The sequence below is a fragment of the Alteromonas portus genome, from assembly GCF_005117025.1.
Lineage (GTDB): Bacteria > Pseudomonadota > Gammaproteobacteria > Enterobacterales > Alteromonadaceae > Alteromonas > Alteromonas portus.
This window is the reverse complement of record NZ_SWCO01000001.1, coordinates 57,672-115,342: the sequence shown is the minus strand read 5'-3', so window position 1 is coordinate 115,342 and position 57,671 is coordinate 57,672. Positions and strand designations below refer to the sequence as shown.

The window sequence follows — 57,671 nt, the reverse complement described above, 5'->3', positions numbered from 1 at the left end:
TCCTCATTTCTGATTGGGTTATAAGACGCTTCAAGCCAAACTTCATTGCCCCTACTATCTATTCGCTTAAACCTGCCCGACTCTAATTTTCCTTCCGCTAAGCCGCGCCAAAATTGTTTATATTGTTCAGAGTTCGCTTCTTGTTCGGTACAAAATATTCGATGATGCTTTCCTACTATTTGCTCATGCGTATATCCCATACCTTTAAGAAAATTGTCATTTGCTTTTATTATCGTCCCATCTAGGTTGAACTCTATAACTGCAGATGAGCGGTGAAGCGCAGCAATCATGTCGCGCAATTCATTGCTGTGAGTAATATTTCGCGTCTGCTCTGCCATATAAAAGGCAATATACTTCACATTTCCAAATGCATCATCAACGGGCTGAACAATCCCCCTTACCCACAATTCTTTTCCTTTTGCATCCTGAAAACTGACTGCACCATGCCAATGACGATGGGTTTTAATAGCGCCTAGCATGTCCTGTGCCGCAGGCTTTCGAAGCATACTTTGACTCATCATGCTTTCTAGCGTCTTCCCTTCCAAATTACCTGACGAGTACCCGGTGGCTTGAGAGCATAAGTCATTTATTCCGTTCACCTTACCGTTTGCACTTAACTCGATGTACAGCATCTCTTCGCGAAGCTCTTCCTGAACAGTTTGATATGCCTCAATTTCTTTTTGCAAACGCGAGTTTTCTGCTAGCAACTCTTTATTTTTGAAAAACATTCTGTGCTCCTGGTGAACTAAGCTTCTCTCTTTGCTCAGACCGTAAACTTTCTGTGATGTTATCCACATTAAGTAAGATGTGGTTATGCACAATTAATGACGGTTAGTATCTGAATCGATAAGCTAATTTTTTTGGTTTTGATTAAAGATAGCAGAGGAATTGAAGATTATTAGGGATTAACAAAAATAAAATAAAAGCATTAATGTTTGTTGGTCTATGAAAGCACTTGCCCTGTGAAACAGAACAAGCAAAATCTGGGCTTGCACAGCCTTAGTTTAGGGAAGCGATGTATATACGCAGCGATTCCGCCCACTAGATTTGGCATCGTATAAGGCTTTATCAGCGGCATTTAGAATTGCTGTGAGCGTCCATTCTTGGTGATTGGAAAAATCTACTGTTGCAATGCCTAAACTGGCTGTGATGACGGTTGATACAGGACTTTTACTGTGGTCTATTTTGAGCTCTTCGATAGCCTTTCTAATCTCTTCAGCCTTAATCCTTGCACCTTTTTCATCGGTATCCGGTAGGATCGCGACAAACTCTTCTCCGCCATAACGAGCACAAAAGTCAGTGTTGCGTGCCACCACATCATTTAACTCTTTCGCTACCGCCTTTAAACACTCGTCACCTTTAGTATGGCCGTAATTATCGTTGTACAATTTAAAACTATCGACATCTAGTAAAATCATAGTGAGAGGCCAATTATGCCGCTTTGACATCGCCATTGCTTTTTCCATTTCCATCTCGAACGCTCTTCGATTGGGAATTTGGGTCAACGGGTCACTCAAAGACAAGCGAATTAGCTGCTCTTCCTGACTTTTAACTCTTTCAAAATATAGCGCAAAGGTTTTGGCTAACCGTGAGATTTCATCATTGCCTTCGAACCGAGTAACTTCATCACTGTTTTCTTCTACTAAATTCGTCAACGCTATTAAACGCAATATAATACGCTTATAAATATAAAAAATGATGGCGCAACAAATAGTCAAAACAATTAAAGATAACGCTACCGAAAGCGTAATTTGTTTTGAAACCGCTATATTTGTATCTAATGCATATGTTGAGGTAGCTTTGGTAACAGATGATGCTCTAAATTCGATGTTAGAGGCTACTTCTTCCGCTAAATGTTCAACGAAACTCCCTCGTCCTCTAGAACGACCTCGAATACGCATAACGTTGGCCTGCTTATCAATCATGCCCCACTGGCCAAGTACCCCCTCCTCCAACGCATTCACTAATTCACTGCTGCCCCTATCCAATGGAGATGCACGAAGTGCCGCAATACCTTTCTCTATGCTGTCCTCAAGCTTTCTCAATTCGTGAAGTTGAAATTGCTGGTTGATTTGAGCGATTTGCAACACCAGAGGAACTAGTTTTTTTGAAGATTGAAGGCCATCGTATTGTTTATTTCTACTTTCTAAAATGTCGTTCAGGTAGGCAAACAATACTTCTCTTTCCACCCTCACCTCTTTTTCTACATCAATACGCTGGCGTACCAGTTCATTTAGCTCTTGTATTTCGAGGGTGAGCACGTTTAATTGAGTCGCTAGATATTTATCACTTTGTTCCAGCTTTGAATCAGATGAAGTTAAACGTTGAATAGTCTCGTCTAGCTGCGTTTTTATGATACGTCGTGCCGATTGACTTTCAGAAGAGGTTAGTCGAGCAGAAAGAGAAATTAAATGCTGAACTTCGCGGGTTATTTCCGTTGCTTTACTCAGCGTTGGTATAGAATTACTAGAAATATCTTCTAATACCTCTTTCACGTTGATTAAACGAAGCAGAGACAATATCAAAATCAATAAAAAGAAAACCATTACGCTGCACTGAGCGAATATAAACAAATATAGGGTCTTCTTCTTATGTTGCATTCTACCGACCACCTTCCACTATATTTAGTATACGGCCATCAACTGCAGGCATTACAGTGTATTGATTAACAATGGTCTGCATCACCAAGTCTGATATTTGAGGCGGCCGAATGCTTAAAACATTTTTCGATTGCGCATTTTTCAACGCATAATAGCCGTCACCTCCATTAGCCAAAAAGTTACTCGTAGCTAGCGTGTATATCTTCAGTTTATCAATTGGGTTGCCGTTGATAGTGACACTTTTTATTCTGTGGAATGATGCTGCTGAAGGGTCAAAACTATAAGACATGCCCGATACGTGAGGAAAGCCCCCTTTTAAGTTTTGATATTGAGAAAGCCCCTCTTCTAGCGCTTGTATTACCTGTGCACCGCTGACGTCTAATGTTACGACATTGGCGCGAAAGGGTATTTCAGTAGCTATGTCCTGTCGGGTAATGGGCGTTCCGGCCCTGTATTGTTTGTTACCACGAATACTCCCTCCATTTATGAGTGCTATATCAGTATTCGCATATCGTTTCATACTATCTACTACAAAATTAGCAAAGGGATTTTCTTGGCTTCTGACCTCTTTCCTTGTGGTCGAAATATCCGTTTGCCATTCGCCAATTTGAATATTAAGCAGCCGACTTAGTCGAGACTCATATTCAATCAACTGTTCGTTTAATTCGCTGTCAACGGGTAAGTCTTCCAATGACAGCTCTTTATAAGAGGTTGCTTGCCAAGCCGTGTTTTTCTCGAAGCTTGCCACTATCGCCGTGCCCTGCTGAGTAAGTACCATGGTATTTGGGTGACGTGTGGTATTAACCAGTTCATTTTCATCTAGACGACTGTCAGTTATAAATGCCACATCAATAATACGTTTATTCAGCATGGTATTTATAAAGGGGAATGGGTAGGAATAATGCAACAGAATCATATCCGCGCCCTGCTTTCTTAATCGCCTAGATTCTTCCAAAATGGCTTTTTGCGGAGGTGTAATTGAAATATCTGAAAGCTGATATTCTTCTATGACTCGCTCATGTAATACTGAAATAACACCTAGTGTAATTTGCTCTTTTTCAATAAGAATCGATGTGCGTAACCCGTCTGGAGAACGCTCTACTCGACTATCTGTTACATTGCTTGCTACTAATGGAAAAGCGGCTTCATAGGAGCGTAACGACAACTCATCTTCATAAAAACTAAACTCCCTTTTAGTAACTCCCATTACATCAGGTTCGATTGAGTTTAAAATATCGATAATATGCGAGCCGCGATCGAACGACGAAAGAGCGCTTGGGCCTATCGAACCACCGCCAAAAACAAAAAAAGTGGTATCACTTCGCTGTCGCTGCTGTTGAACAAGTGTTTGAAGATTAGCATATCGTCCGGTGCGGCTGTCGCTGATATTCGGCATGTCAGCCGTGAGGACGAGGGTTACCCTTGATTTAACCGGATGTTCCTGGCTTTCAGATACAGCATTGCCCGCTCGAAATAAGAGCAAAAGGCTAGCTAAAAATATAGGCCACTGCGTTAATCGCATAACACCACTTAAGAAAACCTTGTTAAGACCATTAACAAGTATAGCAACGATTAAGTCAATGCGACGATTGGCTATTTTTCGTCAGTCAACAAGCTTTTTATGCGCTGACAGATTCCATTTTTAAGCGAATAGTTCGCCTTCAACTAACCGTAGACTCTAATAAACTAAATGGTCACCACACCAAGTGATTAGAATGGCGATGCGTTTTTATCCCGCTGCGCCCAAAGCTGCCTTGCTTGCGATAGGGCATCTGCAACATCACAACTTTGTAGAAGTACTAGATAGCTGGCAAGTGTGCTCAAGATAGCCTGTTCACCGTAAAGGCTACTCGCGTTACCCGCCCAGACATTAAGCATGTCGTTAACGTTCATGTCTTTGTCTTTAAGCGCCCATTTATCTGCAACCACAGGCATAATCACTTCATCAGTCTTGCCATTACGGGTAATGAAAAGTTCGGTCTCTCGCTCACCGTTTACTTCAGGGTCTCCGCCATCTCCACGGAAACAAAGCGCGTCGATTGAAGGATAATTTTCATTAACCCGACAGTGTTTATGGTCAAGGTGCATATGATAAACCCCTTGCACACAATATTGCGCTGCGGTGGGGTTTAGCAACCTCGCGAGAGTATTTGCGCATGAACGCAGGCCAAAGACCTCGCGAAGTTTAATAATCGTATCGAGAGCAGGCAGCAAATAAGACAAATCGAGGTAGGTAACACCTTTTTCTGCCAGTTGCTGCTTTGCGTCACTGATGCTGTTCACCTCAGGAAGGCCCAATTTGGGTAACGCTATACTTGCATAAAGACGTCCCGAACCCGGCTCATGGGCACCGTGAAGCATAACGGAATAACCATTGTTGGCCAGTACCGCTACGGCCAATAAGTACCACGGTAACTGGCGTCGTTTTCCGGCGTAGCAGCCAATATCTATTGTAGGAGTGAGTGTTTTTACCTCTGGCTCTATCAGCTCTCTGCATGCATCGACAAAACCAATGACTTCTTCTGGCGTTTCTTCACGGGTACGAAGCAACATGAGAAATGCGCCCCGTTGATCGCCTGTCACTTCGTTGGCCAACACCATTTTCATGGCATGGTAAGCTTCATCGCGGGTGAGGCTACGCCCTCCTTTTTGGCCCTTACCAATAATTTTTATGTAGTCGCTAAATGGTTGCTGCATGCTCGGATGAATGTAGTAGAAGAGTGTTTACCTGTTGACGAGACTCTACCACCTTTCCAAATATAAGTAACGTAGGCCCTGTCAAATTTGCAGCGTTAACTTTGCTATAAATATCTTTTAGCGAACCAGTAATTACGCGCTGTTCGGGAGACGTAGCATTTTCAATTGCCGCTACGGGCCATGAGTTCGGCACTTTATTGTGAACCAAGCCTTTGCATAACCCTTCTAGTCGGCTAAGCCCCATATAAACTACCATGGTTTGCTTCAACACATTTTGTGCCATAGTCGCCATTTCAGGCCATTGGTCCGCGTCTTTAAAATGTGCGGTCATAAAGCTTACTGACTGAGCGCAGCGCCTGTCTGTTAAAGGGATTCCCGTATAGGCAGACACGCCCGATGCCGCCGTAATACCAGGAACAATAGCAAAAGGGATGTGGGCTTTTGTTAGCGCATCGGTTTCTTCGCAAGTTCTTGCAAATAGGGCTGGGTCACCACCTTTTAACCGCACAACAATATGCCCTTCACTTGCCAATTCAACGACGCGTTTGCAAATAGCGTCCTGAGTAAAGCTGTGCTTTTTGCAGCGCTTCCCTACATACTCTTTCACCACTTTAGAGGGAATTAGCGCAAGAATATCTTCACTAACTAAAGCATCGAAAAGCACGACATCGGCTTGCTGCAGCAGACGAAGCGCTTTTAAAGTGAGTAACTCTGCATCTCCCGGTCCAGCACCTACGATATACACGTGTCCCTGTTTACGACATTCATTGTGACTATTTGCTGACTTCAACCACTTATCTAGGTACGAATGCTCAGATGAAGTTTTAGCACTAGCAGAGCGCTGGCTTTTGGTTTTAGTCGAGGTTCTCGCCGAAAAAGCATCGCGAGTAAACAGATTAAGAAAAGATTTCTGCGGTTTAAATAAGGTGCGCAAAAACGGTAACGACCAACTAGATGCAATTGACATAATTTAACGCTCCTAAACAGATTGGGTTTCAATAACTAAATGCTTGTCTATAAGCTGAGACAAGGCGGGCTTGCACGAGCCGCAGTTGGTACCGCACTTTAACCGCTCTCCTAGGCTAGCTACTGTAGAACAACCGCCGTTGATGGCATCTGTAATCGTCTTTTCTCGTACTTCAAAGCAGCTACAAACTACATCACCATTTAAAAATACGTCGTCGACTTGGCCTCGCAATAAGTTGCGCTGAGTCTCTACCGAAATAGGTGTATTTAAGAGGCTGGCAAGCCATGCGTTAGGTACTGACCATGTACTTTCTGGGTGTGGCGCTGCCAAGGCTTTTGTCGCATTTTCCGGCTTATCGCCTAAAAACGCAGCGAAACAGAGTACGTCATCGACAAGCGCAAGGCATACTGAGTATGCATGGTGATGAAACTGAATTAGCACCGCGTTTTGCGGTAGAAGAGGTATTAATGCTTGTACAAACTCTCGACGGCCTTTATTCAAAGCAACATTCAATACTGATAATGCTGCATCCGAGTTATTTACAGATGAAGACGGCTCTGTGCTTTCAAGCGGTGTCGTATTCCAGTAGTCACATACATGCTTTAGCGCGTCTTCATATGAAGAGCTAAGTTCTGAATTATGTGCTGATTGGTTTACTGATGAAACAAAGAGCTTACCGTAGGTAGTAAAAGTGACTGGCGCGATAGCAACCGCAGCGTGTTTTAACTCAGGTTGCCCTGAAATAGGGTCTACCGCGCTGTCGTAAAGTGCGCCTAGCTTACTGTGCGACCCCCATTGCGCCGACCAGTGAATGGGAATGAAAACTTCCCCTTTGCGCATATCCGTATCCATTTTTACCGGGTAGATAACAGGGGCGTCTTTACATACTGCACTTGAAAGAGAAACAAGATCTCCGTTTTCAACGCCCATTGCAGCAGCGTCTTTAGGGTTAATATGCACGTTAGCACTTGGCATATGAGCCAGTAACTTTGCCGCTTTACCCGTGCGCGTCATGGTATGCCACTGATCTCGCGCTCGGCCGCTGTTTACAACAAAAGGATAAGCGTCTGATGTTACCTGCAGTGGCGCTTTGTAAGTTACGGGAATAAGTTTAGCTTTGCCACTAGGGGTTGAAAACCGTTTATCTTCAAAAGGACGTTTACTGGTAAGGCTAGGTTGAGAATTAGAACTGGCCGTATTCTCAGCTTTTATAACTGTGTGAAACGGCCACTGCAAAGGCGATAGCCCATTGTACTGAGCTTCATTTAACGCTTGTAAAGGTGACAGGTCTAACTGACGCTTACCGTCATTTTGATAGCCGGTTAGCCCAGCGTATTCAACGAATATTTGCGACGGATGGGTAAAGCTAAATGCCTCGCCAAAGCCCATTTTACCCGCCACTTCGCAAAGTATTTGCCAGTCGTGTTTTGCACTACCTGGTGGAGGCAATATACCGCGCTGACGTGAAATACGGCGCTCTGAGTTTGTCACTGTGCCGTCTTTTTCCGACCAGCCCGTGGCAGGAAGGGCAATGTGCGCGTAGTTAAGCGTATCGTTGGACTCAACAATATCAGACACTACAACCATGTCACATTTTGAAAGCGCGCGCTCAACTTGACCGCGATTCGGCATACTGACAACAGGGTTAGTCCCCATTATCCACACAAATTTCACCTTACCTTCTTCAATGGCATTAAATAGGTCTACGGCCTTAAGCCCCTGCCCTTTAGGCATAACAGGGGCGTTCCAATAGGTTTTAACAGTGCTGATATGCTTAGGGTTTTCAAGGTCCATGTGTGCAGCCAGCATATTAGCTAAACCACCCACTTCGCGGCCCCCCATTGCATTGGGTTGGCCAGTAATAGAAAACGGGCCACAACCGTCTTTGGCAATTAAATCCATAGCTAAGTGACAGTTGATAATAGCTTGGGCTTTGTCCACACCAGCAGAAGACTGGTTTACACCCATAGAATAAAACGTAATTGCGCTAGAGGCTTTGCAGAAGGCATCAAAAAAGGCCTTAATGCTGTTAATGTCCAGGTCGCATACTTCAGCAACGTCATCTAATGATAGGGCATTTGCACTTTTAAGCGTTTCTTCAAGTCCCTCGGCGTAGCTCTCAACAACGGATTTGTCTATACAACCTTGTGCGTTTGCATAGCTGAGTAAACCATTAAATAGCGCCACGTCGCTACCTGGCTTTAATGGAAGGTGTAAATCGGCAATGGTACAGGTTTCGGTTTTACGCGGATCAACAACAATGACCTTCATATCAGGGTTTTTCAGCTTTGCTCGCTGAATGCGTTGAAAAAGCACTGGGTGTGCCCAGGCCGTATTACTTCCCGTAATTACCAATAAATCTGTACATTCCAGATCGGAATAATCGCATGGCACCACGTCTTCCCCGAACGCGCGCTTGTAGGCGGCAACGGCTGATGACATACATAGGCGTGAATTCGTATCAATATTGGCACTGCCGATATAACCTTTCATAAGCTTATTGGCAATGTAATAGTCTTCGGTGAGAAGCTGACCTGATACATAAAAAGCAACGGCATCCGCGCCATACTGCGCAATGGTAGATGTGATCTTATCCGCAATTAGATCGGTGGCCGTGTCCCAATCCACCGATTGACCTGCCATGGTTGGGTGAAGCAAACGTCCGTTTAAGTCGTTTGTTTCAAGCAGGTTTGTTCCTTTAACACACAATCTTCCAAAATTGGCGGGATGCTCTGGCGTGCCTTTAACAGTGTCCAGGGTTGTGGCACGCTTGCTTACGTTGCAACTAATATCTACACCACACCCAACGCCGCAGTATGGGCATGTTGTTTGTCTTAATTGTTCAGACATCATGTCGGGTTGTCGTGTAGCCATATTCATTTCATTACCTTTTCGATTCCGCAGCTTGTGAAAGGGGTATTGCCGGATACTTAAATTGTTCCCGGCTCCCAAACAGTAGGGCCTAGCTAAACACCCACGAAAACCTTGTTATCCTCTATCTTCACGGCATAAGCCGAAACGGATACATCATCGTGTTCTTTACACACCCCTGTTTCTAAAAAGTAATGCTCTTTGTATAAAGGCGAAGCGACAACAGGTGCACCACCTATTGACCCCAAAAGCCCACGATAAAGTACGTTTGCTTTGCCAATAGGGTCGTAATTACTAATAGCGAAAACTTGGGTTTCGCCGTTTATTTTCAAACTAAAAATGGCCACTTGCTGTGAGTCAACAAGGGCGCAAACCCCACTGTTTGTCACTAGGTCGTTCGTTTCACAAACGTAGTGCCATTGCACATCTTGCTGTTCTGACGCCATTACGTTTTGCGCAGCTGTCATAATTTGTTTCTCCTAACTAGGTTAATAAGCCAGTTGCTACACCATTAAATCTATGGGCTACACCATTAAGTCTATGGGCTACACCATAGAGACAGGAATGAACTGATCTTTACCTGCTACTTTTTCAGCTTCCGTAGCTGGGCGAACTTGGCCTCGCTCTGAAACAAACTGAATGTTGGTGTCGCTAGCATTGCTGTTTACAAATTGACGGAAACGCTTGCGCGACTCAGGGTTTTCAATGGTAGTTTTCCATTCGCACTGATAAGCATCAACCACAGCATCCATCTGCGCTTCAAGCTCACTATTAATGCCAAGTGCATCGTTGATTACAACATCTTGCAAGTAAGCTAGCCCACCCTCTAAGTTGTCCATCCATACCGATGTGCGCTGTAGGCGATCAGCCGTTTTCACGTAAAACATCAGCACGCGGTCGATATACTTAATAAGGGTTTCGGTATCTAGGTCGGTGGCAAATAGGTCTGCATGTCGCGGCTTCATACCGCCATTACCGCAAACGTAAAGGTTCCAACCTTGCTCGGTAGCAATAACACCAATGTCTTTACTTTGGGCTTCTGCACACTCGCGGGTACAACCCGACACAGCAAATTTAATCTTATGTGGCGCACGTAAGCCTTTGTAACGATTTTCTAAATCGATAGCGGTTCCTACAGAGTCCTGTACACCGTAGCGACACCAGGTGCTTCCCACACACGACTTCACCGTGCGCAGCGCCTTCGCGTAGGCGTGGCCGGTTTCAAATCCACCAGCAACGAGTTTTTCCCAAATATCGGGTAACTGCTCTACGCGTGCACCAAATAAATCGATGCGCTGGCCACCAGTGATTTTGGTGTACAAGTTGTATTCTTTTGCCACTTCGCCCAACAGTATCAGCTTTTCAGGCGTAATTTCCCCGCCCGGTACACGTGGTACAACCGAATACGTACCATCTTTTTGCATGTTGCCAAGGTAAATATCGTTGGTGTCTTGTAGTGGAAGATGTGAAGACTTAAGAATGTAGTCGTTGTACACCGAGGCTAAAATTGAGCCAACTGCAGGCTTACAAATTTCACACCCTAGACCTTCACCATGTTGCTCTAATAGCTCGTCAAAGGTGCGAATGCCGTTTACCTTAACAATGTGAAAGAGTTCTTGTCGGGTGTAATTGAAGTGCTCACATATAGCTTTTGATACTTCCACACCGCGTTTTTCAAGCTCGCTATCCACTACGTTTTTAAGTAGGGCAGCACAGCCTCCACAACCTGTACTGGCTTTAGTTTCACCTTTCACATCGCCAACGCTACAACAGCCACTTTCAATAGCTGAAACAATGTCGCCCTTAGTCACGTTTAGACATGAACAAATAGAGGCCGTGTCTGGAAGTGCATCGGCACCTAATGCTGGTGCAGCATCAGAAGAAGGCAGAATCAGGCTTTCTGGGTGTTCAGGCAATTCGATATTATTAAGCGCATACTGTAGGAGCGTGTCGTAGTCACTGGTATCACCTACAAGGACCGCACCAAGTACATACTTTTGCTCGCTATCTACCACCAGCTTTTTATACACGCCCTCGGGCTGATTTAAGTAGGTGTAGCTAAGCGCTCCGTCTGTGCGTTCATGGGCATCGCCAATTGAGCCCACTTCTACGCCCATAAGTTTGAGTTTAGTGCTCATATCTGCGCCAGCGAACTCTGCATCGCCACCTGTGATATGACTCACTGCGGTACGTGCCATGGTGTAGCCTGGCGCAACAAGACCAAAGATTTTGTTATCCCACAGCGCACATTCACCCACAGCGTAAATGTTTGGATCAGACGTTACGCAATGGTTATCTATAACAATACCGCCGCGCTCGCCAAGTGTTAAAGCCGACTTTCTGCCAAGCTGATCGGAAGGTCGAATACCAGCAGAAAAAAGAATCATATCGGTTTCAAGTGCAGTGCCGTCAGCAAACACCATTTTATAGCGACAGGTATCACCAGCCTCGATAGTTTGGGTTGCCTTTTGGGTATGAACCGTAACGCCCAATGCTTCAATTTTATCTTTTAAAACGTTACCACCAGCTTGATCGAGCTGTACCGCCATAAGCTGCGGGGCAAACTCAACCACGTGGGTATCTAGACCGGCTTGCTTTAATGCGTTAGCAGCTTCTAAACCCAACAGCCCACCACCAACAACAACCCCTACTTTGCTCACCGCTGCTGACGCTTCAATAGCGAGTAGATCGTCAATGGTGCGATACACTAAGCAATGCTCTTGATCGTTGCCTGGAATAGGTGGGACAAATGGGTATGAGCCCGTGGCTAGCACCAGCTTGTCGTAGCTAAACACCTGCCCTTCCGACGTCGTCACTTTATTATTGTCACGGTCTATATCCGTCACCAAGGCATTGGTGACTACGTTTACGCCCCATTCGGCGTACTGAGCGGGTGTAGTAAGCGCTAAGTCATCAGCACTCGCGCCGCTAAAAAAAGACGACAGATAAACGCGGTCATACGCAAGGCGAGACTCGCCGCATAAAACGGTTATTTCTACATTGGCATCGCTTTGGTGAAGCTGCTCAACAAAATGATGCCCCACCATGCCGTTGCCTACGACGACAATTTGCGTTTTTGAGTCCAATGAAGTCATGGTATTCCCCTTTTTTCGGGACAAAAAAAAGCCCGCTTCAACTTTCGTTGATGCGGGCTTCGTTGCCTATTTTGCTAGTACTGACAAGGTAACTAGCTAACACATTTTACGGAGTGTTATAAATCACACAATTTTTCAGCGATTGACACAAATCACTAAAACACACTTTACGCTTATAGCTATCCAAGTTCAGTGCCAAAATCGTAATTCATTGTTTTTGTTAAATTTACTGTAAAACAAGCATTACTCAGACATCACAACTGCACCAAACAAACGCAAAACTGTGTTTACTTGGTGCAGTGAGGCTATCTGTTTACCTAGGCGAGTTTATCCGTCGCTACGCGGTAGCGAGGGTCTTCAACTACATTAATTTCTACAAACTTGTCTGCTTTGCGAAGCAGTGAACGACATTCATCACTGATATGGCGAATGTGTAGCTTTTTACCCTGCTCTTCGTATTTGTCAGCAAGAGTATCTAATGCATCAATGCCTGATGAATCCCAAATACGAGAGTCCTTAAAGTCGATAACCACATCGCTAGGGTCGTTGGCGATATCAAATAGGTCTTTGAAATGGGATACCGAGCCAAAGAACAGTGGGCCGTCTAGTTCATAGACTTTCCAACCGTCGTTATCAATGTGAGACTTCGCTTCGATATGGCGAGCGTGTTTCCACGCAAACACTAGGGCTGAAACGATAACACCTACAACTACTGCAATAGCCAAGTCGGCGATAACGGTAACGCCTGTTACCAGGAATAGCACAAAGGCATCTTCTTTGTTTACGCCGCGAATAATTCTGAATGACGCCCACTCGAAGGTAGCGATTACCACTACAAACATAACGCCGACAAGGGCTGCTAGAGGGATCATCTCAATTAGCGGTGCAGCAAATAAAATGAAGCCTAATAAAACAACCGCTGCGGTGATACCAGACAAGCGACCACGGCCTCCCGAGTTAATGTTAATCATACTCTGGCCAATCATGGCACAACCACCCATACCGCCAAAGAAACCGTTAACGGTATTTGCAACGCCTTGACCAACACACTCTTTATTACCGCGCCCGCGGGTATCTGTCATTTCGTCAATTAATGAAAGAGTAAGAAGCGACTCAATTAGGCCAACCAAACAAAGAATCACTGAGGTAGGCAAAATTATCATGAAAGTCTCCCAGGTGAATGGCACCATAGGAATAGCAAAGCTAGGAAGTTCGCCCGCTAGCGTTGCACTATCGCGCTGGTCAGCAGGTAGCAAGTCGCGAACGAAGTCGATTACCGTGCGTGCTTCTAGGTCAAGTCCGTGCACTAATAAGGTTACCGTAACAATCGCAACCAGCGACGCAGGCACGGCTTTAGTTAGCTTAGGTAACAAATAGATAATGGCCATGGTTAATGCCACAAGTCCTAGCATCCAATATAGCAGTGTACCTTCCATCCACTGTAATTCACCCGCTGCATTAGTGACTTTGAACTGGCCCAATTGCGCTAAGAAAATTACGATTGCCAAACCATTTACAAAGCCCAACATTACCGGATATGGCACCAGTCTGATAAATTTCCCAAGCTTGAAAATACCGCACATTATTTGCAGCAAACCCGCTAGAATAACCGCGGCAAATAGATACTGCACTCCATGTTGGGCAACCAAAGCCACCATTACAACGGCCATGGCACCGGTTGCACCAGAAATCATTCCTGGACGGCCGCCTATAGCAGAAGTGATCAAGCCCATCATGAAAGCTGCATAAAGACCAATCATAGGTTCTACGCCGGCTACAAATGCAAATGCTACGGCTTCAGGAACCAAGGCAAGTGCCACGGTAATGCCTGATAGCACGTCGTTTTTAACGTTGCTGTCTTTACTGGTAATTAAATCGAACATGTTCTCTCAGAAGCTAAGATGTTAAACACAACAACCCACCGGGGCGTAAGCTGCGCAAAAGCAGTACACCAAGTAGGTAGGATGATTTTTCGGCGATTCTATCACCATTGTAGCTTAAAATCTTTTAATAGATTGTTACTGAAACGGAAACCATGAAGGGAAGCAAAGTAGTTAAACAAGAATAAAGGTGGCAAATTCTCTTTGCCACTCACTAGTGGATTGCACCAACTGTACCGTCACTTAACACGCCTATTTTTCTCGCCTTTGCTGACAAAAGACATCTTACATGGCAATGTATTGCAGTATTTTTTTGCCAAGCCCATCGGTTCACTTAGCAAAGTGTTATAGCGCATTACTTTTCAATTAAGTTACGCTTAGTGATGTGGCATAGATGTTGGGCACAAGCCTTATTCAACGAGGAGTTCAAGTGGTACCTTATATTCTTACTATTTTGTGCGTGTTAGTAGCAGGCGCTATACATTGGATGTCGCCAAAGGCTTATTGGAAAGCCACTATTATGTCGACCGCCGTTATTTTGCTCTTTTCTGTCGCTGCGTTATTTATTTTTCAAGCATCGGGAATGCTGGTTAGTGAGCATACGGGTGAAAATGCAGACTTTTCGGGCCAGATGCTCACCATCACTACTATGATTGCCTTTTTCGGTTTTTTGATTTCTCTGTTTGTTGGCTGGTTTCTTCGCGTGGTTCGAAACTAATTTTTAAGATTGAACCCCAGGTCCGATAGAGGCATTTTAGCGGATTTGCACCATAATGATGCAAATTCGCTAACACCCTCTTATACACTGCTATTTGTTTTTACCTCTTTTCATTGCGGTTAATTCTATACATCACCTGTACAAGCCACATCTGTTCAACGCGTAGCGCATTCCAACGCTATCCAGAACTGGGGTTAATACGTGCGTTTAAACAGGGCATAAGTGTTGCTTAATTTATTGTGATTAAAAGCAACACTACGCAAAAAGCACGTTAATGAAAAAGTGAATTGCGTAAACCAACGATTAGCAGGGCTTCTTATGCTTCACGAACCGGAACAGACCATTGCGCTTTGTAGCGACGCAACTAAGCGCTTCTTGCTGGCAGCAAAGCATGCAGAAATCACTGTGCTAGAGCAGCTTTCTAGCAATTGCCGCATTGTTATTGCGGTTCGTGAGCTTATTCATGAACTACAAAAAGAACGTGGGGCCAGCAACATCTTTCTTGCTTCAAGAGGCGAACGTTATGCTGTTGAGCGAATGCAGTATGTCAGTGCCAGTGAACAAGCAGAGTCAATGCTAAAAAGCCACTTAAAGTCACTGTATCTTACCGATGAGATCACCACGGGCAACCCGCGACTTCTAAGCAGTATTACACTTGCCATGCAGGCTACCGACTATCTGCCAAGACTTAGAGAGCAAGTTACTAAACAGCAGTTAACACCACTGGAATCCACCCGAGCATATAGTCGCTTAGTGGCCAGTTTACTTACTGTTATCTTTGAAGCAGCAGATATTGCAAGCGACCCAACGATAACCCGCTTACTGGTTGCTCTGTTCAATTTTATGCAGGCAAAAGAATACGCTGGGCAAGAGCGGGCGTGGGGTGCTATTGGTTTCGCAGAAACCCATTTTGATGTGCGCCTGTGTGAAAAACTGGCCGCACTTCAGCACGCACAAGAACATCACTTCAATATATTCTGTGAGTTTAGCTGTAAACCGCATAAAGAAGCACTAGAAGCGTTAAACAAAAGCCCTGCCGCAATCGACATAACACAGCTTAGAAATATGATTGCACAATTAAGCGACGGCAGTGCGATTTCAAGCGAGATCTCTGAGGTGTGGTTTGATGTCGCAACACGACGCATAGATGCAATGCTAACCATTGAAGTAGCGCTAACCGAAGCCTTAACGCAGCAAGCGAACAGTAAAGTTGCCGATGCAAAAAATGAAATGGCCAACCATCAACAACTACTAACGCGCTTTAATGATGAACACGCCAATGACGGTTCCCCCCTAACCTTATTGTTCGACCCCAGTATGCCAGGCCTTGCGGAAGACACTAAAGAAGACGAGATTAAAACCCTATCACTCAACCAGCAAACTAAAACCTTATCTGCCCATCGCTCTTTTTACGATTTACTGCGTTCACAAGCCCAGCACATAGAAGATATGGGGCGTGAACTTGAGGAAGCTAAGCGGGCAATTCAAGACCAGAAGCTGATAAGCCGGGCAAAACTGGTTGTCATGGAACAATTTGGTTTAAGCGAAAATAACGCGTATCGTCGACTGCAAAAACAAGCCATGAGTGAAAATACGACCATAGCGTCGATTGCCGCTAAGGTCGTTAATATTGCAACAAAAAACTCAGCGGGAAGGTAAATTCCAGCTCAACACAAATTCCGACTTTTCGTGCCGCGCCATTTAATAAGTTGCCACTGCAGTATATTGCCAACGTATAGATTTATTTAAGTGCGAACACTTGTTCAACTGGCACGGCAAAATATTCGGCAATTTTTAGAGCAATAACTACCGATGGTGTGAAACGCCCGGTTTCCACGGTACTTATAGTTTTTCTGGAAACACCAATCGCATCAGCTAATTCTTGCTGAGAGATTTTATGTTGCAATCGGAGCTTGTGAATATGGTTATCTAAATCTTCATTCATCTAGCTCTTCCTCGCGCAACTTCCATAAAATAGATGTTCCATGAGCAGCCGCGGCTACACCAAGTAAGCCTTGAAGTGCATTGGTAATCTCGAAGGGAGCAATGATTTCTACAAACCACCTGCTGTCCCCCCAAAAAGCGAGAATTAGTGTGCCGAAAATTAGAATATGACAGGTAATGCGTAAGCTAAATGAGCTGACATAGTCCACATATTCATCTTCAAATGTTAGTGTCCAAAAACCCAACCGGGATATATTTTTAGCAAACTTCGTTGATTTAATTCCTAATACTACGCAGTAAATAGCGCTTGCTAATGACGCTACCTCTAATGCCCAGTAAATAACTGAGCCTGTATTGCCAATCGCGGCTAATGCAACTTGGGATAGCACAAATAAAGCTAAGGCGAGACTGACTTTGCCCGATATTGTTAAATACTCTTGTTCCGTCTCTGGTGGTACCAAAATTGATGTTGCCATTTTTAAATTCCTTATTATTAACTGCGCGTTGATGCCGTTTAAAGCTCACTGCATTTTAACGTCTCATATGATACCTAAACGGATCATATGTAACCCACAGGTATCAATGATATCCTAAGGTTACATAAGTGCAAGTTTTTTATGCAACCTAAGTTTTACGCGTTTTCGGTAACAGCGTTCATTCGTAATTTTTTCAACGATAGGCAAAAAAAGTACCGAGATAAATTGGTTATTTAGTAGAGCTTTACTGATGGCATGAAAGTAGAAAAAACAACGTATTGTTATTCAGAAGAATGTTTATTATGGCTTTGATTAATCAAAGTATAGTCTGAAACACTGCGCGCCGATTCGCACAAATACGTACTGCTTTCCAGTTATATCTGAACTGTCAGCGAAGGCCAAACAGTGAGCCAATTCTTAGAAGCAAGTCGCTGTTTGAAAACATCGGGTCTTGGATATTTTAGATTAATACTTATGGTGCCTGCGAAGTTTGCTTCCAAGCCAAATGGCGCCAGTAGGTCTAAATCATCATTGGCTAAAAGACGAACCGCAACACAGGTTTCTCGCTCTATCCAATATGAAATAGCGTCGTGGCAACTTTTATAGGGGGCATGTCCGTGAGCTAAGTGCATACGCGCTTGATTTTTAACTTGCCAATTAGCTTGGGGAACCATACAAGCTAGCTCGCGCTCAATGGCTTGTTCCTGTGCTTTTAATTCTGATTTAGCGGCTGCAGAACTTGGTGAGTGAATTTGAGGCAATGATTCCATTGTATTCTCAGCTGTCGCAACAGCTTGCGGCGGATTAATTCCGCCACTAAAGTAAACAACATCAATATCGTTGAGCGGAGTCGGGGTAGCTCTTTCGTGTAACTCATCCCATATGGCATTTCGCACGAACCCTGCCCCGATATACCCTTGCGGCAAATTGAGAGCTCTCAGAGCACGAAGGCAACGCATTCTGAAAGGATCCCGCTTGATTATATCGCTAAGGCGCTTGAGATATTCCACAACTACCCTTTGTCTTTTATACGCAGCTTGCGCTCCCACTTGATGATATAAAAGCAAAAAGCAGCCATACTGCCACCAGCAAACCACCCAGCAATAATGTCACTTGGCCAGTGCACGCCCAATAAAATGCGACTTAGGCCAATGCAAAACACAAGGAAGGCCGCTGAGATGTAAATCCACACTCTTACTGAAGCGTTATGCGTAAAATACGTTAACAAGTAGGCGACATAAAAATAAACGAGTGTTGATAAGGTCGCATGTGCAGAAGGAAAGCTTTGCGTATATACGCTCACATTCTGCGTGGGCAGTGGAGGACGTGGCCTGTCGATGCCAGCTTTGAGCAAGAACGTCGTTGCAATTCCCACGGCTACGGCAATCAAAAAAGTCAGTGCCTTTTTCCTTTCACCAGCCAGCGCCAAGGCTCCGGCGACTGAAATTGTTACAAAGATAAGTGCCGTATTACTGCCTAATGCAGTGATATCTCGAAGCACGTCTTCTTTCCAACCCGATACATTGCCTGCTTCACTAATTACACTAAACACCACGTTATCAAAGGCAGTCAGCACGCCCATGTAGACAAACAGCATTATAAGCAAAAAGCCCGTACCCAGCAGCAACACCTGAATAGAAGGTGTTTTAATAATGCCTAAGTAAGAGATTAACGCGCTGCTGTTTTTCGTTTCACTGCTTGCCATAAATCTACTTCCATTTAATTAAGTACGAAAAGAACGTTATTTGTCGAGCTTGCTACCGCCTAGGCAATTTGGAGATACCTGAGATTGCCCACCACGAGCTTCCCACTCGGCAGGCGTATAGGTGTGAAGTGCCAACGCATGAACTGGTCCTTGTAATGCTTCCGCGGCAAGACCATTGATTTCTCGGTGCCTCGCTATTAAGCGCTTGCCGTCAAAAGCATCGCTCACTACCGTCACTTTAAAATGGCTCTGCGCCCCTTCTGGTACGTTGTGCATAAAGCTTTCATCTACAACTTCGAGATAACTTGGATTTAGTGCAGTTTCAATTGTAGTTTCTAGAAACGCTTTTACTTGCATTTGGCTTACCTTGCTTTTTGGATAAGATGTCGGAATGTAAGGTTAATTCTACCACCGATAGGCTTCGCCGTCTTTGCAATACCGTGTACATAATGAGTTTGTGTTGTTCCCGCCATAATCAACACACTGCCGTGTTCAAGTACTTGAATATGCTTCTCCTTTGTTTCCTTATGCTTGAAAACAAAAGGCCTCGCCTCCCCCAAAGTAACGGATGCAATAACCGGGTTAATACCCAACTCGGGCTCGTCATCTGAATGAAAGCTCATGCTATCTTGCCCGTCACGATACCAGTTTGCTAACACACTGTTAAACCTTGCTTCGTACTGTGAAGAGCACGATTGTTCACATATTTGCTCACAGCGCGCTTTGATGCTTGCAAGGCTTTCCGTCCACGGATTCGGCGACATGGTTAAATTTGAATAGGTGTAAGTACACTCAGGATCGCCATGCCAGCTTTGAAGCCGAGGGATTTTTACCGGCTTGCCAAACAGTTTGATCGTATCCTGCCGCCAAGGTAATTCCGACTGCAACTGCTCAAAAAAAGTATCTGCATCATTTTTTGGTATCGCTTGAGGAAAATAAGTGACATCGCCCTCTGACAGCGGAAGCTGATGAGATGAGCTATTATTTTCTGGGGTCTCGAAAAGAGAAAATTGCATGTGTAACTGTGATACTTCCCAAGGTTTCCAATAATAGCTTCAGGCACATAATCTCTATAGAAATTACAACACCCATGAAGCCTGACTAATTACATCTTAACTACGCATGCTTTGCTTATGTGGATTTTTATAACGCATTTAAAGTGTTTTGCTCACCCACTCACCTTTAACACGCAACAATCACATCCTATTGGCTAGAGCCACAGCGATGATATGTTAAGATATAGGCTGAGTATATAAACCCAATACGCATTCCCGAGTAGCGAGTGCATTGCGCCTTTCTTTTAAAACAGACTCCAATGAATACAGAATTTATTTTTGCCGACCGACAATTCTCGCTGATTCGCTACCCTGAAAAGCACCAGCATATTAGCCTTCAAGCGTGGGATAGCGCCGATGAACTTGTTATTGAGCACATCGAAACTTTACTAAGTGAAACGTCGCTTTCAATTGGCAGCGGTAAGAATGATGGGTCAATGATGATCTTTAACGACGATTTTGGCGCATTGGGTTGTTGGTTCTCGCATTTAGCGCCTTACTGGGTGTCTGATTCCTATATTTCATTGCGTTCACTGTCTGAGAATTTGAAAGCCAATCATTTACTGAATAACGCAGAGACAAGCAACACAAATGAACTGCAAACTGCGCCCCTGCAAACGTTAACTAGCGTACAAAGCTTAACGTTTAAACCAGAAACTGCACCTAGCCTTATTGTCATAAAAGTTCCTCGCGCCCTTGCTTTGCTGGAACAACAGCTTATCGATTTACAGAAATATGTTACGCCTAATACTCGCATCGTCGCAACGGGCAAAGTAAAGGCCATCACGAAGTCGGTACTTAACCTGTTTGAGCGATATATTGGCCCTACAACCACCTCTCTTGCTAAAAAGAAATCTCGGCTTATTTTTGCAACGCCTCGTGAGTCTCTAAAACTCGTTGACTCTCCTTACCCAACGCGCTGGCAATGTAAAAGCACCATGGGCACAGAGCTTACTATAGACAATCTTGCCAACACATTTGCTCGACAGTCTCTGGATATCGGCGCGCGCATTATGCTTGAACACATGACGGTGAGCGCTAATGACATGGTGGTAGATTTAGGCTGCGGCAACGGTGTACTTGGGGTAAACGCGCTGTCTCTCGCCCCTGATGCTAAAGTAATATTCGTGGATGAATCTTACATGGCGTTAGAAAGTGCCAGACTCAATGTGCTCAATAACTTTCCGGATAAAATCGACCAGTGCGAGTTTGTAGCAAGCAACTGTTTGGAAACGTTATTAAACCGCGAAAATAAGCCTGCTGTTACCAAAATTTTGTGTAACCCCCCTTTTCATCAACAAAACGCAATTACCGATCACATTGCATGGCAAATGTTTACAGATTCTCGTGAACTGCTTATCAAAAGCGGTCACTTGGTGGTTGTTGGTAACCGACACCTCGACTATCACATTAAACTTAAAAAGCTGTTTGGTGGCGCTAAGGTACTTGCGAGTGATAAAAAGTTCGTTATCTTAGGCACTGCAAAACGCTAAGCGCGGAAAAGCGAGCGAATTAAGGAAAACATTTAAAGGCATTTTATGAAAAAAATACTCTTATCACTGCTAACCGCCGTTATGCTGATAGGCAGCAGTTCAACTGTTATGGCCAAGAAAGACGATGGGTCTCAGATTCAGCCAGACAACTATTACCCACGGGTGAAAATAGAAACCACTATGGGCGATATTGTGGTTGAACTAGACAGAAGACGTGCGCCAATTACCGTTAACAACTTTCTCCGTTACGTGGATAAACGCGCCTATGAAGACACTATCTTTCACCGCATTGTGCCCGGTTTTGTAGTGCAAGGTGGCGGTTACACCGCTGACTTCAACGGCAAGTCAAACTTTCCAGATATCTTCAATGAGTCTGGCAACGGTTTGACTAACGACCTTCATACCATTGCAATGGCAAGACAAAATGACCCGCATACGGCGAACCGACAGTTTTTCTTTAATGTGAATGACAACAGTAGCTTAAACCCAGGGAGAGACTGGGGCTATGCAGTTTTCGGCGTGATTGTGGAAGGCGAAGATATTGTTGATGCCATGTCGGAAGTAGAAACTGAATATTCCCTTCGCCTTAACGCGAACAATGTACCGATTGAGCCAATCATTATTAAAAAGGTGACTGTGTTACCGCCTTTGTAGCAATCTCGCTATCTTATTAAAGAACCTTTAAGAATAAGCAGCCATTAAGTTCACTGTTTTATGGCTGCAATTCCAACCTAAACAAATGCTGTTTTGGGAAGCTTTTATCAAAATAGAAGCCCTGCTTTTTAAAACCTAAGCGCTGTAAAAGTTTTTGCGACGCCGTATTTTCTGGGTGCGTCATCGCTGTCAAAAAGCGATATCCTTCAGACGAAGACCATGCAATAACACACTGACATGCCATATAACATATGCCCGTGCCTCTTGCTTCAGGCAGCATAGCAAAACCTAAATCAGGACATTCAAATGCAAAGCGATTGAATAACCCGCAGACGCCCAACGGCTGTTTGGTTTCGGTTAATTCGACGGCTAGTAGACCATAACCCCACTCTTCGCGCTGCGCATTTGTTTTACCAATGTAGTCACAGGCGTCGTCTGCTGTATTAACGTTCTTACTGCCAATGAATTTTAGCCATAGCGGGTCCTGCTGCAGAGCGAGCACCCAATGTTTATCATTATAAGTCAGTGGCCGTAGCGTTATTTTATCGTTTGTAAATATAGAAGCGTTTGTGTTCACACTAGGCCTTTTTCTAAATGTTCATACAAGGGGTTTATTTCCAGCTTTTGCGTCATGAAAGTACCTTTGCGTCTGAGAACTCAAAGAAGAACGTAAAAACGAAACACTACCTCTTTGATAAAAGCCTGTCTATCTGTTCGAGGTGTTCAGTATTCACCGCTGCGGCGCGAGGATATTTTGGGTTCAACCTGTCATTCACTCTTGGATGCTCCCACAAAGATGTATGAACGATAAACCGCTCGGCTTCCTTAATACCGCCGTGCTCTAAACATCCGCTTAAGCATGTATCGATATAAGTTTGGTGAACGGGGTAGTCGTTATCTGCCTGTGTACATTCAAGTGTTTCACAAATCCAAAAAGTGAATTGTGAAAGCACGTTTTCTAGCGGCGCTGATCCATTATTTTGATGTAGATGAAAATTTAGTGCTTCAGGATTTACCTCAACAAACCGATAATCCTTTTCCCTTTCCTGTAAGGCAGGATTAACTTGTGTGGGGATAAGCTGGGCGTTTAATTTGCTGTGCGCATTGGCCACCGCGCCAACGTATGTCTGTTTTTCATGAAGACTGCGAGTCACCCAGGCCCTTTCGAAGCCAGAAACCGTCACAGGAATTCCTTGTATAAAAATGTTGGAGTAGCGTTCTCGACTGTCTTTACTTAGTAAGCTTCCATAACCCAACACCATGTGCTTTTCAGTTTGCGTGCTTAACCAATTCGCTATTTCATTCATTTTTACCTCTACTTCATAACCGCTTAAAGGTTTCCACCTTAAGCCGGTTTATCATTACTGCGTTGCTATAAGAAAAATAACGCTACTTAGCACCTCCCTTGGTTCTGAAACAAAAAAGCGATGTATCAGTACCCCAATACATCGCCTTTATTAACTACTGTGGAGTTGCTTAATTAAAACAACGCTCTCACACCCATAGTAAAGTTTCTACCTGGTAGCGGTGCTTGGTCTTTTAAGAAAGACGTATGAACACGTGCTTCTTCATCAGTAAGGTTTTCACCACGGGCAAACAATACCCAGTCGATACCCTGAGAACCAAACTCATATTGAACGCTAGCATTAACTAACGTGTAGCCATCGGTTGAGGTTTCAAACGACGCAACGTCGTCTTGATCGTCGTACCAAGTAAAGCCCACGTCAGCACTTAAACCATCATTCACATAGCTTAATTCACTTCCAAAGCGCATTGGTGGCGTGCGCGGTAAATTATCATCTTCAATTTCTGCACGAATATAGTCACCAAAAACCGTTAGGCGTAGCGTGTCTGTTAAGTCTACGTAAGTTTCTGCTTCAAAGCCCCAGATGTCTGCATCAGCCTGCTGGAAGTAATAAATCGGCGTCCCCTCTTCATCACTGTGCTCTTCTTCAAGTTCGTCATGATCTTCCTCATGTTCGTCCTCGCTTAGAGCAAACAACCCCGTGCTAGACTGGAAAATATAGTCATCAGCCTGATTGTAGAAGAAAGATGCGCTGTAGCCCCAACTTCCGGTAAATTTACGGAAAGTAATATCCAAGTTGGTGCTAACTTCCTCGTTAACGCTTCTTAAATTTTCTTCAATATGGCCTTCTTCATCCATATCAAATACTAAACCTACTTCGTAACTTTGAGTTGCTAAATGCTGGCCAGCAGAGAAAAGTTCTTGCTGACTAGGGGCACGCTCACTGCGTGACAACGTAACCGCAACCGAGTGGCCTTCCTGATATTCCCAGTTAGCACCTGCTGAAAGAGATAAGCTGGTAAAGTCGTAGTCAGGGAAGTTAAAGGCAACTGCGTGCTCTTCATGTTCTTCGCCCTCATGCTCTTCCTCTTCGTGTTCCTCATCTTCTTCATGTAAAACTTCAAGCTCTACTTCGCTCGCGTCTGCGTCTAGGGTTGTGCGCTCTAGGCGGCCGCCAAGCTCAAACGTTACATCACCCACATTCTTTTGCTCAACAATGTAAAGTGCATAGCTTGAGGTGGTATTGGCTGGCGTGAAAGCTTCTTCGCCAACAGCATTATAATCGCTATGGTTAAACTGTAAGCCGAATACGCCGTGCCATCCGTTTACTTCTTCGTGATAAGCCGACAAGCGAATGTCGCTTGATTCGTTTGTGAATACAGTACCAGGCTCGCCGTCTTCAATTTCAGCATGCTCGTAATCAGTGTAGGCTGCTGCAAATTTAACATTAGTTAACCCTTTGATAGGAGAATGCCATTCACCGGCTGCTTGGTAGCGGGTCATGTCTACATCAAGTAGCACGCCTTCTTCTGCGTGTTCTTCATGCTCTTCTTCGGTTTCATCTTCGTCGTGCTCTTCTTCGTGCTCATGACTGTGGCCCGGTACGCCATATTCGTTGTCTAATTGCTCAACCGCAAAACCGAAGTAGCCTTCTTCTGCCACGTAAGAAAGACCTGCAACAACGTTGCGAGTCTCCATCGCACTGCTCTCTAGTTCACCATAAGGCTCATCATCATCAGGTTCGACAGATGCATAGCCTGGAATATCCGCATTGTCGGTGTCGCGATAAAAACCGTCTACGTGCCACACAATATTTCCACTACCGCCAGTCACGTCTGCGCGGGTGTACGAACCATTATTCACTGTACTGTAGCTGGTTTCTGCTTCGCCTTCCACGCCGTCTATCTGGTACTGAGGAATACGCTTGTCAACCACGTTCACCACACCACCGATAGCGCCACTGCCGTATTGAAGCGTCGCTGGACCGCGAAGTACTTCAACCTGTGTTGCGCTTGAAAGGGTAGACGCTACGTTATGGTCTGGGCCAACGCGAGAAACGTCAGAAACATCTAAACCGTTTTGAACAATCTTTACACGCGGGCCATCGTTACCGCGAATAACCGGGCTGCTTGAAACTGGGCCAAAGTAGGTGCTGTGCACACCAGGTGCATTTTTAAGGGTTTCACCTAAGGTTGGCGCTTCAATTTTACGTAGTTTATCAGCACTAATTACTGTTACTGGCGTAACAGATTCAAGTACAGATGATTGAAGTGCATTGGCGGTAACTACGATGTTTTCAACAGATGCCGGCTGTAAAACAAAGTCGACATTTTGGTCGGCATTTACGTCGCCTAGGTCGTTATCACCATGAATATAGTTAGAAGAATATACATGTAAATGAATATGTGGCTGCTTTACATCGTCAAAGCGGTAAACACCGTTTACATCGGTGTAAGCTACGCGGCGGCTGCCTTCAATTTTTACTTCAGCCCCTGCAACAGGCTGGCCTGCCGTGTCAGTGACTTTTCCTGTTACCGTTGTGGCATACACAGGCGCACTTAACAGCCCTGCTATGGACAAACTTAGCAGTGAACGCATTTTCATGGGTATTCCTCTGAGGATGTTATAACATTATTTGGTGATGTTATAACATTTTTCAGCATTGACCTGCTCATGTCAACCGCAGGTCAACGTAACTTACCAGTTATCTAACGTTATTTAATGTTTTGTGACTATTTAAGTGCAAAGTCAGCGCTTTTCTAACCCATAAGTAATAAAAAGGCTTTAAGCTCTGCTTACCGTGAAGTTGATCACCTCTTGTATGTGCGACGCATTGCTTTTTAGCATAAGCAATCGGTCGATGCCCAGCGCCACACCTGAACACGATGGCAATCCGGCATCAAGCGCGCTTAGAAAGTTTTCATCAATGGGCTTTGCAGGTAAACCCGTTTCTTTGCGTTTCTCGTTATCAGTTTCAAAGCGCTCACGCTGCTCTTTTGCCGCACTTAACTCATGGAAACCGTTAGCAAGTTCAGCGCCTTTGTAATACACCTCAAAGCGCTCAGCAACCCGTTCATCAACTGGGCTCAGTTTGGCAAGCGCCGCCTGAGAAGCAGGGAAATCGTAGATGAAGCACGGTTTTTCGTTACCGATTTTAGGTTCGATTACATAGCTGAATAACAGTTGTAACTTGCTGTCATAGCTTAAGCTTTGCGGCGCGTGAATATCTATGTTCTGCTCTTCCATTGCCTTTAACAAAACGTCGTTATCAGCACTTAATGGGTCAATTTTTAAAAAGGTTTGAAAGGCTTGCTGATACGTCATCTTCTCGGCCGAAGCGGTGTTAAGAGTTTCTTGCAGCAAGGCGTCAACCTCGTCCATTAGCGCAAAGTGATCAAAACCTAAGCGATACCACTCTAACATGGTGAACTCAGGGTTGTGCCAGCGCCCTTCACCTTCATGGCGAAACGCTTTGCACACTTGATAAATACTACCGCTGTCAGCGCACAGTAACCGCTTCATGGCATATTCAGGGGAAGTTTGAAGATACAGCGTAGTTGGCTTACCGGATGAGGCAAAATTGAATTGTGTATCAAACGCATCTAAATGCTCATCGGTAACCGTACCGTTTGAAAGTAAAGGCGTATCGACCTCTAACACGTTTCTTGCGTAAAAAAACTCACGGATTGTTCTGAGTAATTCTGCTCGCGCAACACGGGCTTCATGAGTGGTAGTAGGCTGCCAAGATTGCATGTATTCAAACCTAAGAAGAATAGCTAAAACAAAAAACCGGTACACTAAGGCACCGGCTTTACACGTAAACAGAATGTCTCAGATACTATTTTTGTGCGCGAGACACGTATTCGCCAGAGCGCGTATCTACACGGATAACTTCGCCTGTTTGAACGAATAGAGGAACGCGAACAACTGCACCCGTGCTAAGCGTTGCTGGCTTACCGCCAGTACCTGCTGTATCACCTTTAAGGCCAGGATCAGTTTCAGTGATTTCAAGCTCAACGAAGTTTGGTGGCGTTACTGTGATAGGTGAACCATTCCACAGTGTAATGGTGCAAACGTCGTTTTCTACCAACCACTTTTTATTCTCACCCACCGCTTTTTCGTCTGCAGCGATTTGTTCGAATGTATCGTTGTTCATAAAGTGGTAGAATTCGCCGTCGGTGTACAAGTAGGCAAGTTCCGTATCCATTACGTCTGCGCCTTCTACTGATTCACCTGAGCGGAAAGTTTTCTCTAAAACTTTACCTGAAATAAGCTTGCGGATTTTTACGCGGTTAAACGCTTGGCCCTTACCCGGCTTTACGTATTCGTTTTCTAGGATGTTGCAAGGTTCGCCGTCCAGCATGATTTTCAGGCCGCCTTTGAACTCGTTAGTGCTGTAATTAGCCATAATTCCTCTGTCTAAACATAAGGTACAAAAAGTTTCGTGGAACAAATAATACCTAAAAAACCGATTTCTGTAGAGCATAACTGGCAAAAAGAATTAGCAAGTAGCTTTACCGATCCTGCAAAGCTCTTGCAACACTTAGGTTTAGACCAAGAAAAATACGCACAACACATTAAAGCACGTCGTCTTTTTCCTATGCGTGTTCCACGACATTTTGTGGATCTGATGGAAAAGGGAAACCCTAACGACCCGCTGTTTTTGCAGGTCATGCCGCTTAGCGACGAGTTTCTAACATCACCAAGTTATAGCGAAGATCCGTTAGACGAACACAATACGGCAGGCAAAGGCATATTGCATAAATACGATTCTCGCGTGTTATTAATGGTTCGTACTGGTTGTGCGGTAAACTGCCGTTACTGTTTTCGCCGCCATTTTCCTTACGCCGACAATGCGGTAAGTAAGCACCAATGGTTTGATGTGCTTGAATACCTTCGCAGTAATAACAAAATTAATGAGGTGATTTTTTCAGGTGGCGACCCACTGATGGCGAAAGACGATCATTTGTCGTGGTTAGCCAACGAAATTGCCGCCATTCCCCATATAAAGCGCCTGCGTATTCATAGCCGCCTCCCCGTGGTACTGCCAGAACGAATTAGCCATGATTTTGTTGAATGGTTTACCGCATTGCCGCTTCAAAAAGTATTGGTGCTGCATGCAAACCACGCGAACGAAATATCAGAAACGCTAAAATCCCGATTAAACACGTTACGAGAGAGAGGTGTGACCCTGCTCAATCAGTCGGTATTGCTAAAAGGCGTAAACGATTCCGGCGATGCCATAAGCGACCTAAGTGAAACACTGTTTGAGGCTGGTGTACTGCCCTATTACTTGCACGTGTTAGATAAAGTGCAGGGTGCGAGTCATTTTTATGTGAGTGATGATGAAGGTCGTCGAATCATGAAAGAAGCGATAAAGCGCCTGCCGGGCTTCTTGGTGCCAAAACTGGTGAGAGAAATTGGCGGTCAACCCGGCAAAACGCCTATCGACTTACATTTGCATCCGTAACTTACGCGTAGGTATCGATGTTGGCGCCTAACGCGGGGTTTGAAGATGACGCTTTTGGTACGTCAGCGGCTGATTCCAGCAGCTGAAGCGACGCTTTTCCCTCTTGCTCTTGCTGGCTTTTTGCCAACTTAAGAGAGGCCAACTCAAGTGACGCACCGGACGCTCCAGAGGCACTAGTACCTTGTAGATCCATACCATTTTCCTTTGTTGCTTGTAGCAAAGTAAAAAAATGGGCAGAATTGCCCACCCTTACGGCGTGTTGTCCTTTACATAAACAGCGAGCGGTTTAATTACCCGCAGACCATGTAATTTACAACTGACTACAGGTTATCGGCCTTGAAAGGCGAAACTTTAACCATTATTTGCCGTTATACATTTGCCGCAGCGTAAACAATAGCTGCGCAGTATATGAACATTGAGTGTGCGGCTAGCACGTACACCGGATTACATTAGAAACAAAAGGCATGACCATGCAACAGAGCCAAGAGATGCAAGCTGTCCATCAACAACTTCAAGAAACACTTCAAACGCTGCACCGCAAAGCCGTTGATGCCGACCAAATACTAGATAGTTTACAGCGCGATCAAAAAGGTAAGTTTGCAGCCGTATTCGCAGATGACAGCGGCTTTAACACATCAGCCAAGCGTTTTGGCCCGTACGTACAAGAAATTGCGAACGACTGGCAATCGCTAAAGGAACTGGATGAAGATGCGGCCAAACAAGCCCTAGCGCCATTAGTTAAAAAAATAGAGTTGGCGCTGGTGACCATTGGGCAATTTCAGCAGTCGTTGTCTAAAAGCTAGTACGCACGAATATAGATATGAAAAGGAAAGCCCGCTTTTTCGCGGGCTTTATTGTATTTCCTGCTTTCTGACAGCGCACTCTTCCACGTCTTTCTGATTATTTTTGATAAAGCGGCAACAAACCAATTCTACGCTTAATTTCCTGCACTTCTTTCAAATAGGCTTCACTGTCTACCCGCTGATACTGCTCGGTAAATACTTGCTTACTTAAGCCTTCAGGTAGCCCCTCTATAGGTGGGATAATTTCAAGTTCACTTTGAATGCGCGCCATTGCGTTTTGTACATCCATCGCGGTGCTTGGATTTGTGGCGACTTTTGCAAACTCAGTGCCCGACATGTCTGCCGCCAAATCCACAAAGCTATAGCCCGAACCACCATTGCCCCGGTCCATAAGTTCTTTAAACTCGCCAATTGCCAAGGACATACCTTGTTCAGCCATTAACTCTAATGCAGCAGAAATAATAAAGTGACGAGCCAAATCGTTGCGCTTGTGCAGCACCGCACCTCTGCGAGGCTTTAACGCCTTATCGGCATCTGGCTGTATGTCGCCCACCAAAGTACCAACTCTATGGTGCCCAACATAAACCGCCAACGCGAGAATTACCGCATTGTTATGAAGCACGGCATCTTGCGGCGTTTGACTTTGCTCTCGCGCTCGTGCCATTCCTTCACGTAAGTACTCAATAAGGGATACCGGTTTGTTCGAAAGGGCTATTTCCCTTCCAGACAAATAACGTAAGTAGTACGCAGATAATTGCTGAAGTTCGGTTTGTTCGCTTACCGACATATTAGAGGCCACCACGTTTAACTCGCTTAGCAGCTCATCTAAACGCCCGACATCTAAAGTAAGCTCCCCGCGCCCCATGGTCACGCGTTCCACCCGCGATAACGCAATGGTGGCAATCTCTGATTGCGTATAAGAGTTCACCGTACGCTCTAAAAATCCAAGTAAAAAACGACCTGGAATGGTTAAGTCGCCAACTTGAACTTGCTCTATACGCAAGCTATCGCCAGGCAGCACTAGCGCTGATGCATTAACATAATACCCCGTACTGTTAATAGCGTAAGTGATGTTAATGGTCCCTGCCAATGGGGTGATATTCACTACGCCCTTAAAGTCAGGTAGTGCGCGCTGTAACACACCCACTAAGCTTTCGACTTGGGTTTCGGTGAGCGTAACTTGGTGGCCCTCTTCTCGGCGGGAAAACGCTTGCTGCAGTTGGCCGAGCAATTCATTAACACTGTCAGCACCATCTAGTTGTGTGGGCGCTGTAGATGCAACTAGGGGCTGTTTTTGTACAGCCAAAATAGTCACCGCCGCTACGCCTACAACGAGCAGAACTACTATGATGGCAAGAGTAATTAAAAGCCATTTAACGCTACGCAAAATCATGAGAAATCAGCTTTACCTGTCATACAATTAATAAAAAATAGGTTAGCGCCTTAAGTGTTCTTCGTTATGTGGCAAATAACACTATGCCCTAAGGTGCTGGTTATACTACGTTATCTATTTTCGCGCCACCAGCGGCAAGTGGCACGACAAGTCGCCAATTGATCACCACCGAAAACGCTAAAAAGTGACTTCACAGTCCACCCAGTCTTTCAGACTTGTATACCGCACTGTGGCACCAGACAGGTCATGATACTTTGACAATTCCGTGGGTATCACTACGCAGGCTAGGTTTGCAGCAAGTGCCGCTGTCATGCCAGTTTGCGTATCTTCAATTGCCACACATTCATCAGGCATTTTTCCTAGCTTGTCCATTGCAAGGGCATAACAGTCGGGGGCTGGCTTACTGTTTTCAACGTCTTCAACGGCAACCACACAAGAAATATAAGCACTTAAACCATACTGAAATAAGGTTTTTTCCACCGACTTTTTACTTCCCCCAGTCACAATGCCAATGGTATAGCCTTTGTTTGCACATTGTTTAATAGCTTCCTTAGCAAACGGCATTAAGGGGAAAGCTTGCTTGTCTAAGTAGTCGCTAATGCTTTTGTGTTTTTGCTCTGCTAGCTGCTGCGGCGCTACATCAATATTAAAATGTTCGACGAGATCGACAGCATTTTGCTTTACTGGAATACCCGCCATCACTTCACAATAAAAATCTTCGCTTAGTTCAACATCGTACTTCAGCAAAATGTCTTTCCAAAGGTCAAAATGTACGGATTCTGAGTCAATAAGGGTACCGTCGTGATCAAATAATAGCGTTGTGGTTTTGTCGCTTACCGCTAACTGGCGGGTTGATGAAGAAACTGAGTGCAATGCCAAAATAAACCTCCTTGCTAGTTCAATACCGGTTTTGAAAACATAGTGGGGCCATCAATACCGAAAAAACGATAACACCTTTAGCCCCTGCTGCAGTGCTTTGTTAATAGTGATTGTTTACATGCCATATGTCAGAACATGCCAGAACAGTGCCAGTCCTGTGATACACTAGGGCATTCACGAGCTAGAACATTTTCAACGTGGAGCAAAATTGGGTGCTTTACCACATACTAGGCTTTGCCAGTGCCGCGCTGTTTTTACTGACATGGTTAGGATTATGGTCACAAATTAAGGCCATGACGCGCTTTCAAGTGCCCGTTTCTAGCGAAAGTGACGATGCTAACCACAGTCTGTCACTTAACCAGTTTGGCTCTAGCTATTTTGCCTTTTTCTCAATTTTCCTATTTGGCATTTCGGTAGAGCCTTTCAACCATTACTTGGTGTGGACACGATTTGGCGCGCTCATACTTACGCTCATTATCATTTGGAAAATATGGCAACACAGGCGCACTACAATTTCAGGTTACGTTGCCGCTGTTGCTCTGCTAGCTCTCATTGGTGGCACACTTTCCATTGCTTTTCGCCCTTTCCCAACGCTTGCACAGCTTGGCGCAAATACCTTAATGCTGGTCGTTACCGTTATCTTATTTCAAGGTTCACTGCACCAGTGGTTTGTACTGCAGCGCAGACAAAAAGTGGGGTCGCTGTCATTTGCGCTGTTTCGCAATATATTGATAAAAGACGTTAGCACTTTATTGTTTGGCCTAACAATGCCATTAAGCCAAAGCTGGCCGCTACTTATCCTAAACGGCACCAGCGTAATTATGCGTGGCAGTATTTTATTGCAGATGCACAAACTAAAACGCCGAGAAATTTCCGTATCGGGATAATTTCTCGGCGTTTCCAATTTGTTTCGTGAAGCGATAAGGTTGCTTGTCTAGCGGTCGCTTGTTTGAACAGCGTTATCGATACAAGCTTCTATAAATAAGCACAAAAGCGGCGCGTTTCTGCAATCTACAACGCCACTTCGGCCATATTACCTTTGCTTTCAAGCCATGTTTTACGGTCGCCAGAACGCTTCTTAGCAAGAAGCATGTCCATCAACTCCATCATTTCTTCCGCGTCTTCAATGGTCAGCTGAACAAGGCGACGGGTGTTCGGGTCCATGGTTGTTTCGCGAAGCTGTAGCGGGTTCATTTCACCCAAGCCTTTAAAGCGCTGTACGTTGACTTTACCGCGTTTCTTTTCCGCTTCAATTCGGTCAAGAATGCCCTGCTTCTCGCCTTCATCTAGCGCGTAATACACCTCTTTGCCTACATCTATTCTAAATAGCGGCGGCATAGCGACATACACATGACCTTGTTCAACCAAGGTTCTGAAATGACGTACAAAGAGCGCACATAGCAACGTAGCAATGTGTAGCCCATCAGAGTCAGCATCGGCAAGAATACAAATTTTACCGTAGCGCAAACCAGACAGGTCGGTTGAATCTGGGTCGATACCCAGCGCAACTGAAATATCGTGAATTTCCTGTGATGCCAGTACCTGAGAAGAGTCAACTTCCCAGCTATTTAAGATTTTACCGCGCAGCGGCATAATTGCCTGAAACTCTCGGTCTCGCGCTTGCTTGGCCGAGCCACCCGCCGAGTCACCCTCTACTAAAAATAGTTCAGAGTAAGAAATATCTTGTGATGAGCAGTCGGTCAGTTTGCCTGGTAGTGCAGGCCCTTGAGTGACCTTTTTACGCGCAACCTTTTTGGTTTGACGCAGACGGCGCTGTGCATTGTTGATACACATTTCAGCAAGGGCTTCAGCAATTTCAGTGTGTTGATTTAACCAAAGGCTGAATGCGTCTTTCACCACACCTGATACAAACGCGCTGGCCTGACGTGAAGACAGGCGTTCTTTAGTCTGCCCGGCAAACTGCGGGTCCTGCATCTTAGTCGACAGGATATAGGCACAGCGGTCCCAAATGTCATCTGGCGATAACTTAACACCACGGGGCATTAAGTTTCTAAATTCGCAAAATTCGCGCATTGACTCTAGTAAGCCTTGGCGCAGCCCGTTAACGTGTGTACCGCCTTGCGCTGTAGGAATAAGGTTAACGTAGCTTTCCGTTACCAAATCACCACCTTCAGGCAACCACATTACGGCCCAATCGGCGGCTTCTGTGTTGCCGCTGAATGTACCTACAAATGGCGTGTCAGATGGTAAGGTTTCAAACTCCTCTACCGCTTGATACAGGTAGTCTTTAAGCCCGTCTTCGTAATACCACTCTTGGCTTTCTTTGGTGATCTTGTTGTCGAAACGAATGCGCAGACCCGGGCTTAATACCGCTTTTGCACGCAAGTTGTGTACAAGTCGGCTGGCGGAGAATTTTGCCGAGTCGAAGTATTGCGGATCAGGCCAGAAGTGAACACGGGTTCCTGTATTGCGCTTACCGCAAGTATCGATAACTTGTAAGTCTTCGACTTTGTCGCCGTTTTCAAAGGCAATTTGATATACGTTACTGTCTCGTCGAATAGTTACTTCCACGCGGGTTGAAAGCGCATTAACTACCGAGATCCCTACCCCGTGAAGACCACCAGAGAATGCATAGTTTTTATTTGAAAACTTACCACCTGCGTGAAGCTTACAGAGAATAAGCTCGACGCCCGATATTCCCTCTTCTGGGTGAATATCTACCGGCATACCACGACCATCGTCGATAACTTCTAACGATTGGTCTTCATGCAAAATTACTTTGATGTTAGAGGCATGCCCAGCAAGCGCTTCATCCACACTGTTATCGATGACTTCCTGACCCAAATGATTAGGTCGGGTGGTGTCGGTGTACATACCAGGGCGGCGTTTTACGGGGTCAAGGCCGTTTAAAACCTCGATAGCATCTGAATTGTATTGATTTGACATAGTTATGGTTGTTATTTAAGCCAGCGACAAAGAAAGAGGTACGCAGCACTAAAGTTAGCTATAGTAAGCATAGCGCCGCACAGCATAGGTTTGATGTTAGCAGGGCGAGTAAAGACTGGCAATGCGCTTATTTCAGCAAAAACTCGGCAATAGCAGGTAAGTGATTTTCATAACCTACAAAGCTGTGATCGCCACCTTCTTCAATAACCAGGTGACTTTGTGCGTACTTTTCAGCCGCTAAGCGGTAATCCAGTGTTTCATCCTCGGTCTGAAGCAGCACTTTATAATTACCTGGCGTTTTAATTGAGGCGGCTTCTAATGCTTGAATTACTCCCATATCGCTTTCTACTATTTCAAACTTTTCTTTGCTGTATGGGTTTTCATGAGTACCGATGAAGCCTTGCAATAGCTCGTAAGGGCGAACAGCAGGATTGATTAATACGGCTTTGCCACCAAACTTTTCAAGCAAAAACGTAGAGAGATACCCCCCCATTGAACTACCAATAAGTTTCAGTCCATTTTCAAGCAATGCCGGTGTATTCTCAATAAGTGAAATTAGCTGATCTTCCACTTTGCTAGGAAAATTAGACAGCTCAGGAATGTGTAAGGTAACGTTTGAATGATGCTGCTCAAAATACGCTTTAGTGGCTTGCGCCTTAATGGATTTCGGCGAACTTAAAAAGCCGTGGAGATATAAAATGTGCTGCATATTTTTCTCTATTTTGTGTTATCTGTTCTGTGTCTTTTTCTTTCTTGTTTCTTTGTCTACGCTAAACTCGAAACAAGTATGATACGGATTTTAAGGCCACACGCTCCTTTTACACCCTCTATAGCAAAACTCAACTGAGCTTCACCCTAACAACGGAAACATCCACCGAGCCGTCATCCATTAAATTTATCACCTGATACCCCGGCACTTCATTGCTAACACCAAACTCGGGCCGCATTTCCCACTGCCAACAGGTAGACGGGGCTCCGTAAGAGGGCGTATTGTGCTTTCCTATCTGCTGACGCAGAGGGGAATGTATGTGTCCGTGAATGAAGGCTTTTATTTGCGGATAAAAGCCTGTAAGCGATACTAACCGCTGAGCATCAGCTAAAAAGTGCTTATCCATCCAGCTATTTGAAGGCAACAGATGATGATGAAGCGCGATAAGATGATTGACCTGCGGCGACCTAGTTAACGATTGCTCCAACGCCTGTATATCGCTCTCTTTTACTTCCCCCGCTGCCGTGTGCATATTACTTGTAGCGCGGGTATCCATGCCGTGTATTTGCCAATTGCACAAGCTTAACGAGTCATTGCTTTGTAAGTGCCGACTGCCAAGATATTTTTCAAAGTACGAGTTATTGTCGTGATTACCCGCCAGCACAAACCATTTTATATTTGTTGACTCAATATGTTGCTCCATCAATGCGATAAAATGCTGATAGCTTTCGGGTGAATTATCGCCGCTAATATCCCCTGTAACCAGCACGACTACTTGGTGCTTTGCTCTCTGTTCTGGCGCGTTGGCAACTTTTTGAACAATGTAATTTTGGATATCAGAAAGCACGCGTGCTAGTGAATCATAGGGCGCGATGCCCGCATATCCCGTCTTATCTTTGTCTTTTAGTAAGTGGCAATCACTTAGCTGAATGAGTGTTATCACGCTTCAGAAGTAACGTTTGAGGAATGTTGCAAACAGAAGTTTAGCCATTCAGCTAAAAAGATATTCACCATGTGCTTTTCGTTACGCTGGCGCATTTTTAAATTCGGATACTCGTACGACGGTTCAAGCGCTCCCGTATTTTGGCTATTAATAACCTCTGCCATACGCGCATCGTGATATAAGCGCACCGTCATGCTGGGCGTTAAATATGAAGGCATATCTTTAGTGGTTTGCTTAATGCTTAGCGTACTGGTGTAACGAGCAGACTCTACAATGCGTATTTCATACGACAGGCCCACGCCAACCGAAAACTCATAACTCAAATCTTCTGTGTCACAGTCAGGCAGAATTCTCAAAACATGAGAATAGTTCAGTTCGCAAAGCGCCTGCATTGACGGAAGATGAGGTACGTATTTTCGTTGATTGCGTTGTGTCACGATGTCTGCCACTGCTCCAGAAGTTGTGTTTTGTGCATAAAGAACCATTGTAGCGCAATTACCGCTGCGGCGTTGTCAATATGGCCATTTTCCAACCATTCAAGGGCGGTGTTTTCTTTTATTCGGTGCACTTTAATGTCTTCAGACTCGCTTTCTAGGCCGTGAATGCCTTGCGCTTGGCTAGCATCAGTCTTTGCTATAAAAATATGTAATCTTTCTGTGGTACCGCCAGGACTCGACAAATAGCTCAGTGCTTTGGTTAATTTTTCCAGTTTAATACCTGCTTCTTCCATCGACTCTCTATGACATACTGCTTCTGGTGTTTCACCTTCATCAATCATACCGGCGATAATTTCAATTAACCAAGGGCTTGAAGATGTGGCTAACGCCCCAATTCTAACTTGCTCAATTAGCACGAACTCTTGTAGAACAGGATCGTAGGGTAAAACACCCACCGCGTGACCGCGCTCAAATATCTCTCGCGTCACCGTATCGCTCCAATCTCCATTAAAACACTTGTGCTTAAATTGATACTGATTCATGGTAAAGAAACCACGATACACTGGCTTAATGTCGGTAATTTCGACGTCATTTGAGGTAAATGAAAGGAATTCCTTGCTCATTTGCAGACACTTATGGTTCAAATAGATTTATCATACATAGTACATTTACACACCAGCCATGTATACGCATGAAAAATGCGATATGGCGTGTGAGCAAATAACAGAAAACTCATATTACAAGTCGTCTATTACTATAATAATTGCGTGGGTAGATCACATATTCTGTTACAGTTAATCGAATACTGTTACGAGTTTGGACTTTCGGTTTGTGGTTGAATTTTCATACACTTGGTTTTAAATAAGTCGTCTCTACGAATAAATGACGACGCAACTTGAACACAACAGGAAGACGTAAGCATGAAACGAACACTTCTGTCGCTAGTTATCGGTGTTTCGATGACAACTGGTGCTATAGCCGATGACCTTATGCAGGTATATCAACAAGCGCTGGCGAACGATCCATTGGTAAACCAAGCGAAAGCGCAACGTGATGCTGCGTTTGAAGGGATTAGTATAAGTCGCGCAAACTTATTGCCTCAAATTTCGGGCTCTGTTGGTTACACCATGTCAGATTCTGAACGTTTTCAACAGGCAGCGGGCGACAATGGTCTTCAGGTATTTACGACAGATACAGAAATAGACACCATCGACTACGGGTTAACGCTTTCAATGTCGTTATATGACCACGCTAACTGGCTGGGCTTAGACCGCGCTGAAAAAATTGCTGAGCAGAGCGATGCGCAACTAGCCGCTAGTATGCAAGATGTTATTGTGCGTACCGTTACTGCTTACTTTGACGTATTGCGCGCCCGTGACAATGTAGAATTCGTAGGGTCAGAAAAGCGCGCCATCGAGCGACAGCTTGAGCAAACTCGCCAGCGTTTCGAGGTTGGTTTAACTGCGATCACTGATGTTCACGAAGCGCAAGCAAACTACGACAGCACGGTAGCACAGGAAATTCAGGCAAAGAATGAACTTGAGTTTGCCTTGGAAGCTCTTCGTGTCATTACGGGTAAATATCACGACCGTCTATATGGTTTAAACACTGATAATTTCTCAGCGACTATGCCGGTACCGGCAACCGTTGATAGCTGGTTAGAAACCGCACAAGATAAGAACCTTGCGCTACTTGTCGATCGTTTAGCTATGGACGTAGCGAAAGAAGACATCGCTATCGCACGTTCGGGGCATCTACCAACCTTGGCGCTTTCTGGCAGCTATGGCCGCTCGAAAGATGATGTAGACGCCGAAATTCTTAACGACGATGGCTCTACGACTCCGTTTGGCTACGAGACACCGTACTTAAACAGCCAGTCTATTGCCGTGACATTAAGCGTTCCTATATATGAGGGCGGCAGCGTTAGTTCACAAACGTCTCAAGCAAAGTACAACTATGTAGCAGCAAGCCAAGTGGCTGAGCAAACGTACCGTCAAACTGTTCAGTCGGTTCGTAGCTCGTTTAATAATGTAAAAGCGTCTATCTCTACCATTCGCGCCCTTGAGCAGTCTGTTGTATCAGCAGATAGCGCACTTAAAGCCACAGAAGCTGGGTTTGATGTAGGTACACGTACTATTGTTGATGTATTAGATAGCACCCGTAACTTGTTTGACGCGCGCCGTAACCTTGCTGGTGCACGCTATGACTTTATCCAGTCAGTGATTACGCTTAAACAAGCGGCTGGCACATTGACAGGTGAAGATGTAGCTATGATCAACCGAGGTCTTAAGCCTGTAGAGAGTAACGCCAAAGAGTAATGCGTTTCATTTTGCGGATTAACTGCTTAAACACAACGCCAAAAGGGTAGCTACCGGCTGCCCTTTTTTGTGTCTGTTTAGTCTTTCACAACTGAGATTTGAGAGTTCGGGAAATACCTATTCCCTATTTGGTACAAGAAAACCTTTGTAAAGCACCTAACAGCTGCCGATATTCAGCACATAACGCTTCGGCATTTTGTTTAGTCATTACAAAATTAGATAAACGCGCTGAAACAGCACGTAATTTTTCTTGCAACAGCCGTAACTCATCATCCATGATTATGCCCTTTAAAATTTTCTGTCTTTGATGATGTTATATATGCAGGACAAAAGGCTTTAAAACCACCTTTTCGCCCCTACATTGTGGCACATAATATGTGCAAACAACGACTTTAGTATAACGCCAAGTTGATTTACGACAAGCCTCTTGGTCTATTGATTTTCCCTTGAGTGATAAATAAAAATGCAAGCCTCTGAACTACAAAACAAATTTGAGCGCATTAGAGCGAACAAATGGTTTGAAGCCTTTGTTATTAGCGTAATCGTTATTTCAGCCCTACTTGTTGGTGCTAAGACCTATGAGCTTCCTGCTGGTATGTCGTCGGTCACCTTATTTCTAGACTGGTTTATTAGTGCGTTTTTCTTAACTGAAATTACCATTCGTTTTTTAGCGGAAAAACGAAAGCGCTATTTTTTCAAGAGCTTTTGGAACTGGTTCGACACACTCATTGTAATAATCAGCCTTATTCCGGCCGACGATACCGAGCTTGCTCTGATAGCCCGTTTGGTTAGGGTATTCCGCGTACTTCGTATGATTTCAATCATTCCAGAGCTAAGAATATTACTTGTGTCGTTAGTTAAAGCTTTACCCCAGCTTGGCTATGTCATGCTGCTAATGTTTATTATCTTTTATATCTATGCCGCGGTGGGCAGTACGCTATTTGAAACTATAAATCCTGTGCTGTGGGGCGACATCACCATCTCTATGCTAACGCTCTTTAGGATCATGACCTTTGAAGATTGGACTGATGTGATGTACGAAACCCAAGAGGTGTACTCGCTAAGCTGGATTTTCTACTTAACCTTTATCTTCTTTACCGCATTCGCCTTCCTTAATATGGTTATCGGCATTGTGGTAAACGTGATGGAAAGAGAAAACGAAAAAGCAAGGGCAGAAAAAGAAGCCGCAATACTTGAAGAGCAAATTGCACAAGGTCACGTAGAGCCTACTTTGCATGATGTTTTAAAAGAGCTGCGCGAACTTAGGGCTCAAGTTGCATCTCAAAGTAACAAAGAATACGTGAGCAAAGCTGACTAACAAGCTCGGCAGAAACCTTTTTGCCGAAGCCTCTTTGGTACATGCTGTGATTTAACACCAATCCGCATTTCTCGCGCTCTGGGCATTTACACGGAAAAGTTGAATGCGTAGATAAACCGAAGGCCACAATAAGTGGCCTTCGTTCGTATTTGGCTTTTATAACGCAACAAAACAAGCCCGCTAGTGCTCTGTTCGTTGAACTAGCATTACACTCCGTATTGCTGCTTAAGGCTCTCCGCTCTTTGCTTAGCAGCATCAGAAGTAAACTCTCTACTTGCTAAGCGTCGTTTTGCCAACGCTTTTTTATCTAGCTCAAGCAATAAGGCTACGTGGTTTAAATACACCTCATCATTAGCAATTGGCCCTGTTGATATTTGTTCATAGAGCTTCAAAGCTTCGGCTTTTTGGCCCTTGGCAATATAAATTTGAGCAAGAGTATCCACCGCATCAGCATTTTCTTGCTGTAGCGATACAGCCTTCTTCGCAAGCTCTTCAGCTCGCTTCAGATTTTTATCTTCAAATGCCAAATACGCCAAATTATTGAGTACTACAAAATTGTCAGGCGTTTTGGTGAGAATAAGTTCATAGGTTTTAATTGCTGCGGCTCTGTCTTTTCCTATCTGACGCTCAGCTAATAACATTGCACTTTGAACGTCGTTATTGTTCGCATTCACATGCTTTTGAAGAAAGCTAAACGCTTGCGCTTTTTCACCCGACATCTCAAGTGCCGCTACAAGTAACAGTGCATTGTCTGAATTTGAAGTGGCATCATAAGCCGCTTTTGCGTGCTCAACGGCTTGTTCGGGCGCTTTATCTATAAGATGTAAACGCGCAATTATCCCTCTAACAAACGGCAGCGCCTTAACGTCGTCAGAGGTACCGTTAACAATATCCCACGCAGGTTTAGCTTGACCAAGGCGACTGTGGAAATAGGCCTTAAGCAAGGTTAGCTGCGCGTCTGGACGCTTTGCCAAGACTTTGTTGGTTAAGTCTAAGCCTTGCTGGAATTGCTTTTGTGAATCAACAATAAGCAACTTACCCAACACGGCATTTTTATCTTGCGGATAAAATGACAGCCAGCGGTCAAAGAAAGCCGTGGCATCTTTCACATTATTGCTGGCAATAAGTGCCTGACCTTTTAAGTTCCAAAAAGCCTGAGGTGACGACTCGTCACCCTGAACGTCGGCCAACAGCGAAACGGTTTTATCTAGCTGGTCATTTAACGAATACATTCTTGCCAGCAACAGGCGTAGGTTTACGTCGCCTTTTTTCCCATTGAACTGGGCTTGTGTATGCTTAATTACGGCGTCAGCATTACCCTTTTCCATCGCCAGTGCAAACCATAGTGCTAACCCTTGAACGTCTGAAGGGTTCTCGTCTATGAAGGCGCGAATAAATGCTATCGCATTATCTTTTTTGCCCTCAGCAACAAGTAGCTTAGCTCTAGAATACGTAACCTCGTTACCCGCATCTTTAAGCTCGCTTGCTCTATCGAAATACTGTGCCGCTTCTTGGTATGCACCTTCTGCCGTCGCAATATTGCCCAGATAAATTAACGGTGCCGCAGTGTTTGGTGATGCTTCATGCCATTCCTTCGCTGCACTTTTTGCTTTATCAAGCTGATTAGTGGCTATGTAAGCGCGCAGCAATGTCGCTTGCGACGTTACAGATTCAGGCGACTGCTCGACCGCTTGTTCAAGATTCACTAGCCCATCAATGTCGTTTAAAGACAGCTGTAAAACACCCAAACGGGATAAGTCTTCGGCTGTGGTACTCACCTCTTCAGACTTTTCTACCATTTGCTTTGCACCAACTACATTGCCTTGTCTAAGTAATTGATAGCTGGCTTTCGAAAATAAGGCCGCATCAATACCTTGCTCACCTTCTACTCTCGCTAATACTTCAAGTGCTTCATCATTTTCACCAAGTTGCAGCATGCTGTCTGCCAACATACGAAGGCCAGGGTGATTATCAGGGAGGCTTGAAGCCACCATAGTGAGATGACGCTGGGCCGCCTCAAAATCTTGTATTTGATATGCACTAAAGCCTGCAACTAAGCGAACCACTTGATCGCTTCTTCCGTTCTGAACAGCGACTTCCAAATGTTCAAGGGCTTTTGCGTAGTTTTCGTTAGCCGATTCAATAATACCTTTAAAGGTATTAAGCAATGGATGGTTCTCATTCAATACCAACAGGTCATCGACAATTGGCTGTGCTTTATCAAGATCTCTTATCTCAATAAGAAGCGCGGCATAGGCAAACTTGCTCGTTACGTCGTCTGGAAACTGGCCAACATAAACGCCGTACACCTCGGCCGCTTTGTCTGGCTCGCCTTTTTGAAGATAAATTTTCGCGAGTTGCTGTAATACGTCTTTGTTAGTCGGCGCTTGTTCACGCAATGCTTCTGTTGCTTCTAGTGCGCCATCTATATCGTTGTCTAGCACAAACGCATAGCTATCGATAAGCCCTTTGTAGACCGAACTGGTATCTAGGGTAGACAGCTCAGCAAGGAGCGCTTGCGCTTCTTCGTTTTTACCAAGTTGCATTAGTGCTTGCAGCTTATAAAAACCTACTTCTGCAGATTCAACCGCTGTCATCCCTTCAGCGCGATAGTCTACGTCGGCCAGCGCATTTTCTGCCCCAGACTGTTGATAGGCGATGGATAACAACGGAATAACCTGGCTAGCGGGGTACCCTAAATCCATGGCTTTGTTAAGCTCTTTCTCTGCTGCCGCATAGTTATTTTGCTGCAAATACAGTTTGCCTAATTCAAAGCGTGGTTCTGACGCATTAGGCCCTTTTTGAATTGCGTTTTTATATTCGACAATAGCAGCGTCAATCTGTTGTTGAGAGACGTAGTTCCTTGCATCGGCCAGATGGCTCTCCATCGACTTTTCGCTACACCCTGACAAAAGAGCACTGGTTAACATTACTGCTAACGTCGTGCGTTTAATTAATGTATTAGTTCTATGCTTTGTCATTGTAATTCCTTGCCCTTCCTCAAATTTTTATTGTCACTTTTTTGCACATTGTAAAAAGCACCCACCATACTGCTTATTATTTCATCGAATTTGTGCAATTTCGTGGCAACCTTGCCATTATTCGAATATAATACTGTTTTTTGCAACACTGCTGGCAAGCATATCGCGAAATACGCTACGAATACGCTCCATAAACTCGCCCGAAAGGCCAGTTCATCGCTGTATAGCGTCTTGCGATAATAAACCGAAAAAGTACGGTTTAATCGTATGCCGCACCCTCCTTACTTAATGCACCAGGATCCTTAATGACCACAACTGTCGACATGACATTTAAAGACCTCAATTTACCAGAACCTATCTTACAAGCCCTTGAAAAAGTTGGCTACGAGAAACCGTCTCCTATTCAAGCTGAGAGTATTCCTCTTTTACTTGAAGGGCACGATTTACTCGGTCAGGCACAGACAGGGACAGGAAAAACCGCTGCGTTTGCCCTGCCCATGTTGGCAAATATCGATCCTGAAGAACGTAAGCCGCAATTACTGGTATTGGCCCCAACCCGTGAACTAGCTATTCAGGTTGCAGAGGCGTTTCAGGTTTATGCGAGCTTTAGTCAAAAAATTAAAGTACTTCCAGTATACGGCGGTCAGTCGTACGACAACCAAATTCGCCAGCTTAAGCGCGGCGTTCAGGTGGTTGTTGGTACGCCAGGCCGTATCATCGACCATATTAAACGCAAAACACTAGACTTAAGCGAACTTAAGTTCCTAGTGCTAGACGAAGCTGACGAAATGCTTCGTATGGGCTTTATCGATGACGTTGAACTTATTCTAAGCCACGCACCAGAAGAGCGCCAAACTGCGCTGTTCTCGGCAACCATGCCTGGCCCAATCAAGAAAATTACACAGCGTTATTTGAAAGACCCTAAGCATGTAAAAATTGCGTCTAAGGTGAGTACTGCTAGCACTATCCGCCAGCGTTTTTGCCAAATTGCACCGCACCACAAACTTGAAGCGCTAACGCGCATCATGGAAGTGGAAGTGTTTGACGGCATGATCATTTTCGTACGTACGAAAACCGCTACGGTTGAATTAGCAGATAAACTATCTGCCCGTGGTTACGATGTAGAGCCGCTAAACGGTGATATTCCTCAGGCAGCCCGTGAGCGTACTGTTGAAAAGCTTAAACAGGGTAAGATCGACATTCTTGTTGCGACTGACGTAGTAGCCCGTGGTCTTGACGTTGAGCGTGTAAGTCACGTTATCAACTTTGATATCCCGTACGACAGTGAATCTTACGTTCACCGTATTGGTCGTACAGGTCGTGCAGGACGCCAAGGTGACGCAATCCTGTTCATTTCTCACCGTGAAAAGCGCTTGTTGTACTCTATCGAGAAAACCACTAAGCAGCCTATTGAAGCAATGCCAATTCCTTCAATAAGCGAAATTAATGAAACACGTTTAAGCCGCTTCAAACAATCAGTTGCTGAAGCAACTCAAGACGATAGCATTGAATCACTTATGCCTATCGTTGAGATGATTAAGGAAGAAAACGAAGCGTCTCCTGAAGTATTGATGGCAGCATTGCTTAAAATTGCGCAAGGCGACGAACCGTTAATTCTTAAAGAATCAGATCGTCCAGATATTAACAGCAAGCCTCAGCGCGATAACCGTGATAGAAACTCTCGCGATGGTCGTGATGGCCGCGAAAGAAAGCCAAGAGTACCTCGTGGAAACCGCAAGCCTGAAGAAGGCATGCAGCGCTTCCGCATTGAGGTAGGTCACGTACATGGCGCGAAGCCTGGCAACATCGTTGGCGCTATTGCTAATGAAGCTAACATTAATTCTAAGCACATTGGCGCTATCGAAATTTATGATAACTTCAGTACGGTTGACCTTCCTGAAGGCATGCCAAAAGAAACTCGTGATACCCTACAAGGTACTCGTGTTGCGGGTCAGCGTTTGAATATTCGCGAATGGTCTGACACGCCTCCAGCTAAAGGTCGTGGCGATCGTGGTAACCGTGGTGACAGAGCACCTCGCGGCAACCGTGAAGACCGTCCAAATCGCGGAGACCGCGAAAACCGTAAGCGTAAGAACTAAATAGCAATACATTCAGCTTTTATATAACTAATTGCAATATAAAGGCTGTTTTCGTTGTTTTCTTATTAAAAAGAATTGGCGCAAAATAGTGTCAGTTCTTTTTTTTGTATTTGAAGCTAAGAAAAACTTTATGGATTACTTTCCGTTATTTCTAGATGCCAGAAAACTCAATGTCCTAATTGTTGGGGCTGGTGAAGTAGCAGCCCGTAAGCTAGAGCTTATAATGAAGACTCCTGCGACCATTACCGTAGTGGCGCCTTGGGTTTGCGATACGGTGAAGCAGTTGGCACTTAATGAGAAAGTGACACTCATTGAACGCGAGTTTGAAAATAGCGATCTCACCCATAAAGATATGGTTTTCATTGCCACCGACAAAGGCGATGTAAATCAACATATTCACGACTTAGCGCGCGCTAATAAAGTATTAGTAAATGTGGTGGACAACACACCGCTTTGCCAATTTATTACTCCTTCTATTGTTGACCGTTCTCCTATTGTCATTGCGATGAGTAGTGGTGGCGTAGCGCCGGTACTGCTTCGTTATTTGCGTCAAAAGTTAGAAACGGTATTACCTGCTAACTTAAGTCGACTGGGTGCGTTTTCTGAAAAATTCCGCGATAAAGTAAAACAAACCTTAAACGGTGTTACCGCTAGACGTTACTTCTGGGAAGACGTACTCGATGGCGATATTGCTGAAATGGTAGAAAAAGGCCAAGACAAAAAAGCTGATGAGGCGTTTGAATTGGCACTACAGGCCGCCGCCGAAGACAAAAAAGTAGAAGGCCAAGTATATCTGGTGGGGGCTGGCCCTGGCGATCCAGACTTACTTACCTTTCGTGCCCTTCGTTTAATGCAAAAAGCTGATGTGGTGGTATATGACCGTTTAGTCTCACCCCAAATTCTAGAGCTTGTGCGCCGTGACGCCGAGAAAATCTATGTGGGCAAGGCCAAAAGCAATCACACGCTTCCTCAGGGCGATATTAACCAGCTAATGGTTGATGAGGCCAAAAAAGGCAATCGCGTAGTGCGTCTAAAGGGCGGCGACCCATTCATATTTGGGCGTGGTGGAGAAGAAATTCAAACCCTTATTCAGCACGGTATTGAGTTTCAGGTAGTTCCCGGCATTACCGCAGCGAGCGGTGCGTCAAGCTATGCGGGTATTCCGCTTACCCATAGAGATCACGCACAATCTGTGGTGTTTGCTACAGGCCATTTAAAAAACGGCACTATAGAGCTCAACTGGCCAGCCCTTGCACAAAAAAATCAAACTGCAGTGTTCTACATGGGGCTAACAGGTCTACCCATTATCTGCGAGAAGATGATTGAGCACGGATTAGATGCATCAACACCGATTGCGCTGGTTCAGTCAGCAACCACTGAAAAGCAGCAAGTGTTAACAGGCACCCTAGCAGATATTGTTGCTAAGCAAGAAGAAGCGCAGCTGCAGCCCCCTACATTAATCATTGTAGGTAGTGTGGTAAGCCTTCACGATGAGTTAAACTGGTTTAATGATTAGGCGACGAATGTCGCCTAATTTTTATCCGAAAGACAACGCCTTAATTAATACGCGCTTTATACCGCCTGCTCATTTCGTTTGGGCATAAACTTGTTTTTTACACACAGGCGCGCATACTCAATACACTACGAATAAGTGAAATACGGTGCGCATACCAGTGGCAAATAAAACGCCTAGCAGCTATTTGTCTACATCGAGTGTTTATTTGCCTTGCGGCTTAAGGCCAGCGGGCGTACTTTTGCTGCTTTCCACCATGCTCTTTTCGTTTATTGCCCACAGCGAACAGCTTCAGTACAAGAAAATAAAAACTGATACAGGTGTTAGCTTCAGTTATGTTTGGTTAGATAACGATAATGCGAGACAATCGATTTCCTTCGAGCTACCCAACAGTGCGCTTAAAGAGGCCCCCTCGCGACAAGCCAACTACAAACCAAAGATTGCTCAGCGATACATTACCGTTGCGCTCACTGAAGAAGCAAAAAAAATAGATCCAAAAGTTGCTCGTGTGAAAATAACGCCAAAACGCGAGTCGATTGATATCCAGGTTACAGGCTCAGACGAAGCACAAGTTGAAGAAATACTCAGCAAGTTAAAGGCTATTCAGCAGCAAGAGTACGACCAATACCTGCAAGACCATTACTTTACGCGGTTCACAACCTTATTTAACCAACAAGCAATAAAACCCGATCACGTGCGATATGTTGCTGAGTCGGTAAAACCCCTAGTCGCAGCATCGCAAGCGTTTTATGAAAAAGTGGCTTCAGAGTCAGATTCCAGAGCCTATTTCTCATTGATTCTTAGCTGGCTTCAAAGTATCCCGTACGACACTTTGGAAGATAGAGTTGCAAGCAACGGTTCTGGCTATGCGCCGCCTGTCAGCGTAATTATGCAAAATTTAGGTGATTGCGATAGTAAAGCGGTACTGGCGTCGTCAATGGTGCGCGCATTTTTGCCGTCGACAAAGATGATTATGGTATTTTTGCCGAATCATGCTTTGCTTGGCATTGCGTTAACGCCAATGGTCGATGATAGAACCATAGAGTACGAGGGCGACACCTACGTGCTCTATGACCCAACTGGTCCCGCACTCATTCCGTTTGGACAAGTATCTGAAGATACTGAACGCCACATTGTAACAGGGCGCTATCAAGTGGAAGTCGTAGAGTAAAAAACAAAAAGCGCCTTTGCGATAAAGGCGCTTTAGTTAAAATGCTCGATAAGGAGGGAGCTTTACAAGTTTTCTTCTGCAAAACTCGCAAGACGACTTCTTACCACACCATCTAGGTTAATGGTGGCACTGCCTGAGAAGTCTTTAAACTTCTCAACTAAGTAAGTAAGCCCCGACGTCACAGCACTTAAGTAGTTGCTATCAATCTGCGCTAAGTTACCACCCACTATCAGCTTCGTTCCTTCACCACAGCGTGTGATGATGGTTTTAAGCTGTGACGCGGTTAAGTTTTGCGACTCATCCAAAATCACAATGGCATTTTGAATACTTCTACCTCGCATAAAGTTCACCGACTTATACTGAATGTTGGCTTTTTCCATGATGTAATTCATCGAGCCTTTTGTATTTTCGTCATGTTTGTGAAGCACTTCGAGAGAGTCGGTAATCGCCGCCAGCCAAGGCAGCATTTTTTCTTCTTCCGTTCCCGGCAAGAAGCCAATAGACTCAGCGATTTCCGGCGTGCTGCGCGTTACGATGATTTTGTCGTACATGTTGCGCTCTACCACCATTTCAAGGGCAGCGGCTAGCGCAAGTAGCGTTTTACCACTTCCGGCAGGACCTGTGAGAATAACCATATCAATATGTGGGTCGAGTAGCGCATGAAGCGCCATGGCCTGGCCAATATTTTTAGGTGTAATACCCCAGGCGTGGCGACCCATTAAGCGTTCGTAGCCTAAGTCCAGTACCTCTAGGTGATCGTCAGTAATCTCTTCTACCAAGCCTGCGAATTGTTTCGTTTCATCAAGCAAAAACTCGTTGATATACGCCTCTGGAAGCATGGATTTTGGTATGGTGTGAATGGTGTCACGGCCCTCACTGCGGCTATCCACACTTTTTACGCTGTCCCAGAAATTTCCCTCAAAAGTATGGAACCCACGAGATAAGTACTTAATGTCGGTAATGAGTTGGTCGGTGCGGTAGTCTTCAACATGAGCAAGGCCTGCCCCTTTCGCCTTAAGACGCATGTTTAAGTCTTTGGTTACCAGCACCACTTTTTGCGGCGCGAACGTCTTTTGCAAGTGAAGCGCTACGTTAATAATGCGGTTGTCGTTCTCATTACTGGTAAAAACCTGTTGGGCCTCAACCATATTCAAATCGGCAAAGATAGATAAGCTTCCTGATGGAGCCGTTTGCCCTGCTCCCAACCCTTCCATTGATACGCCCGCAAGCATATCTTCTGGTGTAGCATCGTGGAGTAAATCCTCCATCGCCCGAATAGAAACTCGTGCGTCACGCGCCACGTCTTTTTTGCTGTCTTTTATGTAGTCGAGTTCTTCCAATACAGTCATTGGAATAACCACGTCGTGTTCTTTAAATGAGAGAAAAGCGTGAGGTTCGTGCAGCAGAATATTGGTATCGAGGACGTAAATCTTAGTATCGGTAGAATTTTTTCTTGGCATCCTTCACTCCGGTAAATAAAGCCAGGTTAGCCGTTTTATTCATTTATGAACGCACGCGCTAACAAGCTACAGTTACGGTTGTAGGAGAATGCCGCTCGAAACAGGACTTCTTCCCCTACTCGCGTCGACTGAGAAGCAGTACTACACTTTCTGCCTCAAAGGCTCGTTTGTTAATTTAGCGAACCCTTAATTCCACCATAATCCAGTTTTTGAGATTTAGCACTGTTTTTTCTTTTTTATTTTTTGCCCGGATCAGTTTTCACCCACTCAATAACCGCTTTTATGCGCCCCCTCTACTTTTCTTTTTCTGCGTAATATCCAGCCCGTTCCAAAATAATCTGAGTGTGACTTTGGGCGCGCTCTAGGGCCTTTCTTACGCTCTGTTTACCGGTAACCACATCATTAATTTGTGCCCCTACTGCGTAGCCAATCGCAGTAAACTCAGGAATAGGGATAAACTGACTTCCTATCATAGACTTACTCGGATCATCGCTGGAGAGCAATTTCAACGCTTGATGTTCAAAAGCAGCGTAAGGCACGGCTTGCTGATAGGAGCTTGAATAAGTTGAGTGTCGTGTGCCTGAAGGGGCCGCGTATTCTCCACGGGCTTTCTTTAGTTCATCAATAAAAGCTTTAGACGTTAAAAAGTGTGCAATTGACTGAGCCTCATCCACATATTGAGATTGTTTCGGTACTGCAAAATTCCATGACCAAAACCATTGCGCCCCCTTCTGTTGGTTACCCAGCGGCGCATACGTTACGCCAGTGAATTGAGTAACCTTTGAGAAACCTTTATCAAATAGAGCGCCACCTAAGGAAGAGGCGTCGATAAAAAACGCTAATTTCCCTTCTGCAAAGAGCTTTTGATTCTCTTGCCACCCCATATTTTTGTTATCAGGAGGCCCATAATTTTTAGCAAGATCAGCATACATGCTCACAGCATCAAACCACGCTTTGCTGTCTAATGTAGGCTGCATTTTTTCATCTAACCACGATGCGCCATAAGTGTTGGCCATGGTACTAACCAGTGCCATATTCTGCCCCCACCCCACTCGCGTTCTAAGCCCAACACCATAGACTTCCTTTTCAGGCCTATGTATTTGCTTGGCGAGCACTTTAACATCCTTATAAGTAAGCACAGTAGGAAGGCTTAGGTTTAAGTTATCGAGTAGATCGGTTCGATAGAAAGTGAGCGTAGTTTCAGCAACGAATGGTAACCCATAAAGCGCTCCATTAACGGTGTTAGCGAGCAGTGCGGCCGGAATAATATCCTTTATATCGTAATTATCAGGATGTGTACTAAAAGGAACAAGAATGTCTCGCTTAGCCCAAATGGGAAGCCCATAGTTTCCTATTAACACCAAATCGAAGCGGTTTTCGTTAACAGAAAAGTCGCCGAGCAGCCTACGCCGCAACACGGTTTCATCCATTATTTGCCACTGGATGTTTAACTGTGACAGGGGGGAGTCGTATTCGTCTAAGTATGCTTTGGCATGAAAGACAGCATTGATATCGGGTGCGCCAACAATCAATGCTTTTTCATTATCAGACGCTTTGTATACGCCATATTTTTCAAGTGTGCGAGTTACATGACCTGACTGTTTTTGCTTTCGTAAGGCTTCGTTGAACTTCTCAATTAATGCGGAAGATTCAGGCTTTTGTTTGGAAAGTGCTAGATGAAAAGAGCTTTCCACTTCCTGACCAGGAATAAATATAAACTCTCCTATGAGGCTAGGACGCTCATTAACTAATGCCTCCTTCGCGCTGTATTTATCAATAAACAAAACATCTATTCGCTCTCTTCCCAGCAAATCTAGAAGGTTAACCGTAGACTTTCCCGGGAACATATTGAAAAACGTTTCGTTTGATATGAACTTTGGCGCGATTGTGCCTCTTAAATACCCAATCCCACGTAAGTTTTGCTGTTTAAGCCAACTGACAAGGTCGGGGATTTCGCTGTGACCTTGTAAGTCTTTGGCCCTTATTAAGAACCCACTTGCTCCGGCTGGAATAGCATCCGATATAAAAAATGCGTCATTGAAACGCTCGTAGTCATGAACAGGGAATACACCGTCAACGGCGCCCTGTCTCGCCAACATTAAAGCCCTTGCATGAGGGTAATGCTCTACGTTTAGCGATTCACCTAACTCTTCAAAAGCCTTTACTACTATTTCATTTACATACCCTTTCGACACGTCTTTGCTGTCACTAAAGGGGCTTACCTCTGATGTTGCAAGCAAAATAGAACTTGCAGATGCAAAATTGGCACAAACTAGAAAGGCCAGACATAGTACATACAATGCCACCGATTTTTTAGGCACCGATGTACGGGTAAAAAAGTAAACAACACCACCCGTAGCCTTTGGCATTATATAATTCTCTGTGTTCATTAGATGAAGTTTAAATAGCAGATAAAAACAAAAAGTGCGTTATTATCGAGTAAATTACCACAAAATCAGCCAATAACCATTAACATTGCAGTAACATTGATTATCAAGAACAGGCAAAACGGTAGATACTCGTTGCCATCATTAATACGCAAAAGCAGCTAATCATTACCACGCTTAAGAAGGAACTTTTAGTTGTGAAAATCACCCTACGTAACGTAATTACACCAGCCCTTACTTTTTTCATTTTGCTATTCACAAACTGTTTAGCAAGTGCAGGTACCGCTAGCCCTATCAATACTATAATTGAAAAGGCGCAAACAGATAACGGTGCTACTTGGGCGGTAAGTTATACATTAGATACACCTTCAGAGCGGCTAGTATTCGTTAGAAACCCAGACTCTTCGAGAGTAACTCGTTGGCTACCAATTAACAGCGACATCGAGATTGTTTACAACATTGCTGAACAAAAGGAAGTTGTGCGCTCTAAAACAGGCAAATTAATTTCTAACGTATCCTTTTCTTTAACACCTACCTACAAACACTTGGGCAAAGATTATGCGCCATTTTCTCCTTTTTCTGATGGCGGAAATGCATTTCATTCTGGACGACTGTTCGCTTGCGCTAATGCCTGTACTGAAGAAGATAATAAATGGCGCCTGACACTTAATGTTCCCAGTGATGAACACATTGTGTTAAATGGCAAAGTAGTGAAAAGCAGCGTGTCGTGGTCAGATAACAATGACGGAAGAGTCGTGTATGTGGGTAAGCAACAGCCAATTATTACCGATGATGTAGTAGCCTTAATTGACCCCGGACTTCCAAAAAGCATTAAAGCTTCGCTAGAAGAAGACATACCCAACATGATGGCGTTTTTCTCCCATTCTCTTAATCCGCTTAAAGGCGAGAAGCCCATGTTATTTGCCTCTTACGCAAACGTAGACGATCACTCTACACAAGGTGGCACACTTCCTAACCAGATATTTATGCATTGGAACAGACAAGACTTAAATGAGCAGGCCAGTAACAGCAACTTTGTTAACCAAACACTCTGGTTCTTTGCTCACGAAGTCGCCCATTTTTATCAGCCTGGCAGTACTGAAGGTGTATCAGAAAACGAGGAGCAGTCTTGGCTGCACGAGGGTAGCGCCGACTACTTTGCGGCAATCGCCATGAACTTCCTCTATGAAGACACCAATAGCTATGTTGAAAGCCGAATGACCCGCGCTTTCGAGAGCTGTACTGAAGGGCTGGCGCAGACTACGCTGGCTCATGCTTATAAAAACGGACAGTTCAATCTCTATTATTCTTGCGGAATGATAATGCACCGCGCCATCGATAGCGTGGTGCAGCAAAAGACGTTTGGTGAGGAGACGCTGTTCACCGTATGGAAACGACTGCAAAAAGCGGTGCATAGTGGCATGCCGCCTGGCACAGCGACGTTCTTAACCTTGTTAGAGCCCTACAATGCACCTGAACTTATCAAAGCCATCAACAATGCAACGAGCGATGATGCTATAAAAGCCATTCAAGGGATTGAAACTTTGTACCAGTTACCTGAGTAGGCTACTTAATAAAGTAGCCTATTGCTTTATATTCGCCATCAACTTCCACCATAGAAAGGGTCTCTACTTTCATATCCATCTCGCGCTTCCTCCTGTTAGCTGCGCTTCACATACGTTAAAAACGTAACGCGGTTAACAGTAAGAAATATCCATGGTCAGTGATACGACAGTTTTACGCCAACCCTGTGACAAAGCAAGCCTGATGGGCACGTTAACGTTCTTATTCTTTTGCTACCAGCATTCTATTTATGAAGTAATGAAGGCTTACTAGTGCTAATCGTCTTGTTGACGCATAGGCGTACGTACTCAATCACGCCCCCACCTGCAACCGTAAATCAAATAAGCTAGTATTAATGACTTATCACAACGCAATGCGTACAATACCGCCCCCCGAAAAACAGGTTGGTGATTTATGAGTTCAGATAGTCAATTTTCAGTTGGTCAGCGTTGGTTAAGCAACACAGAAATAGAGCTGGGGTTAGGTGTCGTTATTGGTAGCGACTTCCGTTCAGTCGAAGTGTTGTATCCAGCAACAGGCGAAGCGCGAAAATATACTAAGCAAGATGCGCCGCTTACGCGACTAATTTTTGAAATTGGCGAAACGGTCAAAAGCCAAGACGGCTGGGAAATGACCATTACTGAAAAAGAAGAAAGCCAAGATCTTTTCATCTATCACGGGCTTCGCGAAGACACCAAAGCGCAAGCGCGATTACCTGAAACTATGCTAGACAGCCACATTCGCTTGAACCAACCTGAAAAGCGTCTGTTTAGTCAGCAATTAGACAACCCTAAATGGTTCGACTTGCGCGAACGTGCTTTAGATCATCAATACGATTACCTGCGTTCAAGCACTATAGGCCTTGCAGGTGCGCGCATATCGCTTATACCGCACCAACTTCACATTGCGTCAGAGGTAGGCGGCAGACATGCACCTCGCGTATTGCTTGCCGATGAAGTAGGGCTTGGTAAAACCATTGAAGCCGCGTTGATTATTCACCAGCAGCTTAAAACAGGCCGTGCAGAGCGCGTGCTTATTTTGGTTCCAGACTCGCTCATGCACCAATGGCTTGTTGAAATGCTTCGCCGCGTTAACCTTCCTTTTGCCATTTACGATGAGAGTCGTTGCGAAGCCATAGAAAAGAGCGAAGGCTTAGAGAAGAGCGAAGGCTTACAAGATGACGAAACATCTGACACGGCCGCTGTGAATCCATTTGAAAACGACCAGCTGGTACTTTGTAGTATCGACTTCCTAAGCAAAAGCGAAAAACGCCAGCAGCAAATTCAAGCTGCAGGATGGGATTTAATGGTTGTCGATGAAGCCCATCACCTTGCGTGGTCAAGTGAGGCTCCCTCTGCCGAATACCTGTGTGTGGAAGCGCTGGCAAACCAAACGCCAGGCGTATTACTGCTTACCGCAACACCTGATCAACTTGGTCACGAAAGCCACTTTGCACGCTTGCGATTGCTCGACCCGGCCCGCTTCCATAGCTACGACGCTTTCTTAGATGAAGAATCGAAATACAGCCAACTGGCCGATGCGGTAGCGCCATTACTTTCAGACGCCGAGCCTAACGATAAACAGCGTAGCAAACTCGCTGAATTCGCGCCTGACGTAATGGAACATGCGGGTGATTTAAGTTCGCCGGAAAATCGCCATGCGCTGCTGCACCAGCTTATCGATTGTCACGGCACAGGTCGTATGCTGTTTAGAAACCGCCGCGCCAATATCGAAGGCTTCCCGGTGCGTAAATTAAGCGCTTACGAGCTGGCTTTGCCTGAGGTTTATTCAGATGCCGTGAGCGGCGGCGACTTAACCTATTCACTGTACCCTGAACGTATGGCAAGCGTGGTTAACAGCTGGACTAAGCATGATCCGCGCGTTGAATGGCTGCTTGATTTCATGCAAAGCGTTAAGCCAGAAAAGATTCTGCTTATTTGCGCAAGCGCCCGTACAGCGCAAGAATTAGGTGAGGTTATTCGCACGCAAACCGGAATTCGTCATAGTGTATTCCACGAAGGCATGAGCATTGTTGAGCGCGACAAGGCGGCCCATTATTTTGCTGATGAGGAAGACGGCGCACAAATTCTACTGTGTAGTGAAATTGGTAGCGAAGGTCGTAACTTCCAGTTCGCTCACCATTTGGTGCTGTTCGATTTGCCTATTACGCCAGATCTGCTTGAACAACGTATTGGTCGTCTTGACCGTATTGGCCAAACCCAAACCGTACAAATTCACGTGCCGTATTTAGCGAAAACCGCGCAGCACGTATTGCTAGACTGGTATCACGAAGGGCTGAATGCCTTCGAGAAAACCTGCCCTACGGGCTCTGGTGTGTTTGACGACGTGAAGCCATTGCTTATTGGTGCCTGCTTACACCCCGACGATATAAGCGACCGTGATGAGCTAGTGAACATGAGTGTTACGCTTAATAGCCAGCTCGTAGCGCAACTAGAAGCCGGTCGCGATCGTCTTCTAGAGCTTAATGCTTCGGGAGAGGGCCGCGTAGAACAACTGCTTGAAGACATTATTACCCTTGATAGCGAACAGGATTTATCCCGCTTTATGGGCCGCGTATTCGATGCTATCGGTGTCCAGCAGGATGAAAAAGGCAATGACTGCTTTATTCTTATGCCAACCGAGTCGATGGTGAGCCAGCTTCCGGGTCTTGACCCAGAAGGCATGACGGTTACTTACAAGCGCCGTGTAGCCACCACGCTAGAAAACGTACAGTTTTTAAGTTGGGATCATCCACTTGTGCATACCGCCATGGACGTAGTACTCACCGACGTACACGGAAAAAGCAGCATGGGCTTTATTGCCGAGCCTTCTTTGCCAAAAGGCGCGTACTGGATTGAAGCGTTATTTGTGCTACAGGCACAAGCACCTAAATCACTTCAACTAGGCCGCTTCTTACCTCAAACACCGGTTAGAGTGTGTTTAGATGCACAAGGCAATCCGTCTGAATTAAGCTTCGACGTTAAGCGTAAGATTGGACGCAAGATATCGGCTCAGCTTTTAAAAGCCCTACAACAGCCCCTTGAGCTTGCCATTGAAAAGGCGCGTAAGCTTGCCCATCAGCAAGCTAACCAAAAGCAACACGACGCGCTTAACAATATGCACAGCACGCTTAACGAAGAAATACAGCGCTTACGCGATCTTCAAAAACGTAACCCTGCAGTACGTGACAGCGAAATAGAGTTTATTGAAACGCAAATGAACACCCTTGATAAAGTAATTCAGGATGCAGATGTTCAGCTAGACGCCATTCGTATTGTGGTAAATAACCCGTAACCTTAAAAGGTTAAACATTCAAAAGCGACTGTGAAGTAACGAGTACATAATGGCGAACCCAAGTTTTGTTTATAACCCACCGATGACACCTTATCTTGATATTTTGTATCAAGATGAGGACATGGTGGTAGCGCATAAACCTAGCGGGCTATTGAGCGTTCCGGGCAAAGCATTAGAGCACCGCGACTCGCTAATTAGCCGGGTGAACCGTGTGTATCCCACCGCCACAGTAGTGCATCGCTTAGACATGGCGACTTCGGGTATTTTGGTGCTGGCGCTTAATAAAGATAGCCATCGCCATATCTCGAAGCAGTTTGAGCTTCGACAAACTAAAAAGCGCTACTTCGCCCGAGTTCATGGGCATGTAGAACAAAACAGCGGAGAGGTTAATCTTCCCCTTATTTGCGACTGGCCAAACAGGCCAAAGCAAATGGTAGACTTTGAGCGTGGAAAAAAAGCCGTAACGCACTTTGAAGTCATTGAGCGCACACTGGATGAAAAAGAGCGCCCCTACTCTCTTGTTGCCCTTTACCCCATTACCGGTCGCTCTCACCAACTGCGCGTG

At 44.9% G+C, this 57,671-nt stretch carries 47 protein-coding genes (2 of these 47 cut by a window edge); 15 read left to right on the top strand and 32 right to left on the bottom strand.

The features are described 5' to 3' along the window. From E5672_RS00480 to E5672_RS00435, 9 genes are all read right to left on the bottom strand, one after another. A protein-coding gene (locus E5672_RS00480) for a methyl-accepting chemotaxis protein (protein ID WP_136780452.1) crosses the window boundary here: on the bottom strand, positions 1–728 show its 5' portion. The gene continues 589 nt to the left of window position 1, outside the view; the window shows 728 of its 1,317 coding nt (coding positions 1–728); the start codon lies at positions 726–728; the stop codon falls past the left edge of the window. Between the two features lie 276 nt (positions 729–1,004). Beyond that, positions 1,005–2,600, bottom strand: coding sequence for a GGDEF domain-containing protein (locus E5672_RS00475; protein WP_136780451.1), 1,596 nt, complete (start codon positions 2,598–2,600; stop codon positions 1,005–1,007). A 1-nt stretch (position 2,601) separates the two neighbouring features. Continuing rightward, complete coding sequence (locus E5672_RS00470) at positions 2,602–4,122, bottom strand: bifunctional metallophosphatase/5'-nucleotidase (protein WP_136780450.1); 1,521 nt, start codon at positions 4,120–4,122, stop codon at positions 2,602–2,604. A gap of 188 nt (positions 4,123–4,310) precedes the next feature. Then, complete coding sequence (locus tag E5672_RS00465) at positions 4,311–5,297, bottom strand: glycosyl transferase family protein (RefSeq protein WP_136780449.1); 987 nt, start codon at positions 5,295–5,297, stop codon at positions 4,311–4,313. After that, positions 5,281–6,264, bottom strand: coding sequence for a uroporphyrinogen-III C-methyltransferase (gene cobA, locus E5672_RS00460; RefSeq protein WP_136780448.1), 984 nt, complete (start codon positions 6,262–6,264; stop codon positions 5,281–5,283). The genes E5672_RS00465 and cobA overlap by 17 nt, the downstream gene beginning before the upstream one ends. 12 nt (positions 6,265–6,276) lie before the next feature. Beyond that, the gene (locus E5672_RS00455) at positions 6,277–9,144 is read right to left on the bottom strand and encodes a nitrate reductase (protein ID WP_136780447.1); all 2,868 of its coding nucleotides are present in this window, start codon (positions 9,142–9,144) and stop codon (positions 6,277–6,279) included. 86 nt (positions 9,145–9,230) lie between these two features. Then, a complete protein-coding gene (gene nirD / locus E5672_RS00450) occupies positions 9,231–9,602 on the bottom strand; it encodes a nitrite reductase small subunit NirD (protein ID WP_136780446.1) in 372 nt (123 codons plus the stop codon). Between the two features lie 78 nt (positions 9,603–9,680). Further along, the gene (gene nirB, locus E5672_RS00445; RefSeq protein ID WP_136780445.1) at positions 9,681–12,230 is read right to left on the bottom strand and encodes a nitrite reductase large subunit NirB; all 2,550 of its coding nucleotides are present in this window, start codon (positions 12,228–12,230) and stop codon (positions 9,681–9,683) included. A 317-nt stretch (positions 12,231–12,547) separates the two neighbouring features. Continuing rightward, on the bottom strand, positions 12,548–14,113 hold the full coding sequence (locus E5672_RS00435) for a SulP family inorganic anion transporter (RefSeq protein WP_136780444.1): 1,566 nt from the start codon (positions 14,111–14,113) through the stop codon (positions 12,548–12,550). A gap of 427 nt (positions 14,114–14,540) precedes the next feature. On the opposite strand from E5672_RS00435, the gene E5672_RS00430 reads away from it, so the two are divergent. Next, positions 14,541–14,828, top strand: coding sequence for a hypothetical protein (locus E5672_RS00430; protein ID WP_012517238.1), 288 nt, complete (start codon positions 14,541–14,543; stop codon positions 14,826–14,828). Positions 14,829–15,146: 318 nt separating this feature from the next. Next, positions 15,147–16,487, top strand: a complete 1,341-nt coding sequence (locus tag E5672_RS00425) for a nitrate regulatory protein (protein ID WP_136780443.1) — start codon at positions 15,147–15,149, stop codon at positions 16,485–16,487. 82 nt (positions 16,488–16,569) lie between these two features. Here E5672_RS00425 and E5672_RS00420 read toward each other — a convergent pair whose 3' ends face one another. From E5672_RS00420 to E5672_RS00395, 6 genes are all read right to left on the bottom strand, one after another. Next, positions 16,570–16,773 (bottom strand): helix-turn-helix transcriptional regulator, encoded by a 204-nt coding sequence (locus E5672_RS00420; RefSeq protein ID WP_136780442.1) that lies wholly within the window; start codon positions 16,771–16,773, stop codon positions 16,570–16,572. Next, positions 16,766–17,248 (bottom strand): hypothetical protein, encoded by a 483-nt coding sequence (locus E5672_RS00415; RefSeq protein ID WP_136780441.1) that lies wholly within the window; start codon positions 17,246–17,248, stop codon positions 16,766–16,768. The genes E5672_RS00420 and E5672_RS00415 overlap by 8 nt, the downstream gene beginning before the upstream one ends. Positions 17,249–17,622: 374 nt before the next feature. Then, positions 17,623–18,207, bottom strand: coding sequence for a nucleotidyltransferase family protein (locus E5672_RS00410; RefSeq protein WP_276606279.1), 585 nt, complete (start codon positions 18,205–18,207; stop codon positions 17,623–17,625). 53 nt (positions 18,208–18,260) lie between these two features. After that, positions 18,261–18,953: a phosphatase PAP2 family protein gene (locus E5672_RS00405; RefSeq protein WP_136780439.1), complete on the bottom strand. Its 693-nt coding sequence runs from the start codon at positions 18,951–18,953 to the stop codon at positions 18,261–18,263. 36 nt (positions 18,954–18,989) lie between these two features. Beyond that, positions 18,990–19,310 carry a BolA family protein gene (locus E5672_RS00400; protein WP_136780438.1) on the bottom strand — a complete coding sequence of 107 codons (321 nt, stop codon included), beginning with the start codon at positions 19,308–19,310 and terminating at the stop codon, positions 18,990–18,992. A gap of 5 nt (positions 19,311–19,315) precedes the next feature. Continuing rightward, the gene (locus E5672_RS00395; protein WP_136780437.1) at positions 19,316–19,969 is read right to left on the bottom strand and encodes an alpha-ketoglutarate-dependent dioxygenase AlkB family protein; all 654 of its coding nucleotides are present in this window, start codon (positions 19,967–19,969) and stop codon (positions 19,316–19,318) included. Positions 19,970–20,268: 299 nt separating this feature from the next. On the opposite strand from E5672_RS00395, the gene E5672_RS00390 reads away from it, so the two are divergent. Both E5672_RS00390 and E5672_RS00385 read left to right on the top strand, forming a co-directional pair. Further along, positions 20,269–21,501, top strand: a complete 1,233-nt coding sequence (locus tag E5672_RS00390) for a methyltransferase (RefSeq protein WP_136780436.1) — start codon at positions 20,269–20,271, stop codon at positions 21,499–21,501. Between the two features lie 45 nt (positions 21,502–21,546). Next, positions 21,547–22,155: a peptidylprolyl isomerase gene (locus E5672_RS00385; protein ID WP_136780435.1), complete on the top strand. Its 609-nt coding sequence runs from the start codon at positions 21,547–21,549 to the stop codon at positions 22,153–22,155. A 58-nt stretch (positions 22,156–22,213) separates the two neighbouring features. On the opposite strand, the gene E5672_RS00380 is transcribed toward E5672_RS00385, so the two are convergent. From E5672_RS00380 to efp, 5 genes are all read right to left on the bottom strand, one after another. After that, positions 22,214–22,732 carry a GNAT family N-acetyltransferase gene (locus E5672_RS00380; RefSeq protein ID WP_136780434.1) on the bottom strand — a complete coding sequence of 173 codons (519 nt, stop codon included), beginning with the start codon at positions 22,730–22,732 and terminating at the stop codon, positions 22,214–22,216. A gap of 106 nt (positions 22,733–22,838) precedes the next feature. Continuing rightward, on the bottom strand, positions 22,839–23,462 hold the full coding sequence (locus E5672_RS00375) for a gamma-glutamylcyclotransferase (protein WP_136780433.1): 624 nt from the start codon (positions 23,460–23,462) through the stop codon (positions 22,839–22,841). A gap of 173 nt (positions 23,463–23,635) precedes the next feature. Continuing rightward, positions 23,636–26,065, bottom strand: coding sequence for a TonB-dependent receptor (locus tag E5672_RS00370; RefSeq protein WP_136780432.1), 2,430 nt, complete (start codon positions 26,063–26,065; stop codon positions 23,636–23,638). A gap of 180 nt (positions 26,066–26,245) precedes the next feature. Then, the gene (epmA, locus tag E5672_RS00365) at positions 26,246–27,235 is read right to left on the bottom strand and encodes an elongation factor P--(R)-beta-lysine ligase (RefSeq protein ID WP_276606282.1); all 990 of its coding nucleotides are present in this window, start codon (positions 27,233–27,235) and stop codon (positions 26,246–26,248) included. Between the two features lie 64 nt (positions 27,236–27,299). Continuing rightward, positions 27,300–27,869 (bottom strand): elongation factor P, encoded by a 570-nt coding sequence (gene efp, locus E5672_RS00360; protein WP_014975647.1) that lies wholly within the window; start codon positions 27,867–27,869, stop codon positions 27,300–27,302. Between the two features lie 36 nt (positions 27,870–27,905). Here efp and epmB point away from each other — a divergent pair, with 36 nt between their 5' ends. Beyond that, the gene (gene epmB / locus E5672_RS00355; protein ID WP_136780430.1) at positions 27,906–28,931 is read left to right on the top strand and encodes an EF-P beta-lysylation protein EpmB; all 1,026 of its coding nucleotides are present in this window, start codon (positions 27,906–27,908) and stop codon (positions 28,929–28,931) included. Between the two features lies 1 nt (position 28,932). Here the strand turns inward: epmB and E5672_RS00350 are convergent, their stop codons facing one another. Then, on the bottom strand, positions 28,933–29,124 hold the full coding sequence (locus E5672_RS00350) for a hypothetical protein (protein WP_105930787.1): 192 nt from the start codon (positions 29,122–29,124) through the stop codon (positions 28,933–28,935). 277 nt (positions 29,125–29,401) lie between these two features. Between E5672_RS00350 and E5672_RS00345 the strand changes: the two genes are divergently transcribed. Continuing rightward, positions 29,402–29,734: a hypothetical protein gene (locus tag E5672_RS00345; protein WP_136780429.1), complete on the top strand. Its 333-nt coding sequence runs from the start codon at positions 29,402–29,404 to the stop codon at positions 29,732–29,734. Positions 29,735–29,831: 97 nt separating this feature from the next. Here the strand turns inward: E5672_RS00345 and E5672_RS00340 are convergent, their stop codons facing one another. Continuing rightward, positions 29,832–31,127: a YfiM family lipoprotein gene (locus E5672_RS00340; protein WP_136780428.1), complete on the bottom strand. Its 1,296-nt coding sequence runs from the start codon at positions 31,125–31,127 to the stop codon at positions 29,832–29,834. A 177-nt stretch (positions 31,128–31,304) separates the two neighbouring features. Next, positions 31,305–32,006: an HAD family hydrolase gene (locus tag E5672_RS00335; RefSeq protein WP_136780427.1), complete on the bottom strand. Its 702-nt coding sequence runs from the start codon at positions 32,004–32,006 to the stop codon at positions 31,305–31,307. 212 nt (positions 32,007–32,218) lie between these two features. Between E5672_RS00335 and E5672_RS00330 the strand changes: the two genes are divergently transcribed. After that, entirely contained in the window at positions 32,219–32,893 is a 675-nt protein-coding gene (locus E5672_RS00330) for a hypothetical protein (RefSeq protein ID WP_014975642.1), read from the top strand. A gap of 124 nt (positions 32,894–33,017) precedes the next feature. Here the strand turns inward: E5672_RS00330 and parE are convergent, their stop codons facing one another. The 5 genes from parE to nudF form a co-directional block, all read right to left on the bottom strand. After that, the gene (gene parE / locus E5672_RS00325; RefSeq protein ID WP_014975634.1) at positions 33,018–34,913 is read right to left on the bottom strand and encodes a DNA topoisomerase IV subunit B; all 1,896 of its coding nucleotides are present in this window, start codon (positions 34,911–34,913) and stop codon (positions 33,018–33,020) included. Positions 34,914–35,040: 127 nt separating this feature from the next. After that, the gene (locus E5672_RS00320) at positions 35,041–35,622 is read right to left on the bottom strand and encodes a YqiA/YcfP family alpha/beta fold hydrolase (protein ID WP_131137062.1); all 582 of its coding nucleotides are present in this window, start codon (positions 35,620–35,622) and stop codon (positions 35,041–35,043) included. 130 nt (positions 35,623–35,752) lie between these two features. Further along, complete coding sequence (locus tag E5672_RS00315) at positions 35,753–36,565, bottom strand: metallophosphoesterase family protein (RefSeq protein ID WP_136780426.1); 813 nt, start codon at positions 36,563–36,565, stop codon at positions 35,753–35,755. Beyond that, complete coding sequence (locus tag E5672_RS00310; protein WP_014975631.1) at positions 36,562–37,002, bottom strand: DUF1249 domain-containing protein; 441 nt, start codon at positions 37,000–37,002, stop codon at positions 36,562–36,564. Before E5672_RS00310 ends, E5672_RS00315 begins: the two co-directional genes overlap by 4 nt. Then, entirely contained in the window at positions 36,999–37,625 is a 627-nt protein-coding gene (gene nudF / locus E5672_RS00305) for an ADP-ribose diphosphatase (protein WP_136780425.1), read from the bottom strand. The genes E5672_RS00310 and nudF overlap by 4 nt, the downstream gene beginning before the upstream one ends. A 297-nt stretch (positions 37,626–37,922) precedes the next feature. Between nudF and tolC the strand changes: the two genes are divergently transcribed. After that, a complete protein-coding gene (gene tolC, locus E5672_RS00300; protein ID WP_136780424.1) occupies positions 37,923–39,320 on the top strand; it encodes an outer membrane channel protein TolC in 1,398 nt (465 codons plus the stop codon). A gap of 124 nt (positions 39,321–39,444) precedes the next feature. Here tolC and E5672_RS19835 read toward each other — a convergent pair whose 3' ends face one another. Further along, positions 39,445–39,597 (bottom strand): hypothetical protein, encoded by a 153-nt coding sequence (locus tag E5672_RS19835; protein ID WP_167483118.1) that lies wholly within the window; start codon positions 39,595–39,597, stop codon positions 39,445–39,447. A gap of 186 nt (positions 39,598–39,783) precedes the next feature. Here E5672_RS19835 and E5672_RS00295 point away from each other — a divergent pair, with 186 nt between their 5' ends. Then, complete coding sequence (locus E5672_RS00295; RefSeq protein ID WP_136780423.1) at positions 39,784–40,638, top strand: ion transporter; 855 nt, start codon at positions 39,784–39,786, stop codon at positions 40,636–40,638. Between the two features lie 206 nt (positions 40,639–40,844). Here E5672_RS00295 and prsT read toward each other — a convergent pair whose 3' ends face one another. Further along, positions 40,845–43,619 carry an XrtA/PEP-CTERM system TPR-repeat protein PrsT gene (gene prsT / locus E5672_RS00290; RefSeq protein WP_136780422.1) on the bottom strand — a complete coding sequence of 925 codons (2,775 nt, stop codon included), beginning with the start codon at positions 43,617–43,619 and terminating at the stop codon, positions 40,845–40,847. Positions 43,620–43,924: 305 nt separating this feature from the next. Here prsT and E5672_RS00285 point away from each other — a divergent pair, with 305 nt between their 5' ends. From E5672_RS00285 to E5672_RS00275, 3 genes are all read left to right on the top strand, one after another. Beyond that, positions 43,925–45,718, top strand: a complete 1,794-nt coding sequence (locus tag E5672_RS00285; RefSeq protein WP_136780421.1) for a DEAD/DEAH box helicase — start codon at positions 43,925–43,927, stop codon at positions 45,716–45,718. Between the two features lie 130 nt (positions 45,719–45,848). Then, positions 45,849–47,234, top strand: a complete 1,386-nt coding sequence (gene cysG / locus E5672_RS00280) for a siroheme synthase CysG (RefSeq protein WP_136781021.1) — start codon at positions 45,849–45,851, stop codon at positions 47,232–47,234. A gap of 157 nt (positions 47,235–47,391) precedes the next feature. Beyond that, complete coding sequence (locus E5672_RS00275; RefSeq protein WP_240692119.1) at positions 47,392–48,402, top strand: hypothetical protein; 1,011 nt, start codon at positions 47,392–47,394, stop codon at positions 48,400–48,402. Positions 48,403–48,464: 62 nt separating this feature from the next. Here E5672_RS00275 and E5672_RS00270 read toward each other — a convergent pair whose 3' ends face one another. Further along, a complete protein-coding gene (locus E5672_RS00270) occupies positions 48,465–49,862 on the bottom strand; it encodes a PhoH family protein (protein WP_136780420.1) in 1,398 nt (465 codons plus the stop codon). A gap of 293 nt (positions 49,863–50,155) precedes the next feature. Beyond that, positions 50,156–52,231: an extracellular solute-binding protein gene (locus E5672_RS00265; RefSeq protein ID WP_136780419.1), complete on the bottom strand. Its 2,076-nt coding sequence runs from the start codon at positions 52,229–52,231 to the stop codon at positions 50,156–50,158. Positions 52,232–52,446: 215 nt separating this feature from the next. Here E5672_RS00265 and E5672_RS00260 point away from each other — a divergent pair, with 215 nt between their 5' ends. The 3 genes from E5672_RS00260 to rluA form a co-directional block, all read left to right on the top strand. Further along, a complete protein-coding gene (locus E5672_RS00260; protein ID WP_136780418.1) occupies positions 52,447–53,814 on the top strand; it encodes a M1 family metallopeptidase in 1,368 nt (455 codons plus the stop codon). A 412-nt stretch (positions 53,815–54,226) separates the two neighbouring features. After that, the gene (gene rapA / locus E5672_RS00255) at positions 54,227–57,106 is read left to right on the top strand and encodes an RNA polymerase-associated protein RapA (RefSeq protein WP_136780417.1); all 2,880 of its coding nucleotides are present in this window, start codon (positions 54,227–54,229) and stop codon (positions 57,104–57,106) included. 49 nt (positions 57,107–57,155) lie between these two features. Next, positions 57,156–57,671 carry the 5' portion of a bifunctional tRNA pseudouridine(32) synthase/23S rRNA pseudouridine(746) synthase RluA gene (rluA, locus tag E5672_RS00250; RefSeq protein ID WP_136780416.1) on the top strand. The gene runs 201 nt beyond the window's last position, so only the first 516 of its 717 coding nucleotides appear in the window; the start codon lies at positions 57,156–57,158; its stop codon lies beyond the right edge, outside the window.

Excerpts from the sequence above, each read along its gene's own strand:
- E5672_RS00295 (WP_136780423.1), top strand. The coding sequence starts at position 39,784 with ATGCAAGCCTCTGAACTACAAAACAAATTTGAGCGCATTAGAGCGAAC.
- E5672_RS00340 (WP_136780428.1), bottom strand. The coding sequence starts at position 31,127 with ATGATTTTGCGTAGCGTTAAATGGCTTTTAATTACTCTTGCCATCATA.
- E5672_RS00265 (WP_136780419.1), bottom strand. The coding sequence starts at position 52,231 with ATGCCAAAGGCTACGGGTGGTGTTGTTTACTTTTTTACCCGTACATCG.
- E5672_RS00410 (WP_276606279.1), bottom strand. The coding sequence starts at position 18,207 with ATGCGTTGCCTTCGTGCTCTGAGAGCTCTCAATTTGCCGCAAGGGTAT.
- E5672_RS00345 (WP_136780429.1), top strand. The coding sequence starts at position 29,402 with ATGCAACAGAGCCAAGAGATGCAAGCTGTCCATCAACAACTTCAAGAA.
- E5672_RS00395 (WP_136780437.1), bottom strand. The coding sequence starts at position 19,969 with ATGCAATTTTCTCTTTTCGAGACCCCAGAAAATAATAGCTCATCTCAT.
- cobA (WP_136780448.1), bottom strand. The coding sequence starts at position 6,264 with ATGTCAATTGCATCTAGTTGGTCGTTACCGTTTTTGCGCACCTTATTT.
- E5672_RS00405 (WP_136780439.1), bottom strand. The coding sequence starts at position 18,953 with ATGGCAAGCAGTGAAACGAAAAACAGCAGCGCGTTAATCTCTTACTTA.
- tolC (WP_136780424.1), top strand. The coding sequence starts at position 37,923 with ATGAAACGAACACTTCTGTCGCTAGTTATCGGTGTTTCGATGACAACT.
- E5672_RS00285 (WP_136780421.1), top strand. The coding sequence starts at position 43,925 with ATGACCACAACTGTCGACATGACATTTAAAGACCTCAATTTACCAGAA.
- E5672_RS00370 (WP_136780432.1), bottom strand. The coding sequence starts at position 26,065 with ATGAAAATGCGTTCACTGCTAAGTTTGTCCATAGCAGGGCTGTTAAGT.
- nudF (WP_136780425.1), bottom strand. The coding sequence starts at position 37,625 with ATGAGCAAGGAATTCCTTTCATTTACCTCAAATGACGTCGAAATTACC.
- E5672_RS00270 (WP_136780420.1), bottom strand. The coding sequence starts at position 49,862 with ATGCCAAGAAAAAATTCTACCGATACTAAGATTTACGTCCTCGATACC.
- E5672_RS00455 (WP_136780447.1), bottom strand. The coding sequence starts at position 9,144 with ATGAATATGGCTACACGACAACCCGACATGATGTCTGAACAATTAAGA.
- prsT (WP_136780422.1), bottom strand. The coding sequence starts at position 43,619 with ATGACAAAGCATAGAACTAATACATTAATTAAACGCACGACGTTAGCA.
- parE (WP_014975634.1), bottom strand. The coding sequence starts at position 34,913 with ATGTCAAATCAATACAATTCAGATGCTATCGAGGTTTTAAACGGCCTT.
- nirB (WP_136780445.1), bottom strand. The coding sequence starts at position 12,230 with ATGACTTCATTGGACTCAAAAACGCAAATTGTCGTCGTAGGCAACGGC.
- efp (WP_014975647.1), bottom strand. The coding sequence starts at position 27,869 with ATGGCTAATTACAGCACTAACGAGTTCAAAGGCGGCCTGAAAATCATG.
- E5672_RS00320 (WP_131137062.1), bottom strand. The coding sequence starts at position 35,622 with ATGCAGCACATTTTATATCTCCACGGCTTTTTAAGTTCGCCGAAATCC.
- nirD (WP_136780446.1), bottom strand. The coding sequence starts at position 9,602 with ATGACAGCTGCGCAAAACGTAATGGCGTCAGAACAGCAAGATGTGCAA.
- E5672_RS00390 (WP_136780436.1), top strand. The coding sequence starts at position 20,269 with ATGAATACAGAATTTATTTTTGCCGACCGACAATTCTCGCTGATTCGC.
- E5672_RS00350 (WP_105930787.1), bottom strand. The coding sequence starts at position 29,124 with ATGGATCTACAAGGTACTAGTGCCTCTGGAGCGTCCGGTGCGTCACTT.
- E5672_RS00375 (WP_136780433.1), bottom strand. The coding sequence starts at position 23,462 with ATGAATGAAATAGCGAATTGGTTAAGCACGCAAACTGAAAAGCACATG.
- E5672_RS00385 (WP_136780435.1), top strand. The coding sequence starts at position 21,547 with ATGAAAAAAATACTCTTATCACTGCTAACCGCCGTTATGCTGATAGGC.
- E5672_RS19835 (WP_167483118.1), bottom strand. The coding sequence starts at position 39,597 with ATGGATGATGAGTTACGGCTGTTGCAAGAAAAATTACGTGCTGTTTCA.
- E5672_RS00400 (WP_136780438.1), bottom strand. The coding sequence starts at position 19,310 with ATGCAAGTAAAAGCGTTTCTAGAAACTACAATTGAAACTGCACTAAAT.
- E5672_RS00415 (WP_136780441.1), bottom strand. The coding sequence starts at position 17,248 with ATGGCAACATCAATTTTGGTACCACCAGAGACGGAACAAGAGTATTTA.
- E5672_RS00475 (WP_136780451.1), bottom strand. The coding sequence starts at position 2,600 with ATGCAACATAAGAAGAAGACCCTATATTTGTTTATATTCGCTCAGTGC.
- E5672_RS00435 (WP_136780444.1), bottom strand. The coding sequence starts at position 14,113 with ATGTTCGATTTAATTACCAGTAAAGACAGCAACGTTAAAAACGACGTG.
- E5672_RS00465 (WP_136780449.1), bottom strand. The coding sequence starts at position 5,297 with ATGCAGCAACCATTTAGCGACTACATAAAAATTATTGGTAAGGGCCAA.
- cysG (WP_136781021.1), top strand. The coding sequence starts at position 45,849 with ATGGATTACTTTCCGTTATTTCTAGATGCCAGAAAACTCAATGTCCTA.
- rapA (WP_136780417.1), top strand. The coding sequence starts at position 54,227 with ATGAGTTCAGATAGTCAATTTTCAGTTGGTCAGCGTTGGTTAAGCAAC.
- E5672_RS00470 (WP_136780450.1), bottom strand. The coding sequence starts at position 4,122 with ATGCGATTAACGCAGTGGCCTATATTTTTAGCTAGCCTTTTGCTCTTA.
- E5672_RS00420 (WP_136780442.1), bottom strand. The coding sequence starts at position 16,773 with ATGAATGAAGATTTAGATAACCATATTCACAAGCTCCGATTGCAACAT.
- E5672_RS00425 (WP_136780443.1), top strand. The coding sequence starts at position 15,147 with ATGCTTCACGAACCGGAACAGACCATTGCGCTTTGTAGCGACGCAACT.